This window comes from Shewanella mangrovi (assembly GCF_000753795.1).
Lineage (GTDB): Bacteria > Pseudomonadota > Gammaproteobacteria > Enterobacterales > Shewanellaceae > Shewanella > Shewanella mangrovi.
Map to the genome: position 1 here is coordinate 1 of NZ_JPEO01000022.1, position 57,671 is coordinate 57,671.

Consider the following 57,671-nt stretch of genomic DNA (forward strand, 5'->3'; position numbering starts at 1 on the left):
GTGAGAGTAGGTCATCGCCAGACGCCCAATTTAGGTTTTCACTTTTTTGAAAAGTGAAATCAAAAATTAGTTAACCTGCCGGTTGCAGTTAACATATTGATTTTGCTGATATGGCTCAGTCGGTAGAGCGCATCCTTGGTAAGGATGAGGTCCCCAGTTCGATTCTGGGTATCAGCACCAGTTTTACTTGGTGACAATAGCATTGTGGTCCCACCTGATCCCATCCCGAACTCAGAAGTGAAACACAATCGCGCCGATGGTAGTGTGGGGCTTCCCCATGTGAGAGTAGGTCATCGCCAAGTGCTTATTTAGTCGATAAGGCCACCCAAGCGGGTGGCCTTTTTGCATTTTCATCTTTTAGTATTTGGTCCTTCACCTCAGATGCTGCTTTTTTGAGATTATTCATCTCTAGAGGCTATGTACTACGCTTGTGAAGGTAACCTTGATTTCTTGGTGTCTTATCAATGTGAGCTAGTGAGATTAAGCACAATTAAAAAGGCCGCTTTCGCGGCCTTTGACTCAGTGGTATCAATTAGACTAAATCACTTAAGATCTTATCGAGAATTGGCTTATTGGCATCAGGAAACGCTAAGCTAGGCAATTCAGTAAAACTGACCCATCTGATCTCTTGTCCTTCTGCGCCTTGCTCTTGGCCAGTGAAAGCTGTTACCAAATGGATATCGAGAAACACCTGCTTTTCTGGGTAGTCATAGCTTAGGGTCATGAAGGGGGAAGTTTCAGTTGCGCTGATGCCGATCTCTTCTTCTAGTTCACGTACTAAGGCAGCTGTGACGTCTTCATTGGCTTCGACTTTACCGCCAGGAAACTCCCATTTGCCGCCTTGGTGAAGATGGCCATGACGCTTGGCTAGCAGAACTTGCTGTTCTCGCAGTATGACACCTACTGCTACATGTACTCGTTTAGTCACTGTTATTGCTCTTTAAAGAAATCGGGTTCGTCGTAGCCCAAATCATCGAGCAGTTGCTCATCAATCGTAGGTTTGACTGGAATGGCGTGTTTCTCTGCAGCCCAATCACCGAGGTCAATCAACTTACAGCGCTCGCTGCAGAATGGACGAAATGTAGATTCTGGGCCCCAAATAACATCCTTTTGACAGGTAGGGCATTTTACAATTGTTGGCATAACCTAGACCTAGTTGGTGTAACAAGGCCATGGTAACGATTTCAGTCGCAAGTCGCCAGCAAGAACTCTACCGGTTGTTGTGAGTGCTTCTGTTGGTCAAATTGAACGAAGTGAATGGCAAAGCGATTACGATGACCGCTAATAGTTGGATAGCAACCATTAGCGATATTGAGCTTCACTCGGATTAACGACAAACTCTGACTGGATTCTTTTTGAAAGAAGCCCGCTGGCGCAATTTCACGACGGTATTCACAGCTTTCGCGAGATGCGGCAAGTAGCAGTGTTATAGGATTAAGCAGGCAGCGAAAGTGAGCAACCCATTGTTCGTAATCGTATTGCCGCTCTTGCCAGGGTTTTGATAACCAGAAGTGAAGTTGTGGTAAGTCGAAGTTGCAGCATGCTCCAGGCATACTAAAGCGCTGTCTGAGCGCACTGATAAAACGATTCTGCTTGAGATGGAGACCCGGCCGCTCAGCAATAAGTAGCTGTTCACGACAATCAAGCAGTTCGCTCAATAGGGCCGAATTCAATGCGCCTGGATCAGCCTTTAACAGGCTCAGTTGCCTATCAATATCCTTTAAAATCTCGCTACGAAAATCGCAACGTTCCGCTAATTCGCATAGCGAAAAAAGAGGATAAAAACACCGCTGTTGGTGATCCTCTTCAAGATGGGTATCAAGTTGCTTAGCTAAATGCTCTAGTCGAAGGTAATTGCGAACCTTCTCATTGAGCGGTTGCTCAAATAATAATTCACTCATGACGTTTCTTGGCAGTTACTGATTGATTTAAGTATTTTTTATGTAGTGCCAGAATCTGAGACCTTAGCGCGTCTACATCTCCTTCGTTGCTAACAACATCATCTGCGCCCTTGAGTCGCTGTTCGCGACCAATTTGGCTACTCATGATGCTTCTAACTTGTGCTTTGGACACCTGATCCCGCTCAATAGTTCGCCGGATTTGTGTTTCTTCTGCAATATCTATCACTAAAGTGTGATTAACTAAACGTTCCAGATGGTTTTCAAACAGTAGCGGTACCACCATCAAGGCATAGGGGGATCGAGCCTGCTGACATTGCGCTACCATACGTTGGCGAATAAGTGGGTGTAAAAGCGCATTAAGCCATGTCCGCTCGTTTGGATGTTGGAAGATGTGCTCCCTTAACTTTGCACGATCTAAGGCGCCATCTGCTGTGAGTATGGTGTCACCAAAATGGTTGACGATTTGCTGTAGACCATTGCTGCCTTTCGCTACAACTTCCCGAGCGATGATATCCGCATCAACGATAACTACGCCTAGTTCGGCAAAAAGATTCGCTACCGTGCTTTTACCACTGCCTATACCTCCCGTCAGGCCAACAATGTAATCGGCCATTACAGGGTACCCAGATACCAATTCACGATATCTTGTCCCCAAACTAAGGCTATCCAGCCAGCCAGCGCGATATAGGGCCCGAAAGGAATTGGATTATTGCGCCCCATGCCTTTAAAGATAATCATGCTAATGCCTATCACTGCACCCACTAGCGAAGACAGCAAAATGATGAGCGGCAGCATTTGCCAGCCGAGCCATGCGCCGAACAGCGCCATTAGCTTAAAATCGCCATAGCCCATACCTTCTTTGCCGGTCAGCAATTTAAATAGCCAAAACACGCTCCAGAGGCTTAGATAGCCCGCAATCGCGCCAATAATGGCATTATCGAGCGAGGTAAAGGTATTAAAATAGTTGGCGATAATCCCCAACCACAAAAATGGCAGTGTCAGCTGATCCGGCAATAGCATTTCATCAAGGTCGATACCTGTCATGGCGATCAAGGCAAAGCTGAGTACCGCGGCTAAGGCAAACTCGATAGTGGGGCCGAAATGCCAGGCAAGTATTGCCACTAACGCACCATTTAAAAACTCGAAGATCGGATAGCGGACAGAGATAGGCTGTTTGCAAGCCGCGCACTTACCACCGAGCAATAACCAGCCGACAATGGGGAGATTGTGCCAAGGTTTAATCGCAGCTTTGCATTTGGGGCAGGTAGAGTTGGGCACCACAAGATTAAAACGTTCAGGGAACTGGTCTAGCGGCTTAAGTAGCTTTTGTTTTTCTAACGCTTGATACGCAGCAGGTTGGTATTCTTCTAAGAACTGGTTACATTCCTGCTGCCACTCGCGTTTCATCATCACCGGAAGGCGAAAAATCACCACGTTAATAAAACTGCCAATCACGGCAGCGAAGACGAAGGCAAGCGCAATAAATACGATAGGATATTGCCCCATCAAACTGATAAATGACTGCATAGTATTATTGTTTTAGTTAATAAATTAGTAGGGGGTAAGTACTAGCCGACAACGTTACCCAATTGGAAGATTGGCAGGTACATACCCACAATCAAACTGCCTACGAGGCCACCAATCACCACCATCATCATGGGTTCGATCAAGGCAGACAACCCATCCACGGCATCATCGACCTGCATCTCGTAGATATTGGCGATTTTGTTGAGCATATTATCCAGTGAGCCAGATTCTTCGCCGATCATCACCATCTGGATCAGCATGTCAGGGAACAACTTGGTGGTACGCATGGCCACGTTCATCTGCATCCCTGCCATCACTTCGGTACGGACATTGCCTAATGCTTTGCGGTATACGGCATTGCCAGCTGCGCCAGCGGCAGATTCCAAGCCATCAATCAAGGGAACACCTGCGGCAAATGTGGTGGCCAGTGTGCGGGCAAAGCGCGCCATGGCTCCTTTGTGTAAAATTTCACCAATAACCGGGATTTTTAGCACTAATTCATCGATTTTATCACGGAATTTTTGTGAGTTACGATGCGCACGTACAAACAGCCAAATCGCGAGCACAATACCACCGAAGAACAAATACCACGTGGCTTGCAGCGCACGAGAAATATTAATAATTAACTGGGTAAAGGCGGGTAGTTCGGCACCGAAACCTGCAAAGATACTCTCAAATTGAGGTACCACAAATAGTAAAAGCAGAGTAGTAACTGCGACAGCGACAACAACGACTGCTGCAGGATAAAACATCGCTTTTTTAATTTTGGACTTTAAGGCTTCAGCCTTCTCTTTGTAGGTGGCAATGCGATCAAATACGGTATCGAGTGCGCCAGAATGCTCACCGGCAGCGACCAAATCGACATAAAGATCGTCAAAATAGAGGCGATGTGGCCTTAATGCATCAGACAGTGGAATACCTGATTGCACATCATTAAGGATAGTCCCAAGTAAAATGCGCATCTTGGGCTTTTCATGGCCGCGAGAAATCAGCTCAATAGAGGTCACTAAGGGAACACCGGCAGATAGCATGGTAGCTATTTGGCGCGTCACCATGGCGATATCCATCGGCTTAATTTTTTTGTTTTCGTTGCTGAATAGACTAGCTGATTTCTTCGCAACGGTTTTAGGGATAATGCCTTGGTTTTTTAACTGGGTTTTGACTTCGGCAACGGTAGCACCGCGGAGTTCACCTTCGGTCTTTTTACCGTCACGGTTGACGCCCTTCCAAGTAAAAGTATAGATAGTGGGTTGCTTTTTGTCTTTGGCGGCGCCAGTGCGCTTGCGAGCGGAAGATGCTGTTGCCATAACTCACGTATCCTTTTTCGCTGGCTTATTCTTGTCGGCTATTACTGAATTTAGACAGAAATTGAGACGATTAATAGCGTTTACATTAAAAACTGGTGACGCGATTGATTTCGGCCATGCTGGTGACGCCCTGAATTACCTTGAGTAATCCAGAATCACGCAGATCGCGCATGCCTTGCTGTTTGGCCATTTGCGCAATTTGCAGCGAATTGCCACCTTCCATAATGACACGGGCGATTTCATCGGACATCTTCATTACTTCGTAAATACCGACGCGACCTTTATAACCGCCGGAGCAATGCTCACAGCCCACGGGTTTATAGACGGTAAAGCCTTCGGCGATTTGTGCTTCGTTGAACCCTAATTTTAATAGCTCATGTTCGGGAATGTCTTCTGCTTCGCGGCAGTTGGCACAGAGGCGACGGGCCAAACGCTGGGCAATAATCAAATTGACTGAGCTGGCGATGTTGTAACCGGGGACGCCCATATTCAACAGACGAGTTAAGGTTTCAGAAGATGAGTTGGTATGTAGCGTCGATAATACCAAGTGACCTGTTTGTGCCGCTTTAATGGCAATTTCTGCGGTTTCCAAGTCACGGATTTCCCCCACCATCACCACATCTGGATCCTGACGAAGGAACGAACGCAGCGCTGAGGCAAAGGTTAATCCAGCTTTGATATTAATATGGACTTGGTTAACACCTTCCAAGTTAATCTCTACCGGGTCTTCGGCGGTGGAGATATTGCGCTCTTCGGTGTTAAGAATATTGAGGCCAGTATAGAGTGATACAGTCTTACCTGAGCCTGTCGGGCCGGTCACCAGAATCATCCCTTGTGGCCGCGCGAGCATCTCCAAGTAAAGTTGCTTTTGGTCTTCTTCATAGCCGAGTTTTTCAATGCCGAGCTGTGCTGAGGACGAGTCTAAAATCCGCATTACGATTTTTTCGCCCCACAATGTGGGTAGGGTGGACACTCGAAAATCGATACTTTTGCTGCGACTGAGCTTCATCTTAATGCGGCCGTCTTGCGGCACCCGACGCTCGGCGATGTCCAGTTTAGACATCACCTTTAAACGGGCGGATAAACGCGCAGCTAAATTAACCGGCGGCTCGGCGACCTCATGTAAAATGCCATCAATACGAAAACGTACCCGATAGCGCTTCTCATAGGGTTCAAAGTGCAAGTCTGATGCCCCGCGACGAATGGCATCGGTGAGAATTTTATTGATATAGATAACAATCGGAGCATCATCAGCGCCTTCTGCAGAATCTTCTTGGCGTTTGTCGGTATCGGTAATTTCGATACCAGCGAGGGCATTTTCATCAATACCGCTCAGATCGAGCGAGGAAATATCTTCCTCAAGCACTTTTTCCAAGGCTTTGGATAACTTATCTTCTTCAACCAGAATGGCTTCAGCATGTAAGCCCGCACTGAATTGAAAATCTTCTAAGGCGGAGATGTTTGTCGGATCTGAAGTGGCTACATATAACCTATTGCCACGTTTAAATAGCGGTAAGCACCGATGTTTCTCGACCAGTTTATGATTAAGAAATTCTTCGGGAATGCTGGCTACATCGAATTCGGCTAAATCTAAAAGCGGAGTGCCGTATTCCTCGTAGCAGAGTTCAGCAATAGTTCTAGCTGACAAAAACTGGTTGGTCACCAGAGCAGTGACCAACGAAGTTTTATTTTTGCGTGCTAAAGCCACAGCCTCTTTAAGCCTGCTTTCATCAAGCAGGCTCTTACGGATAAATAAAGCAGACAGTCCTAAATGGAGGCTGGTGGTTGGCATTTAATTATGTTTACCAATTAGTGCAATATATTATCAGTCTTGACACCAATTTTTAGTAGTACACGTACCTGTAACCGCCCAGGTTAAAGGAGTCCCAGCTGTAGGTGTTGCTGTCATAGTTGTCGAATCAGAGTTTGCGTCAGAAGTAGCACTGATAACACCATCCGCAACCGTCAATGTCGCAATATTCTCTGATGGAAGAGTTGGCAAAATGATGCCGTATGCTCCGGCATCACACTCTGTTAAATCATTTGTTTCTTGAAAACAGATTGTAACAGCTGTTCTTAGCGCACCAACAGCAGTATTAACTTCAGAAAAGCGCGATTTTTTAGTGTAATCTTGATAAGCAGGCAATGCGATTGCTGCCAGAATACCGATGATGGCTACTACGATCATCAATTCGATCAGGGTAAAACCCTTCGCTGATTTACTTTTCATACCTTTCATTTTCAATCTCTCCAGATCTGGCAGCAAGTTACGGGTTACGAGCTACGAGCTTGCACTGCACTTTCAATCATACATCAACCTTTTACCGTAACAGCGCTACTCAACATCATTATTCAAGTAGGCTGGCTGAGCAAAATCCTTTTGACGCTAAATTGAACGCTGGTGCACCGTTACGAGCTGTCATCGACTTGCGCGCCGTCAGTGTTAGTTAACCAGTGTCGTTTATGGCAATCCGTAAAGCAGTCGACTAAATTCTGCGTTCATTACAGCCTATGGCTGCTTTTCCTCCCGAGTCGCGATTAGAAAACTATATCAGTAATCGCTACTCTAAATTAAGCTGACAAATGTTAAAAATGTTAACTCAACTTGGGGTGGAACAGAAAGTAACCGACCTGTTCGCCAGACGGAAGGCCACAGGCGGCCATCTCGCCACAGATAAACGTTAGACCATTGTGAACAGAATTAAAATGGGCAACAGGCATTTTTTTTGAATTTTTTGCGAAAATTCGGCTATTTGAGCGTTATTCGATAGCTTTGTTAATGTCATGTTTTTGGCTACAAATGTTGGTGAGTCAAAAACTCATACAGTGTCAAAACTATTGTTTCATTGTTGTTAATTAACGTTCAAATGTTACTCAGTTTATCTTTGATCTAGAAGCCTTTGGCAGCCCGTTATTTGAGCTGTTCCCGGCGTAAATTCGCAGCGAGCAACTAACTTTTGAAGTACTAACTTTTAAAGCGCATTGATAGATCGAGCGCTCGAAGATGTTTGGTTAGCGCACCTACAGAGATGTAATCGACCCCAGTGTTGGCAAATTGACCAATGGTTTCTAAGGTCACGTCGCCAGAAACTTCTAACTTAGCGCCCGCATCTCGTGACTTATATTGATTATTAAGCTCTACGGCACTTAGCATCATAGTGACATCAAAGTTATCGAGCATGACGATATCGGCGGCCGCGTCTAACGCTTGGGTGAGCTCTTCAAGAGACTCGACTTCCACTTCCACTGGTTTGGTTGGATGGAGGTTTTTGGCGGTTGTCACTGCAGCGTGAATACCGCCGCAGGCCATAATGTGGTTCTCTTTGATCAAAAAGGCGTCAAACAGTCCGATACGGTGATTCTTGCCGCCGCCGCTGGTGACTGCATATTTTTGTGCGGTGCGCAGTCCAGGCAGGGTTTTACGGGTATCGAGCAGCTGGCATTGCGTTCCTGCCAGTTTGTCGGCGTACAGCTTGGTTAAGCTAGCGACGCCGGACAGTGTTTGAATAAAGTTCATCGCCGTGCGTTCACCGGTGAGTAGAATACGTGCTGGTCCAGAGAGTTCACATAGCTTCTGACCGGCAACAATTAGGTCACCGTCATCAACATGCCACTGAATTGCGACCTCGCCGCCGAGCTGTTTAAATACTTGCTCTGCCCAGGCTTTTCCGCAAAATACGCCATCTTCGCGGGTGATCAGTACCGCTTCACCATGTTGTTCAGCCGGAATGAGCTGCGCAGTGATATCACCATCACTCACACTTAGATGCCCTAAATCCTCATCTAACGCTGCTTTTACGCTGACTCTGATATCGTTTTCCAACATGATGATTTCCTGCTAATCAAATAAGTGAAGTAAGCATTAAAAGATTAGCATAAAGGGCGATTTGGCGGGTACTGTTAACATGCAGTTGTTGATAGTGTTTGCTAAAGTATTCATCAGCTTGCGTATCACTTAAGCTAATATATTGATCTGTTGATAAAAGAGCCAGAAATGGATAACAACTCAGTGTCTACTATTGTTCTGCCAGACTTAGTGCAGTGGCAACATGGCTGGTGCAACGTTGCCAGAAAGGTGTTGTCACCGCACTTCAATCAACGGCCTAACGCCGAGGTCAGCGTGTTAGTGATTCACAACATAAGTCTGCCAGCGGGTCAGTTTGGGCTACCTTATATAGAGGCGTTGTTTTGCGGTAGTTTGGATTGTCAGATTGATGCGAGTTTTGCCGAATTGGAAGGATTGCAGGTGTCAGCGCACTTTCTAATTCGTCGTGATGGTGAGATTGTGCAATTTGTCTCTTGCGACGAGCGAGCCTGGCATGCGGGCGTATCGCAGTTTTTGGAGCGCAGTAACTGTAATGATTTCTCTATCGGCATCGAACTTGAAGGAACAGATACTTCTGGCTATACCGATATGCAGTATCAGCAGTTGATTGCGTTAACTCGCTCAATCCAGCAGGTTTATCCGGCGATAGAGCGTTCACGTATTGTTGGCCACAGTGACATTGCACCACAGCGCAAGACAGATCCCGGTGTTGGATTTGACTGGCAGCGTTATCTAGCGGCAATATGACTTGAACTGTGAGGGCAGGAGCGCCAAATGGCATTGTTTTCGTTACTAATTGCGGTATTGATTGAGCGACTAAAGTTCGTTCCTAAACTGATGCAACTGGACAGTATGTTTGCTTGGTATCGGGCGCACTTTTTTACTGAGGACTTACTACGCAGTAAAAGCGGCATCTGGTTGGCTTTGTTATTTCCGGCGTTATCGGTGTTAGCACTGCAGTGGGTGATCCATGGTTGGTTGTTTGGGTTACCTTCCCTGCTGCTGTGGGTGGTTGTGGCTGCACTGTGTCTTACGCATCAAGCGGTACGCGATAAGTTTAAACAATATATGCAGGCCGCCTGTCGTGGCGATTTGGAAGCGTGTTACTTGCATGCAACCGAGTTGGATTTTGAAGAGTGCCTAAGTGATGTCAGTGCGGCGGAGCTAGGTGCTCGAGTGGGCCAGTTAGCCGCATGGCTCAACTATCGTTATTACGGCGCAGTAGCCTTCTATTTGATCATTCTAGGACCTGCTGGCGTGATGTTTTATTGCACTGCTCGCTATTTCTGTCATTTAAAAGAAGCGTCGCCATTGCCCGTGCCCGCAAATCTGATGTTTGCGCTTGATTGGTTGCCATCACGCATTGTGTCGTTGGGCTATGCGCTGAGTGGTCATTTTGCCTCAGCTTTTGGGCGCTGGCGCGAGCTAGTGTTTACATTCGATAGTCAACCGAAAAGGATTGTTGCCGAAGTCGCATTAGCCGCGGAGGAGTTACCCGAACAAAGCGGCGCGCCTGTGTGTGTGCGTTCTACGCTGGCGTTGTTGGCGTTAAGTAAGCGCAACTTTATGTTGATTTTAACAACGTTGGCGATACTGACCATCTTTGGATTGGTGCAGTAATTTGTCCACGTCACTGCCAGACGAAATGTTTGGCAGTCTGATTCATACGTATTTGGTTGGTTAAAATTTATCCATTTCAACCTATTAGACTAAAGTCTGAACATTAGAACAAATGTCAGAAAAGGGTGGCGTGTTAGGCAAAAAATGGATTAAATTGACGCACGTCACGATCTAGACAAGAAAAATGTGATTTGTTAAAGTGCGCTCACTCACCAAATTGGTAAGACCAATTTACAACAAGGAGCTGAGTGCCAAATGGCCTATAGCAAAATTAGTCAGCCGAAAATTTCCGATGTGATCATGGAGCGTATTGAGCAGATGATCCTCGAAGGAAGTTTGAAGCCAGGTCAAAAACTCCCACCTGAGCGTGAGTTGGCACTACAGTTTGAAGTTTCCCGTCCATCACTCCGTGAAGCGATTCAAAAACTCGAAGCAAAAGGGCTGTTGCTGCGTCGTCAAGGCGGTGGCACTTATGTCAAAGAGCAGCTATGGAAAAGCATGGCTGATCCGATTGTTGAGCTGATGCTCAGCGATTCTGAAAGTCAGTACGACCTGCTGGAGTTTCGTCATGCCACTGAAGGCATGATGGCGTATTTCGCTGCATTACGCGGCACTGATGCCGACATGGATAACTTGGAAAATATGCTGGAGCAAGTTGAGCAGGCCAGCGGTATCGACAATATGGCGACAGCCATTGTGAATTTTTATCGTGCCATTGCAGAAGCATCACATAACGTGGCCATGCTGCATCTGGTACTCAGTTTAACTTCTGTGCTGCATAAAAACGTGGCACAAAACCTGGAGCTTCTGAGCCGTCGTGAAGAAGCTTCATCCGAGGCTAACGAGCATCGGCGAGACCTGCTTGCCGCTATCGTTCGTCGCGATCCTGAAGCCGCACGAGAAGCATCTAACGAGCACTTGAGTTATATCGAGGAAGTGATGCTGTCGGTCCGGGAGGAAGATAGCCGGTTGCAGCGCAGTCTGCGCCGTATTAAGAGCGGTATGTAACACGGGTAGTGGTACCGATTACCGCAACGACAACATTCACCATGTATAGATAAGGACAGTGTCATGTCTGAAAATATGCTACAAGACTTGGATCCATTGGAGACTCAGGAGTGGCTGGAAGCCCTGCAAGCTGTGTTAGAGCAGGAAGGCCCAGAAAGAGCACATTTCCTGTTAGAAAAGTTGATCGAAAAGGCGCGCCGTAACGGCTCCTATCTGCCATATTCCGCAACTACGGCTTATATCAATACCATTCCTGCTGGACAGGAACCACAGATCCCTGGCGACCAAGGATTAGAGCGTCGTATTCGCGCTATTATCCGTTGGAACGCGCTGGCAATGGTTATTCGTGGTTCTAAAAAAGATTTAGAGCTGGGTGGTCACATCGCCAGTTTCGCTTCAAGCGCTACTATTTATGATGTGTGCTTTAACCATTTCTTCCGCGCGCCTAACGCAAAAGATGGCGGTGACTTGGTTTACTTCCAAGGCCACATCGCGCCAGGTATCTACTCGCGTTCTTTCTTAGAAGGTCGCTTGACTGAAGATCAATTGGCGAATTTCCGTCAGGAAGTGGATGGCAAAGGCCTGTCTTCTTATCCGCATCCTAAGCTGATGTCTGACTACTGGCAGTTCCCAACCGTTTCTATGGGCTTGGGTCCTATTCAAGCGATTTATCAAGCGCGTTTCCTGAAATACCTGACTGACCGTGGCATTAAAGATTGCTCTGAGCAAACTGTATATTGCTTCCTCGGTGACGGTGAAGTCGATGAGCCAGAAGCACTAGGCGCTATTGGTTTGGCTGCTCGCGAAGAGCTGGATAACTTGGTGTTTATCATCAACTGTAACCTGCAGCGTTTGGATGGTCCGGTACGTGGTAACGGCAAAATCATTCAAGAGCTGGAAGGTGAATTCCGCGGTGCGGGCTGGGAAGTGATCAAAGTGATTTGGGGTCGCTACTGGGATCCACTATTGGCGCGTGATACCAGCGGCAAACTGCTGCAGTTGATGGAAGAAACCGTAGACGGTGAATACCAAAACTGTAAAGCCAAAGGTGGCGCGTGGACCCGTGAACACTTCTTCGGTAAATACCCTGAGACTGCTGAAATGGTAGCCAACATGTCAGATGATGACATCTGGCGTTTGAACCGTGGTGGTCACGACCCAGTGAAGATTTACGCTGCGCTGGAAAAAGCCAAGAACACCAAAGGCCGTCCAACCGTTATTCTGGCGAAAACCGTAAAAGGTTATGGTCTGGGTGACGCAGGTGAAGGTAAGAACATCGCGCACAATGTGAAGAAAATGGATATCGAATCTATCCGTTACTTCCGCGATCGTTTCAATATTCCAATTCCAGATGACAAGCTGGAAGAAGTGCCGTTCTACCACCCAGGTGAAGATTCAGAAGAGGTGAAATACCTCAAAGCCCGTCGCGAAGCGTTGGGTGGCTACTTGCCAGCACGTCGTCAACAGTTCTCTGAAGACTTAGATGTGCCAGCACTGAAGATCTTTGATGCGATTTTGAAAGGCTCTAACGGCCGTGAAATCTCTACTACCATGGCGTTTGTGCGCGTGCTGACGGCACTGTTGAAAGACAAAGGCATTGGTAAAAACATTGTGCCGATTATTCCGGATGAAGCCCGTACCTTTGGTATGGAAGGCTTGTTCCGTCAAGTGGGTATCTATGCTCACGAAGGCCAAAAATACGTACCGCAAGATAAAGACCAAGTGGCTTACTATCGTGAAGATAAGTCTGGTCAGGTACTGCAAGAAGGGATTAACGAGCTGGGCGCGATGTCTTCCTGGGTATCGGCCGCTACTAGCTACTCGGTGAACGATACACCGATGATCCCATTCTATATCTACTACTCAATGTTCGGTTTCCAACGTATTGGTGACTTGGCATGGGCAGCAGGTGACATGCGTGCGCGTGGTTTCTTGGTCGGCGGTACTTCAGGCCGTACCACACTGAACGGTGAAGGTTTGCAGCACCAAGATGGTCACAGCCACATTCTGGCGAACACTATTCCAAACTGTATCTCCTACGACCCAACCTACGGTTATGAAATCGCGGTAGTCGTTCAAGATGGTATTCGTCGTATGTATGGTGAAAATCAGGAAGATATCTTCTACTACCTGACCACCATGAACGAAAACTACGTACAGCCAGAAATGCCGGCTGGTGCGGAAGAAGGCATCATCAAAGGTATCTACAAACTTGAGTCAGTGGCTGGCTCAGGCAAAGGTAAGGTACAGCTGATGGGCTGTGGCACTATCCTTGAAGAAGTACGTAAAGCAGCGCAAGCCTTGGCGAAAGATTACGGCGTTACTGCTGATGTCTTCAGCGTCACCAGCTTCAACGAGCTGACACGCGATGGCCAAGAGTGTGAACGCTACAACATGCTGCACCCAACTGCTGAAGCGAAAGTGCCGTACATCTCAACAGTATTGGCAAAAGATGCACCAGCAATTGTGGCCACTGACTACATGAAACTGTACGGCGAACAACTACGTGCCTACGTACCAACAGACTACAAAGTGCTGGGTACTGACGGTTTCGGCCGCAGTGACAGCCGCGCTAACCTGCGTCACCACTTTGAAGTGGATGCCACCTTCGTGGTTATCGCAGCGCTGAAGTCTCTGGTTGATCGTGGCGAAATGCCAGTAGATGTGCTGACCAAAGCCATCGCTGAATACGGCATTGATGCTGATAAAATCAGCCCACTGTTCGCATAAGAGGGATAACCAATGGCAGATTTGAAAGAAGTTCTGGTTCCCGATATCGGTGGGGACGAAGTTCAAGTCATCGAAATTTGCGCCAATATTGGCGATACGCTGGCGGAAGAAGATGCGATTGTCACCGTTGAAAGTGATAAAGCGACCATGGACATTCCAGCACCGTTTGCTGGTGTGTTGAAAGAGCTAAAAGTGGCAGTAGGCGACAAAGTATCTGAAGGAACTTTGATTGCGATGCTGGCCGCTGAAGGCGCAGCGGAAGCCGCGCCTGCACCAGCTGCAGAAAAAGCTTCAGAGCCTGTTGCTGCACCTGCGGCAGCACCAACTCCGGCACCAGCAGCTGCTGCGTCAGCCGCTGGCAGTTCACAAGTTATCGAAGTGACCGTGCCAGATATTGGTGATGCCAAAGATGTTGATATCATCGAAGTGCTGGTCAATGTTGGCGACACCATTAACGCTGATGACGGCTTAATCACACTGGAAACCGACAAAGCCACCATGGACGTACCTGCACCGCAGGGCGGCGTGGTGAAGTCTCTGGCGGTTAACGTCGGTGATAAAGTCTCTGAAGGTTCACTGGTACTGACGTTAGAAGTCGCTGGAAGCGGTGCTGCAACTGCAGCGCCTGTTGACGCGGCGCCTGCACCAGCTGCTCAAGCGCCAGCCGCAGCCCCAGCGGCAACTGCTAGCCAAACGATTGAAGTGAAAGTGCCAGATATCGGTGACGCTAAAGACGTCGATATTATTGAAGTCTTGGTCAGTGAAGGCGATACCATCAGTGCTGATGATGGGCTGATCACGCTGGAAACCGACAAGGCCACCATGGATGTACCTGCACCGCAAGGTGGTGTAGTGAAATCGTTGGCGGTGAAAGTCGGTGATAAAGTGTCTGAAGGCTCACTAGTGCTGACTCTGGAAGTGGCGGGTAGTGCACCTGCTGCGGCACCAGCGCCAGCGGCTGAACCTGCTCCGGCAGCGTCAGCTCCTGCAGCCGCTGCGCCAGCGGCGAGCCGTCCACCTGTACCTCATCACCCAAGTGCGGGTGTGGTGCAAACCACAGGTGTGGTGCATGCGTCGCCTTCTGTGCGCCGTTTAGCGCGTGAGTTCGGTGTCGATCTGGGCCAAGTAAAAGGCTCTGGTCGCAAAGGCCGTATTCAGAAGGAAGACGTACAAGCTTATGTGCGTTATGAGCTGTCGCGTCCAAAAGCGAGCGCAGCGACTGCGGTTGCTGGTGGCAATGGCCTGCAAGTGATTGATGCGCCAAAAGTGGACTTCAGCAAATTCGGCGAAGTGGAAGAGATCCCATTGAGCCGTATTCAGAAGATTTCTGGCCCGAACCTGCATCGCAACTGGGTAACTATTCCACATGTGACCCAATTCGACGAAGCGGATATCACAGAGTTGGAAGCGTTCCGTAAACAACAGAACGAACTGGCGGCGAAGAAGAAACAAGCCATCAAGTTCACGCCGCTGGTGTTTATGATGAAGGCGGTGGCGAAAACGCTGCAAGAGTTCCCAACCTTCAACTCAAGCTTGAGCCCTGACGGCGAATCGCTGATCCAGAAAAAGTATTACCACATTGGTGTGGCGGTTGATACGCCTAACGGCTTGGTAGTGCCGGTATTCCGTGATGTGAACAAGAAGTCGATCACTGAGCTGTCACTGGAGCTGATGGATATTTCTGCTAAAGCGCGCGATGGTAAGTTGAAAGCGGCTGACATGCAAGGCAGCTGTTTCACCATCTCTAGCTTGGGTGGTATTGGTGGTACTGCGTTTACGCCAATTGTGAACTATCCAGATGTCGCGATTTTGGGTGTGTCTAAGTCTGAGTTCAAACCGAAATGGAATGGCAAAGAATTTATTCCACGTCTGATGTGCCCACTGTCACTGTCATACGACCACCGTGTGATTGATGGTGCGCTGGCTGCACGCTTCAGCGTGACTTTGTCCAGCTACCTGTCTGACATTCGGACATTAATTATGTAATCACTAAGGCTGACCGGTATGGTCAGCCTTATGTTTAATTGTGATCCCGGTCAAGCGGAGTAAAATGCCCAGCAACCAAAGCTGAGTCTGCTTGAGCGTCCAGGATGGGCCGAGTGTCCACATGGAATGAAATAAATCAGAGGAAAACATGAGTAACGAAATTAAAACACAAGTCGTGGTATTGGGTGCGGGCCCTGCAGGTTACTCTGCTGCGTTCCGTGCAGCGGATCTGGGTCTGGAAACCGTGATTGTTGAACGTTACAGCACCTTGGGTGGTGTATGTCTGAACGTGGGTTGTATTCCTTCAAAAGCGCTGTTGCACGTGGCAAAGGTGATTGAAGAAGCCAAACACATGTCGGCTAACGGTGTGACATTTGGTGAACCCACAATTGATCTGGATAAGCTGCGTGGCTTTAAAGAAAAAGTCATTGGCCAACTGACCGGTGGTTTGGGCGGCATGTCCAAAATGCGCAAAGTTAATGTAGTGAATGGTTTCGGTAAATTCAGCGGCCCGAACAGCATTGAAGTGACGGCTGAAGACGGCACTGTGACGACCGTTAAGTTTGATAACGCCATCATTGCAGCGGGTTCTCGTCCTATCCAATTGCCATTTATTCCGCACGAAGACCCACGTATTTGGGATTCTACTGATGCGCTGGCTCTGAAAGAAATTCCTGGCAAATTGCTGGTGATGGGTGGCGGTATCATTGGTCTGGAAATGGGTACCGTGTATTCATCACTGGGCAGTGATATCGAAGTGGTTGAGATGTTTGATCAAGTGATTCCAGCGGCGGATAAAGACGTCGTGAAAAACTTCACCAAACAGATCAAAAACAAATTCAAACTGATGCTGGAAACCAAAGTGACTGCAGTAGAAGCCAAAGAAGACGGCATCTATGTCAGCATGGAAGGTAAATCAGCACCTGCTGAGCCAGAGCGTTATGACGCAGTGCTGGTGGCGATTGGTCGTACCCCGAATGGTAAGTTGATCGACGCTGACAAAGCCGGCGTGAAAATCGACGAGCGCGGCTTTATCAACGTTGATAAGCAAATGCGCACTAACGTGCCACACATCTTTGCTGTGGGTGACATTGTTGGCCAACCGATGTTGGCACACAAAGGCGTACATGAAGGTCACGTTGCTGCTGAAGTTATCTCTGGTTTGAAACACTTCTTCGATCCAAAAGTGATCCCATCGATTGCTTACACTGATCCAGAAGTGGCTTGGGTTGGTCTGACCGAGAAGCAAGCCAAAGAGCAAGGTATCGCATACGAAACTGCTACCTTCCCATGGGCTGCAAGCGGCCGTGCAATTGCGTCAGAAGCTAGCGAAGGTATGACTAAGCTGATTTTCGAAAAAGAAACTCATCGTATCATCGGTGGTGCACTGGTTGGTGTGAACGCGGGTGAGCTGCTGGGCGAAATCGGCTTGGCGATTGAAATGGGTTGTGATGCAGAAGATATTGCACTGACCATTCACGCCCACCCAACGCTGCATGAGTCTGTTGGCTTAGCTGCAGAGATGTACGAAGGTTCTATTACTGACTTGCCAAACCCTAAGGCAAAAAAGAAAAAGTAACAGATCTTAGTTCATAGCTGAAAGAGCTCGCATGGTGCGGGCTCTTTTTGTTAGTAAATCTGAGCAATTAACCGGAGTTATTTGATTTAACTTTGTTATTTAGCTGTTATAAGCGTGCGTGAGCATTATAATTAGCCCATAAAACCAACGAACAACGCGGGCGACTGAGTACCGGATGAAAAGATTGCTACTGTTTCCTCTGCTATTGATATTGCTGTGCAATATCGCGCCGGTTCAAGCTCAGGATGATTTCATTCAGCGCATCTTTACCGCGAGAGAAGGACTTGGTTCATATAACATCAATTCACTTGCTGAAGATCAGGACGGTTTTGTATGGCTAGCCACACAAGACGGTTTATATCGTATCAGTAATAGTGTCATCCGCCGTATTGACCGTCAGGAAGGTCAATCCTTACTTGATGAGCAGTATCTAACGCTCGTGCGTCCGGTTGGCGAGCATAAGCTTCTGGTCAGTTCCGAATATCAAACCTACCTCTACGATGTTGCGGCTAATCGCTTTCACAAATTGGCTGAGCTTCCGCAACTGCAGCAGTTTCAGGATGGTGCTGTATTGCGGGCGCAGCAACTCGAGGATGGTTCATGGATACTACTGACGGATAAAGGCAGTATCTGGCGTTTGGCACAAGGCGCTAGTGCCATCACTAAGTTATTTACCCTGCCGGAAAATAAGGAATTCTACTGGAGTCGCTTGCAGCTAGTCGGTGACAAACTGCTGCTGGGTAACGGGAAACACCTTGGGCTGTATAACCTGCAGGGCGAATTACTCAAAGATTTTCCTTGGGATGAACAGCTGGGCTGGATTGCCGCGCTCTACCAAGACCAGCAACAGCGCATCTGGATCGGTGGTCGTTATGGTTTGTACCAAGCCGATATCGCCAATAGCAAACTTCACAAGGTGCCGACACTACCCTACAAAATTAACGATATCGTCGATGACGGCAACGGCAATTTATGGGTGGTCGCGAATACCGGACTGCTCAAATATCACCCCGACAGCGGGGTGGTAGAAAACTATACCAAGCGTCTCACGCAAAAGGTGGGTATCGAGTCGGTAAGCTGGTTAATGTTAGATCACCATAATCTGTTATGGCTAACTGGGCCTTCGCAACCACTGGCGATTGCCACCGATGCGCCAACCTTTATTAAAGATAAGATTCAGATTAAAAACGATACCAATCAGCTGGTTGCTACAACTTGGTCATTGTTACGACAACAGCATCACCTATGGCTTGGAGGCGACGGCAATTTATCTCAATTTGACTTGACGAGTCATACAGCAAAGCGGGTCACTTTTACCTCGTTAAAGCCGAGCGATAGCATCTATGTGATGCAACCTCTTGATGAGCAACATCTGCTGTTGGGGACGACCAACGGCTTAGCGATAGTGGACACCACGACCTTATCTGAAGTCCCAGCGACAGCTTGGTTGGATGAGCAGCAGCTACGCGGTCAAGTGGTCTTTGATTTATTCCTACACGCAGATCAATGGTTCATTTCCACTACCGCAGGCTTATTTCGTTGGCAGCCAGCAGCAAAAACCTTGCAGCAGCTCACGCTGCCGCGTGCCGCGAATGAAAACAGCCGCTTGATTTATAAGGTGAGCGCCGATAAGCAGCAGCGTATTTGGGTCGTCGGTGATAGCACCTTTGGCTATTTTGACGGTGACCGATTTATTTCTAAACACGACGATTTACAGTCTCCACAGCTGCCATCGCCGAAGATTAGCCAGATGATGCAGGTAGGAACCGATGAGTATTGGCTGGCGTCACGCGAGACCGGATTGTTGCAATACAATCTCAATACGCAGCAGGTTTCTCACTTAAGCGATGACTGGCAAATCGATTGCCGTACCGTCTATTTTGTTACCCAAACCGATGACTTTCGGATCGCTGGCTGTGCCAACAAGATTATTCGACAGAACAAGCTGACGGGCGACGTCTCGTTGTTTGATAACAGCGACGGCCTTATCGCCAAAGATTTAAATGAAGGTGCGATGTTAATGGACCCGCAGTATGGTCTGTTTGTTGGAACGCCTTCCGGCACCATGTTGTTAGACGTCGCCAAGATGAAAAAGCGTGTGCCCGATATTCACACCATTTTAGAGTCGGTTGCTGTCTATTATGATGATGACATCGCTCGCGATTTGGCGCCGAAAGCGAATATGGTGGTCAATCCAGGCGCGAAGCTCGTCAACTTCCAACTGAGTAATTTTGACTACTTACAGCAAGATAACTTCAGCTTTCAATACCGAATCAAGAAATTAGGCACCACGGCAGAAAACAAGTATCTACTACTCGAAAATCAAACCCAAATTAACATTGCCGGACTCAGCGCTGGCCAATACTTGCTGGAAGTTATTGGCAAAAATAACGGACTTTGGGAACTCCAACCGTTGCAGTTCCCCTTTGTGGTGCATTTATATTGGTGGGAAGCACCATGGTTTAAATTCTTACTGCTTACCGCACTACTGTTAGCGCTGATTTCGATCATCATCTACCGCCATCATCAGGTGAAGCGTTTCCAAACCATCAATAGCGCGTTGGTGTTTAGCGATGAAAGGTTACGTCAGGCATTGCGTGGCAGTGAGTCTGACTTATGGGAATGGCACCATGAGGATGATTGCCTCTACATGCAAAATCACGGCAATGTACTGCATTCAGAGTTACCGGAATTGGTGATGAAGGTACCTGACTTACCGCTACATCCTGATGACCGATCTCAGGTGGAAGAACAGTGGTTTCGCATGCTGAAGGGAGAGCAAGAATTTTTTGACTGTGAATATCGCTACCGCACGGCTGAAGGCACTTGGGGCTGGTTAAAAGTGCGTGGTCGGCCGGTCAACGTGAATAATGAGACCGGTGAAGTGCTCAAAGTTGCGGGCATTTACAGTGATATCACCGAAACTCGCGTATTAGAAAATGAAGTGACGCTGTTGGCGCGCGCATTTGAAAACACCACCGAAGGCGTGTTAATCCTCGATGCTCTGGAACGGGTTGAAGTGAGTAATCAGGCCGCCGAGTCCCTGCTCGGACTGAGTGATAGTCAGATTTCAGGAATGCCAGTGAGCGAGGTTATCTTCCGTCACGATGGTGGTAAAGCAACCGTTATTGAGTTGCTCGATGGCAGTGATACGTGGACTGGCGAGCGTGATTTTATTACCCATGATCAACAGCATCTGCCCGTGTGGTTGAACGTATCCATCATCAAGAATGAGCGTCAGCAACTGCAGTATTTTGTGTTGGTTTTTTCTGATATCAGTGAACGAAAGCAGTCGGAAGCTGAGCTGCGTAAGTTGGCTAACTTTGATGTGTTAACGGGCTTACCTAATCGCAGTTTATTCGCTAACCGTTTGGAAAAAGCGATGATGCGCGCCGACGATCAACAACAAAAGCTGGCGCTATTATTTCTCGACCTCGACCGCTTCAAACAAGTGAATGATTCTTATGGTCATAGCATGGGGGACGCGCTGTTGGTCGAGGCGGCCAATCGTCTGCAATCCGTGTTGCGTAAGGATGAAATTCTCTGTCGTTTTGGCGGTGATGAATTTGTGGTGTTGGTGAACAGTGGTGACATTGATTATATCAATCGGATTTGTGAAGCGATGCTGGAACAGATCTCCAGTCCGTTCAAACTGTTCGGTCGCGAGTTTTTTATCTCTACCAGTATCGGCATTAGTATCTGGCCAGACGATACGCGTCAGTCCGAAACCTTGATTAAGAATGCCGACCAAGCGATGTATCACGCCAAGGATGAAGGGCGTGGCAACTTCCAGTATTACTCACGCGAACGCAATGCCGAGGCGCTATATCATCTGCGTCTGGAAGGCGATTTACGCAAAGCCATTGAGCACAATCAATTTGAATTGCACTACCAAGGTCAGTTTGACCTGTTGCAAGATGACCGTATGACCGGTGTGGAAGCACTGCTGCGCTGGAAGCATCCTCACGATGGCTATGTGCGGCCAGACATTTTCATTAAAGTGGCAGAAAGCTGCGGTTTGATTGTTGATATTGACCGTTGGGTGTTGCAGCAGGCGTGTGTTGATGGCGCCTGTTGGAGCCAAGCTGATGACAGCTTCCGTATGTCGGTCAACATCAGCGCAGTACATTTCCGCCAACCGGACTTTATTGACACTCTGTCGCAAATCTTGAAGCAAACCGGTATGCCAGCTGAGCAACTGACGCTGGAGATTACCGAGGGCGTATTAATGAAAGAGCTGCATGTGGCACGGCAGCATCTGCAGCAGTTACGTTCGATGGGCATTGAAGTGGCCATTGATGACTTCGGCACTGGTTACTCATCGCTTGCTTATTTGCGTCACTTTGAAGTGAATACGCTCAAAGTTGACCGCTCATTCCTTATCGATATTGCCAGCAACAGCGCCGACCAAGCGATTGTGAGCAGTATTATTGAATTAGCGCGTAACCTGAAGCTAAAAGTAGTCGCAGAAGGGGTTGAGACGCGAGAGCAACTGGAGCAAGTCTTTAGTCGAGGTTGTTATGTCATTCAGGGTTATTATTTCTGCAAACCCATGCCTGCAGCAGCGCTGATGGCGTGGTTGGCTGAGCGCGACGCCGAGAAACAATAACCACGGATAATGGCAATTTGTTGATTCATGTCACAGGGATTCTGCTACTATATTCGCCAAATTTCCCCACATTGCACTAGGCGCATGGCGTTAATTCTTAGAGTTCTTTTCTGTATTCTTGGCCTCTCACTTTCTTTTGCCGCGTTGGCTGACAGACCGAAAGTGGGGCTGGTGCTGAGTGGCGGTGGAGCCAAGGGCGCAGCGCATGTGGGCGTGATTAAGGTACTCGAACAACATCATATTCCCGTCGATTACGTCGCTGGCACAAGTATTGGCGCATACGTGGGCGGTTTATATGCGTTGGGTTACAGCGCTGCAGAAATCGAACAGCTGATGATGGCGCAAAACTGGGACAGTGGTTACTCAGATACTATTCCGCGTGAAGCGCTCGCGTACCGTGAGAAGCAGCAGCGCGATCGCTTTAACATCCCGATCAATATGGGGATCCGTGATGGAGAAGTGCAAACCCCTCAAGGTATTTTGCTGGGACAAACAATGTCGCGTTTGTACCGGACCACTGCCGGGCTTATTCCCCGCTTTACCAGTTTTAATGACCTGTCGATTCCGTACCGTGCCGTCGCCACCGATTTAGAAACGAGCCGAGCCGTCGTACTAAGCCACGGCAGCTTGGTGGAAGCGATGCAAGCCTCAGCCACGGTTCCCGGCGCGCTGCAGCCAGCGGTGATTGATGGCAAGTTGCTGGTGGACGGTGGTATTGCCAACAACATGCCCGTCGATGTTGCTAAGGCGATGGGCGCTGACATTGTGATTGCGGTAGATATTGGCTCCAGCTTAGTCAAGAAGAAGCAACTCAATGGCGCACTGGCGATCCTTAATCAGTTGTCGACCATGCTAACCAATGCTAGTACTGAACGGCAAAAGGCGCTGCTCACGGAAGATGATGTGCTCATTCGCCCAGCGGTCGACACGCTGAGTACCACCGATTTTTCTATGATGCCAGAGGCGCTCAAGGCGGGCGAAGCGGCGGCGAATGCTCAGCTGGCTCAATTGCAAATGCTCGCAATGTCAGACGATGAATTTACTGCTTATCAACAACATAAGCGGCAGATTGCAGCGCGTTGGCGTGATGCCGCTAAGCAGCCACTCATTGCCGTAAAATTCAGTAATGACTCTACCGTCAATACTCGGTTACTGACCAAAGTATTAAACATTCATCCCGGTGATGTCGTTGATCGCAACGAGTTAGATAAAGCGGTCGGTCGTCTCTACTCCCTGAATAAATTTGAGCGAGTGACTGCCGAATTTGAAGATACACCGGAAGGACGGGTGCTGAACGTTGATGCCAAGGCTAAGTCGTGGGGGCCGAATTACTTAGAATTTGGTTTTAATTGGGAAGACGATATGTCACTCGATTCGTCGCTGACAATCGACTTGGCATTGAATATGACAGATATCACCGCCAATGGTGGTGAGTGGCGCAATGAAGTGCGCATGGGGTTTGAAAAAATGCTCTCCAGTGAGTTCTACCAGCCACTGGATGCTGACCAACACGTCTATAGCCGTGCTCAATATCGCTATCTGGTGAACAATTGGGAATTTTTTGAAGGTAATTCGCTCTACTATCAATTAGAGCGCGAAGCGCATGCGCTGGAACTGGGGCTCGGATTCAATTTTTCTTCGGTGGGAATGGTCGAGTTCGGGATTAACGGTGAAGCCGGTCGTATCAGTAATCGTGCCCTGATCGATGATATCGATTTTACCAGTTATGGCACCTACTTACGTGTGGGCTACGATTCGCTAAACAGCATCAGTTTCCCAACTTCAGGTAACCGCTTCCGCGTTAATCTGTACCTGCGCGAAGAAAATTATTCTGGCATGCCAGACCCTGGGCGAACTTTTCAAATTGAGGCGGATTGGAAAGGCGTGGTCAGTGTCCGAAATCATGCTTTTGTGGGCAAAGCCGCTTATGCCTCCATCGACAACGATAGTGAATTTAGCGCCTATGTAACGGATTTAGGGGGATTCTTAAATCTTTCTGGCTACCATAAAAACTCGTTGGCGGGGGCCAAAAAGGTATTCGGCGCATTTATCTACCAATACGATTTAGGCCGCGATGTCCTCGGTATGCAAGATTACCCCCTGTACTTGGGCGCCAGTATTGAAGCGGGCAATGTCTGGGGCAACGCTGATAAAATCCAAATGAATGACCTGATTTACGCAGGCAGTTTGTACCTCGGTACCAATACCGCCTTTGGTCCAGCCGCTTTAGGTATCGGCCTGACTGACGATGGTGAACAAGCTATGTATTTGTTTATCGGTAAGAATTTTTAAGTAATTTACTGCAAAAACAATCTTACAAAATATGCTTTCGAGTGTGGCGATAGCAGTGTTAAATTTTAATACTGCTATAGTTATTCCTTCATAAACAGAGAACGGAACCCACATGAAAAAGCTCAGCACTGTTGCTGTAGGTATTGCCCTCAGCCTTGGTTTGACTGCTTGTAGCAGTCAGCAACAAGCTCCGCAAACGCAAGTAGAAGTTAAAAAAGTCTCAGGAATCGAATCTGCTAACTTCGATTCCTCTGTGCGTTTTCAGGATGATCTCTATTACAGCGTTAACGGCAAGTGGCTAGCTAATACGCCGATCCCTGCTGATAAATCTAACTACGGTGCGTTTACCGTACTGTACGAAAAAAGTCAGAAAGCTCTAAAAAGCATTATTGAAGCTGCGGCCGCGAAAGCTGATAAAAAGGCGGGCTCCACCGAACAGAAAATCGGTGATTTTTACGCCGCCTATATGGATACGGCGACAGTAGAGCAACTTGGTATTACGCCACTGAAAGCGCAGCTCGACGAAATTGCTCAACTGTCTAATCACGCAGCCGTGGCAAGCATCATGGGCAAACTGCTGACCAGTGGTTCCTCTATTCCTTTTGGTTTCTACGTTAATAACGACGCCAAAAACTCATCGCAATATGGGGTTTACCTGTATCAGGGCGGTTTAACACTGCCTGACCGCGACTACTATCTGAAAGATGACGAAAAGATGGTGGCTAACCGCGAAGCGATGCGCAAATACGTGCAGGCACTGATGACGGCAGCCGGTTATCCGCATGCTGATGAAGCGGCAGCTAACGTGGCTAATATCGAGTTGTTCATTGCACAAAGTCAGTGGAGTCGCGTTGAATCACGTGATGCCAACAAGGCTTATAACAAGATGTCGATTGCCGATGTGCAAAAACTGACGGGCGACTTCGATTTCAACGCCTTTGCGGCAAGTGCTGGTTTATTGGGTAAAACGAACGAAGTTATCGTCCGCCAGCCTTCATACCTCGAAAAATTGGGCAGCCAATTTGATAAATTCTCCGTCTCAGCTTGGAAAGACTATTTAGCGTTCCATTTGGTGGATAGCTACGCAGAACAGCTAAGCAAACAATTTGCCGACTTAAGCTTTAACTTCCACAGTAAAACTCTGATGGGGATTCAGGAGCAGAAACCGCGTTGGAAGCAAGCGGTTGACGGCGCTGACCAAGTGATTGGTGAACTGGTGGGTAAAGAATACGTAGCGCAGAACTTCAAGCCTGAAGCGAAGCAACGTATGGAGCAGATGATCAAAAACCTGATTAAAGGTTTTGAAGTTAGCATCAATGAACTGGAATGGATGACGCCAGAAACCAAGAAGGCAGCGCAAGAAAAACTGTCTAAGTTTACCTACAAAATCGGTTATCCGGATAAGTGGAAAGATTACAGCAATCTGACCATCAAGCCGAATGAACTGGTGGGTAACTACCAACGTTACGCACAGTTTGAATACGATGACATGCTCAACAAAATCGGTAAGCCAGTGGATCGCACTGAATGGCACATGACGCCACAAACAGTGAATGCTTACTACAGCCCAGTCGGTAATGAAATCGTATTCCCTGCCGCTATTTTGCAACCGCCATTCTTTAACATGGAAGCCGATGATGCGGTGAACTATGGTGGCATTGGTGCCGTAATCGGCCATGAAATCAGCCACGGTTTCGACGACCAAGGTGCGAAGTACGATGGCGATGGTAACTTGCGTAACTGGTGGACTGACAAAGACCGCGAAGAGTTTGAAAAACGTGGTAAGGCCTTGTCGGCACAATATAGCGCCTTTGAACCTTTGCCAGGCAAGCACGTCAATGGTGATTTGACCCTAGGTGAAAACATTGGTGATTTGGGCGGCGTGACAGTATCACTGCGTTCATATCATTTGAGCCTCAACGGCCAGACGGCACCGGTTATTGATGGCCTGACAGGCGATCAGCGCTTCTTCATCGGTTGGTCACAGGTATGGCGCCGTAACTATCGTGAAGAAGAATTGGTGCGTCGTTTACTGACCGATCCACATTCACCAAGCCACTACCGGGCGATGGGGACTCCTCGCAACGTAGAAGGTTTCTACAAAGCGTTTGATTTGAAACCAACAGATAAAGAGTATTTGCCAGAAGATCAACGCGTTAAAATCTGGTAATACGTTAACGTTATCGAAAAAAGCCACCGCTAGGGTGGCTTTTTTATTGCGGTATTTTGAGTAAAGCGAACCTATTCGTCTAGATTTGAAATTTGTCGAGTAGCGTCGGCAAGTCCCGCAGTGAAGCGCCTTGGAAGTGCGCAGCTTGCCAACGTGCTTCGCCTTGATGTTGTACTTCTGGGATAACCAGCGCCTGCATACTAGCGGCGCGCGCCGCAATCAGACCATTAAACGAATCTTCGACCGCCAGACAGTATTTAGGGGCAACACCCAACTTTTTGGCACATTCAAGATAGACATCAGGATGTGGTTTACCGTAAGGCAGCGCTTCGGCGGACTGTGTCACCGCAAAGAAGGAGCGAATGTCCAACTTGTTGAGTACCGCATTCATAATCTGGCTTGAGGAGGACGTGGCTAATCCCACAGCTAAACCGGCATCACGACAATGGCTTAGCGCTGCTTCAACACCCAGCATGGGTTGCCCATCCTGTTCGATATATTCGACAACACGTGAAATAATAAATTGCTGCATGGCGTGTTTATCAAAATCGATGGCTGGAAAGCGGTCGTACCAAAAACTGACTAATTCATCGATACGCAGCCCTGTTGTTTGTGTCATGTCGGCACGCGTAACGGGAAGTCCGAAGCTGGTAAGGACTTCAAATTCGGCTTGCTGCCAGACAGGTTCGGAATCTATTAAGACGCCATCCATGTCAAAAATTACGGCGCGAAGTGCGGGATACTGCATTTGACTCGGTCCTGACTCTATTTTCATCAACAAAATTGCAGGTTATCCGATATCCCTAAAGGAAAGCAAAACAAAATTCAAGGCTGCACATCACGCTAATTATCTGTAATGTAAGGGGATGTATAATTTTCCCACTATCGTCTAATATCTTTATAGAGTTTAAGGACTTAGTGTTAGCGCGTTTAAAGATCCACCGTCGGACACCCTTCATCCATGTGTGATCTGATTCATACTTTTGCAAAGTTGTTGTATAATTCAGCCCGGAAATTACGGGTCTCACCTGTATGGGCTGCCCCAGGAAACGACAGAAGGGTGGTCGTCAGAGCGCTAAGCGCCAAACAAAGAGGAATGTTGCCGTGCTAGAAGCATATCGTAAACACGTCGCAGAGCGTGCTGCAGAGGGCGTGGTCCCCAAGCCGCTGGATGCCCAACAAGTTGCCGAACTGGTCGAGTTAATCAAAAACCCACCTGCCGGTGAAGAGCAATTCATTTTAGATCTGTTAGAAAATCGTATTCCACCGGGTGTGGATGAAGCTGCTTACGTGAAAGCAGGGTTTTTAGACGCTATTGCCAATGGAACTGCTACTTCTCCGATTTTGACCGCTGAGCACGCTGTTGAACTATTGGGTACCATGCAGGGCGGTTACAACATTGAACCGCTGATCAAAACGCTCGATAACGACAAGCTGGCGCCTTTGGCGGTGAAAGCGTTGTCGCACACTCTGTTGATGTTCGATGCGTTCCACGATGTTGTGGAAAAGATGGAAGCGGGCAACGCCTATGCTAAAACCATCGTTGAATCATGGGCAAATGCCGAATGGTTCCTGAGCCGTCCTAAACTGGCTGACAAAATTTCCCTGACTGTATTCAAAGTCACTGGTGAAACTAACACCGATGACTTATCACCAGCGCCTGATGCATGGTCGCGTCCAGATATTCCATTGCATGCATTGGCTATGTTGAAAAACGCCCGTGATGGTATCGAACCTGATCAGCCTGGCGTTGTTGGCCCAATCAAAACCATTGAAGCCTTGAAAGAAAAAGGTTTCCCGCTGGTGTATGTCGGTGACGTTGTGGGTACTGGTTCATCACGTAAATCAGCGACCAACTCAGTATTGTGGTTGATGGGTGACGATATTCCTTATGTGCCTAACAAACGCGCTGGTGGTTTCTGCTTCGGCGGTAAAATCGCGCCTATCTTCTTTAACACCATGGAAGATGCTGGTGCTCTGCCTGTCGAATTAGACGTTGGCATGATGGAAATGGGCGACGTTATCGACGTTTACCCATATGAAGGCAAAGTTACTCGCCATGACAGCGATGAAGTGGTGTCTGAGTTCGAGCTGAAAACCAAAGTGATTTTGGATGAAGTTCGCGCAGGTGGCCGTATTCCATTGATTATTGGCCGTGGTCTGACTGACCGCGCACGTGAAGCTCTGGGATTGGAAGCTTCTGACGTATTCGTACGTCCAGGTGCAGTTGCACAATCTGATAAAGGCTTCACTCTGGCCCAGAAAATGGTGGGTAAAGCCTGCGGTGTTGCTGGTATCCGTCCAAACCAATACTGCGAACCTAAGATGACGTCTGTGGGTTCTCAGGATACTACTGGTCCTATGACCCGTGACGAACTGAAAGATCTGGCTTGTTTGGGCTTTAGTGCTGATTTGGTGATGCAGTCATTCTGTCACACTGCCGCCTATCCAAAACCAGTGGATGTGAACACGCACCACACCCTGCCTGACTTCATTATGAATCGTGCAGGTGTTTCGCTGCGTCCTGGCGATGGTGTTATCCACTCATGGCTGAACCGTATGCTGCTGCCAGATACTGTCGGTACTGGTGGTGACTCGCATACCCGTTTCCCAATTGGTATCTCATTCCCAGCAGGCTCTGGATTGGTGGCATTTGCTGCCGCTACTGGCGTAATGCCACTGGATATGCCTGAATCTGTATTGGTACGCTTTAGCGGTAAGATGCAACCGGGTATCACGTTGCGTGACTTGGTACATGCGATCCCACACAAAGCGATCGAAATGGGTCTGTTGACCGTTGAGAAGAAAGGTAAGAAAAACATCTTCTCTGGCCGCATCCTTGAGATTGAAGGTCTGCAACATCTGAAAGTTGAACAAGCATTTGAACTGTCTGATGCATCTGCTGAACGTAGTGCTGCGGGTTGTACCATTAAGTTGGATAAAGAGCCGATCATCGAGTATCTGAACTCCAACATCATCATGTTGAAGTGGATGATCTCTGAAGGTTATGGCGACCGCCGTACACTGGAACGCCGTATTAAAGGTATGGAAGAGTGGTTGGCAAACCCAGAATTGATGGAAGCCGATGCTGACGCTGAATACGCGGCCGTTATCGAGATCAATCTGGACGAAATCAAAGAGCCAATCCTGTGTGCGCCTAACGATCCAGATGACGCTGTGCTGTTGTCAGATGTGGCGAACACTAAGATTGATGAAGTGTTCGTTGGTTCATGTATGACCAACATCGGTCACTTCCGTGCTACCGGTAAAGTGCTCGACAAATTCGCCACCACACTGCCAACACGCTTGTGGATTGCACCACCAACTAAGATGGATCGCGATCAACTGACCGAAGAAGGCTACTACAGCATTTTTGGTAAAGCGGGTGCTCGTATCGAAATCCCTGGTTGTTCTCTGTGTATGGGTAACCAAGCACGGGTTGCGGAAGGGGCCACAGTCGTGTCGACTTCTACCCGTAACTTCCCGAACCGTTTAGGAACTGGTGCTAACGTTTACTTAGCATCAGCTGAACTGGCTGCGGTAGCCGCATTGTTGGGGCGTCTGCCAAGCGTGGAAGAGTATCAAGAGTATGCGAAAGAGATTGATGCGACTGCCGCTGATACCTATCGTTACCTGAACTTTGACCAATTGCCAGCTTACACCGACAAAGCAGAAAAAGTGATTTTTCAAACTGCCGTGTAACTGACTAAGTTCGCAAAAAAGGCCAGCAGCTGCTGGCCTTTTTAATGCTCGTTTTGCGTTAATTCGCTACGGCCTGTTGGCTTTCATTCCGTTGAATGCGATAGGTGTAGAGCACTTGTAAGAGACGATCTTCCAGTTCAAAACGGGTTTCCAGCACATTGACCAGCTCGGCTAAGTCTTCGTCGAGTGCCAATAACATATCGTCATTTTCGGCGCTGGAATATTTGTCGATAAAATCCAGTAATTTATCTGTAGTTTCAATTACTTCTGGAAGCAGACGGTCGGTAATATGCTCGCCTTCAGCAAACGAATGCATGATTTGATTGATGACGCGAAAGTGGCTTTCTGAAATGTAATCGACTAAATGATCACAAAATTGGTGGACTTGCTGTAGTCCCGGCAGGCTATTTTCAGGCGCAGTTCCACGGGATAATCCCGCGAGTTGGAAGTATTGAATGAGTAGTTCGCGTCGGGTTTGCAACCAACGATCAATCAATCGGCTAGCGCCACCCCATTTTTCTTCGGCTTGAGCGAGTTGTTTCAGCATTATGAGACTCCTTACCGCCATTGTTAGTTAAATTTAGGCGACTTCGACTCCGCTTGGCAACTTTCTTCGCTATCCCGAGCGACTAAAGTCTATAAATCCGCGAAGACTATGGTGGAAGTTCGATGGTTTGGCTTGAGAACATCTGCCAAATAAAAAGCCCAGCGGCAGATAACTACAGCTGGGCGAGGAAAATTTTAACGGGCTCGATGTGACGAGCTTCTTGATTGTTCTTGCTAGCGCAGAATTTTTATACCAAAGGGCGGGAACCGGTGCAACTGTTTTTGGTCATATAGTGGTTAAGCTTTCGCTTCAGCGCCCGCTTTTATTCCAGTCCGTGATCCGTGGCTGATTCTCTGCAAATTGTTTGAAATTTCACCAGTTGCGAATATTCACTGTTGATGGTCACAGAAATACGCGATCAGAGGTTACATTAGCGAAGCAAATGCTAAACTAGCGCACCAGCACAACAGCACAAACAACCTTTAGGGACAGCCAAATGGCAGAATTGAAGAATGATCGTTATTTGCGTGCACTGTTAAAGCAGCCAGTGGACGTTACGCCTGTGTGGATGATGCGCCAAGCGGGTCGCTATCTGCCAGAATACAAAGCAACTCGTGCGCAAGCGGGTGATTTTATGTCACTGTGCCGCAATGCTGATTTAGCTTGCGAAGTGACCCTGCAACCTCTGCGTCGTTATGAGTTAGATGCGGCGATTTTGTTCTCTGACATTCTGACTGTGCCAGATGCAATGGGCTTAGGTCTGTTCTTTGAAGCGGGCGAAGGCCCACGCTTTGAACGTAAAGCTAACACTATCGACACCATCAAAGCGCTGCCAATTCCTGATCCAGAAGATGAACTGGGTTATGTGATGAAAGCGGTAAGCACCATTCGCCGTGAACTGAACGGTGATGTGCCATTGATTGGTTTCTCTGGTTCACCTTGGACGCTGGCAACTTACATGGTTGAGGGTGGTTCAAGCAAAGCGTTTGAACAAATCAAACGTATGATGTACTCAGAGCCTGCAGCACTGCATATGCTGTTAGACAAACTGGCTGATTCAGTCACCCTGTACCTGAACGCACAGATCGCTAACGGCGCCCAAGCTGTGATGATCTTTGACTCATGGGGCGGTGCACTTTCTCACGCGGCGTATCGTGAATTCTCACTGCGTTACATGCAGAAAATCATCAACGGTTTGACTCGTGAAGCTGAAGGTCGCCGTGTACCCGTAACCCTGTTCACTAAAGGTGGCGGTTTGTGGCTGGAAGCGATGGCAGAAACTGGTGCTGACGCACTGGGTCTGGATTGGACTATCGACATTGCTGATGCCCGTCGTCGCGTAGGTGACAAAGTTGCCCTGCAAGGCAACATGGACCCATCAGCACTGTATGCGCCTATTCCACGTATTGAGGAAGAAGTGGCGAGCATTTTGGCAGGTTATGGTGAAGGTACTGGCCACGTATTTAACTTGGGCCACGGCATTCACCAACACGTGGATCCAGAGCACGCTGGCGCATTTGTGAAGTCAGTACACGAGTTATCACGCAAATACCATAAATAACGGGTGCTAGCCTAGTATTTGACCACGAAAGCCTCCAAACGGAGGCTTTTTTAATCCATTTTTCGTTAAATTTAATGATTAATGGTTCAATATGATGCGTTAAATCAATACAATTGGCGCGGTTTTTGGCATGCTGAGTTAAAATTTTAGGCTAAGCACGTTCAAAATGGATTTTTAGGGAAGAATCCTGGGCAATGGTCGCCCGTCTTATCAGTGATGACGTTACTCAAGGCGTACTGATGATGTTGGTGGGCAAGCTGTATGTTGTTAAGCGATAAAATTCGCACCTTTATTTTAGCGTTCTGTGTTCCGGCGCTGTTTGTGGTGATCTACTGTTTACACCAATGGTTTGAATACCGAGTGGAAACACATCGCCAACAGATGCAGCTTCAGGAAAATCAACGAATATTGAATCGATTCGAGGCGGATGCTCATCGATTACTGACGTTGGCGCAATTCTATTCTCCTGAAATTGATAATGCCCAGCTACAACAGCTTTGGCAGGATCAGTTATCTAAATACAATGTCGACGTATATCATCTGCAAGCAAATCATTTGCAGCGCTTAGGCCAGCAAGCTGTCAATCCGCAAATCGCGCAAGCGTTGATACAACTGCATTCGCTGGGCAAGTTTGGCTGGGGGGCGATGTTTGCTGGTCAGCAGCCGATGTTAATTGGTTACTCACGCTTAGATGAAGATGACTTCATTGTGGTGACGCGCACTCTGGCAACGGAATATTTTGCGGGGTTGGGGCAAGGTGAGCTCACTAAACAGATTCGTGTTGTCAGTGCTGCCGAGGCACCATTAGTTTCCCATAATGACCACTTTGATCATATTGCGGTCACTTCGGTCGCGGGTGAGCCGCTAGTACTGGAAATTGAACACAAGCCCGATCTTTTTGCACTCATGGCATGGCGAAATACACTCATTGTGCTGGCGCTACTGTTAGGTGGCGTATCTATTGTGTACTTGGGCTATGTGTGGCTTAAACGTTCTCTGTTATCACCTTTTGCTCAGCTATTGCAGCAAATACAGGCGATAGACCCTTCAGAGCAGCGACTGACCACAATTGAAACCCATGGCAGTGGCGAGTTTGATGCGCTGACCGATAGTATCAATAACCTTGTGAATGGTTTCTCCCAACATAGAGCTCGTTCGCGTATTACTTTGGAAGCCATCGCCGAAGCGGTGATCGTTACCGACCGTGATACTAAGATTACCTACATGAATCCGCAGGCGGAGAAATTGCTGCAAGTCGCGCCGTTGTCTCAGCAACCTGTGTCGGTGGGAGAATTACTCGATGTAGCAAATAGCCTTGATGCTGAGTTAAAACAGTTTATGGCATCTGCCAGTCATCTCATTGAGCATCGCAAATTACGGCTTAAGTTGCCGCAACCGCTGTTGCTTGACCGAGCCTTGACCAACTTGCGCAATGAAAGCGGTGAAGTGATTGGCTCGGTGATGGTATTACGGGATATCACCGCCGAGGAACAACTCAAACAAGAGTTACAGCGCCGCGCCAACATTGATGCCAGTACCGGTCTGCTAAACCGCCACGCATTCGAGAGTAAGCTCTCGCACTATATCGCCCATGCTCGTACCTTGGCGGTATGCTATCTCGACTTGGAACAGTTTAAGTTGATTAACGACAACTGTGGTCATGTGGCGGGAGATCGTATGTTGAAACTGGTCGCCAAAGCCATGTCGCAAGTGGTGGGGAGCCAGGGATTGCTCGCGCGTTTGGGCGGCGATGAATTTGGTTTAGTGATGCGTGACTACTCGGCGGTAACGGTTGCGCGTATGCTCAAAGCGATTGCGCAACAAGTGAGTTTACAGGTGGTGCATCATGAAGGCGTGCATTATCGCGTTGGCGTCAGTATCGGTGTGGCTTTTTATCATGGCGCTAAGCCAAAGACGCAAGAACTGCTGAAAGACGCCGATATTGCCTGTATTGCCGCTAAGCGTAAAGGCAGTAATCAGATTCATTTTTATGATAACCGCGATCAGCAACTCAACTACGAACGTAATGCACCGAAATGGGCGCATCGGATCACTCAGGCAATTGAAACACGTGAACTGATGTTGTACTTCCAGCAAATTCGGTCACTCAATGGTGTCAGTAAGCGGCAGCGATTAGAGATCTTATTGCGCATCAAAGGCGAACATGAACGCGTGTTGCCGCCGGCACAGTTTATTGCCGCGGCCGAGCGCTTTAAGTTAATGCCGGATGTCGATAAAGAGGTGATCCGTAAGGCGTTTGAATGGTTGTCACAGCATCGTGAGCTGATAGATTCGATTTCCTTATCGATTAATCTCTCGGCCAACAGTCTCGGCGCAGATGGTATGTTGGACTATATTGCTGATCAACAGCAATATTTTGATGTGCCAAGCAGTTGTATCTGTTTTGAAATCACCGAAACCAGTGCCATTCAAAACCGCCAACGTGCCATGCAGATGCTGCAGAATTTACGCAAGCTGGGCTTTGCCTTTGCGCTGGATGATTTTGGTAGCGGCTTTGCGTCATATGGATACTTACGCGAACTGCCGGTAGATTACGTTAAAATTGATGGCTGCTTTGTGCGGCAAATTGCCAGTAACGCTCGTGACTTTGCCATCGTAAAATCCATCCATGATGTGTGTAAAACCATGGGCATTGAAACAGTGGCTGAGTTTGTTGAGAGCACGGAGATCATCGACAAACTTAATCAAATCGGCATCAACTATGCGCAAGGTTACGCCATTGGCCGACCAAAACCACTAGCGCAATATCAGCACCCGATACGTTTGGTGGCGAGTGATAACGTCAGCCCGCTGCATGTTGTAAACGAGTAACCTGATTGCATCAACAAAAACGGCGCCCATTGGCGCCGTTTTTCTAAGCCGTAGTGAAAGCGTTATTGCGCCTGCTCGCGAGCAATGGCGCGATAGCCGATGTCAGTACGGAAATAAACATCATCCCAATGGATTTCATCAACCAGCGCATACGCGGCTTTCTGTGCTTCGGTCACTGTGTTACCCAGTGCAGTCGCGCACAGTACGCGGCCGCCAGCGGTCACGACATGTTCGCCGTCCAGCTTAGTGCCAGCGTGGAACACTTTGGCGTTGGTATCACCGAGTGACAGACCTTCAATCACATCGCCTTTGCGATACGCATCAGGATAACCGCCAGCGGCCAATACCACGCCAACTGCTGCACGAGCATCGTATTCAGCAGTCACTTTATCCAGCTCGCCTTTACAGCCAGCCAAGCAAAGTGCGACCAAATCTGATTGCAAACGCATCATGATCGGTTGGGTTTCTGGGTCGCCGAAGCGGCAGTTGTATTCCAGCACTTTGGCGGTGCCGTCTGGCGCAATCATCAAACCAGCGTACAAAAAGCCAGTGTACACGTTACCTTCAGCGGCCATGCCATCCACAGTTGGGCGAATAACGTTAGCCACTACCCAGTCGTGAATGTCTTGAGTCACTACTGGTGCCGGTGAGTAAGCACCCATGCCGCCAGTGTTCGGGCCGTTGTCCGCGTTGTCGCGTGCTTTATGGTCTTGGCTGGTGGCCATTGGCAGAATGTTTTTGCCGTCGACCATCACAATAAAGCTAGCTTCTTCGCCTTTGAGGAACTCTTCGATCACTACGCGCGAACCAGCATCACCAAACTTGTTACCGGCCAGCATATCTTCAATCGCTGCATCCGCTTCCGCTTGGTCTTGCGCGATAATCACGCCTTTACCTGCTGCTAAGCCATCAGCTTTGATAACCACAGGAAAACCAGTTTCTGCGGCCAACTCTGCCGCGTAGGCTTTGGCTGGTGCGATTTCGGTCAGGTTTTTATACGCTGCAGTCGGAATATTGTGGCGTGCTAAAAAGTCTTTGGTGAACGCCTTTGAACCTTCCAGCTGCGCAGCGGCTTGGGTTGGGCCAAAGATGTTGAGAGCGGCGGCGCGGAACGCATCCACTACACCAATTACCAATGGTGCTTCTGGGCCAACAATAGTCAGCTCAACAGCATTTTCTTGGGCAAAGGCCAACAGTGCTGGCACGTCAGTGGCGCTGATATCGATGTTTTGCAGTTTAGGCTCGTGGGCAGTACCCGCGTTACCCGGTGCCACAAACACCACTTCAACATCGTTGTTTTGTGCCGCTTTCCACGCTAGCGCGTGTTCACGACCGCCACCACCAATAACAAGAACTTTCATAGAGTTATCCCTTCGCTGAAACGGCAGCGGCTAGCGCTGCCGGCAAAATCTTAGTGACGGAAATGGCGCATGCCAGTGAACACCATTGCCATGCCTGCTTCGTCAGCAGCGGCAATCACTTCGTCGTCGCGGATTGAACCACCTGGTTGAATGATACAGCTGATACCCGCAGCGGCAGCGGCGTCGATACCATCGCGGAATGGGAAGAAGGCATCAGATGCCATTACGGAACCCTCAACCACTAAACCTTCATCGGCAGCTTTGATACCAGCGATTTTCGCGCTGTATACGCGGCTCATTTGGCCCGCGCCCACGCCGATGGTCATGCCGTCTTTGGCGTAAACAATCGCGTTAGATTTAACGAATTTGGCGACTTTCCAGCAGAACAGCAGATCTTTCAGCTCTTCAGCGGTTGGTTGGCGTTTAGTCACCACTTTCAAATCAGCTTCAGTGATCACGCCTTGATCGCGGTCTTGTACCAACATGCCGCCGTTAACACGTTTGTAATCGAAGCTGGTGGTTTTGTCGGCCCATTGGCCACATTCCAGCAAACGTACGTTGGCTTTCTTGGCAACGATTTCGCGTGCTTCAGCGCTCACTACTGGCGCAATGATCACTTCCACGAATTGACGTTCAACGATTGCCGCTGCGGTTTTGCCGTCCAACTCGCGGTTGAAGGCGATGATGCCGCCAAAGGCTGAGGTTGGGTCCGTTTTAAAGGCGCGTTCGTACGCAGCGAAGATGTCGCTATCAACCGCTACACCACAAGGGTTCGCGTGCTTAACGATAACGCAGGCGGGTTCAGCGAATTCTTTCACGCATTCCAGTGCCGCATCGGTATCGGCGATGTTGTTGTAAGACAGCGCTTTACCTTGCAGTTGGGTGGCTGTGGCGACTGAGGCTTCGTCAGCGTTCAGATCAACATAGAAGGCTGCGTCTTGGTGACTGTTTTCCCCATAACGCAGGTCTTGTTTTTTCACCAACTGAGTGTTGTAAGTGCGTGGGAATTTAGAATCTTCGTTGCACTCAGCATCGCTGTGCGCCGGCACCATAGTGCCAAAGTAGTTAGCGATCATGCCATCGTAGGCTGCAGTGTGCTCGTAAGCGGCAATCGCCAAATCGAAACGGGTGTTGTAGGTCGTTGAACCTGCATTAGCCGCCATTTCTGCCAACACTTTATCGTAGTCAGCTGCGTTAACCACAATGGTCACGTCTTTATGGTTTTTCGCTGCTGCGCGCACCATGGTTGGACCGCCGATATCGATGTTTTCGATAGCGTCTTCCAGGGTGCAGTCAGGGTTAGCGACGGTCGCAGCAAATGGGTACAGGTTTACAGCAACAAGATCGATAGGGCCGATGTTGTTGTCTGCCATTACCTGCTCATCCATGCCACGACGGGCGAGAATGCCGCCGTGAACTTTTGGATGCAGGGTTTTAACACGACCATCCATGATTTCTGGGTGACCGGTATAGTCAGATACTTCGATAACCGGGATGCCGTTGTCAGCCAACAGACGTGCAGTACCACCGGTGGACAGTAGCTCAACGCCTTGTGAGTGCAGGGCTTTGGCAAATTCCACGATTCCGGTTTTATCAGATACGCTCAGCAGGGCGCGACGAATAGGTCTGGCATTATTCATTTTGGGTACAGTTTTCCAGTTTTAGTTTCAAGGATCTTTCGGAAAGCTCAATTTTATCAAGCTATTGCATTACAAGGTTAATCTTGCTTTACGAAAATCCCTCAAAACGCATCCTATGGCTGCGTGCGAGCTGGGGGCGTATTCTACCGCAAATCCATTGTCCCCGTTGTTTTTTCTACGCGATTACACAATATCAAATCGTGAACAAAGCGCAGCAAATCGAACATATAAATGAGACTGGTTTACATTTAACTTCTCTTGACCTTGGAGTAGACTCTAAGCTTTATACTCCGACAAACATCGAGGCTTAGTATGTTTCGTATTGGTGAGTTGGCAAATCGTCATGGTATTAATACCGATACGCTGCGCTTTTATGAAAAGCACGGTTTACTGCAACCATCTGCGCGACAAGACAATGGTTACCGTGCCTACAATCAGGCTGATGATCAGCGTTTAGCGTTCATTTTACGCGCCAAGTCGGTCGGCTTTTCGTTAGGTGAAATCGCAGAATTGTTGTCGATCGAAGTTGATAAAGCCAACCGTGTATGCAGCGATGTCAAAGAGTTAGTTGATGAGAAACTCGTTAAAGTCAGTGAAAAAATTGCTGAGTTGGAACGGTTTCGCCAGTCATTACAGATTTTATCAGATGGTTGTTGTGGTGGGCCGCATAGCGCAGAACATTGCACGATTTTGCAAGCATTAGAGTCATTTGAACCCGACGACATGCAGCCATCTTACAGTAAATAGACCGCACTGACGTTGTGGGAGATGTTCCATGGTCATGAATCATTTTTTGGCGTTATTTATGGAGTCAGCACCTTGGTTGCTACTCGGGCTGATATTAGCTGGCATGCTCAAGGTGTTTGTGCCTATGAGCTGGATGAATAAGCAGCTTGGCGGCCACGGTTTTAAAGCGACGCTGAAAGCCGCGCTGTTTGGCGCTCCATTACCACTATGTTCTTGTGGGGTGATTCCGGCGGCAGTTGGCCTGCGTCGCAGTGGCGCTTCAAAAGCAGCCACCACCTCATTTTTGGTGTCTACCCCAGAAACCGGTGTGGACTCGGTGACAGTTTCTTATGTATTGCTCGGCCCGTTTATGGCGATTGTGCGGCCAATCGCTGCGGTGACGAGTGCTGTTGTGGCAGGGCTGTTGGTGGGCCGTGACGAAGAGCAGGCAGAAGCCGTTAAGGCGGATGATGCTGCAGCGCACAGCACCAAAGCTTGCTGCTCAAGCGCGGCCGATACTGCCAATAATGCGGCTAAGCAGGCCACTACGTTTAAACCTGCGACATTCAAACCGATGGCGGCTGCACCGTTAGTTAACAACGCAAGCAGTGTAAGTCACAGTGTAAATAGTGCGGCTAGTTCTGAGTCGAGCTGCTGTGGTAGCGAAAAAACCAAGGTGGCCCGCAGTTGCTGTGGTGCTGACAATCTGTCGCCGGAAAAGAGCAACTGTTGCAGCAGTGAGCCTAAAGCCACGGCGAGTAGTTGCTGTTCATCCTCAGCAACTCAATCTGACAGCTGTTGTAGCTCAAACGCGAGCAACGGTAGCAGTTGCTGTGGTGATGCACCGTTAGCGAGCAATGCCAGTGTTGCGCAAAAGCTGCTGCAAGGGCTGAAGTATGCTGCCACTGATTTGATTGAAGACACCGCCGTGTGGTTGTTGGTCGGTTTATTCTTCGCTGCTTTGGTACAAACCTATGTGCCGGCAGATTTCCTCGCGCAGTGGGGTAACGGCTTGTTGGCCATGCTGGTGATGGTGCTGGTATCGATTCCGATGTACATCTGCGCCACCGCTTCGACCCCGATTGCCGCGGGCTTGCTGTTGGCAGGCGTGTCACCCGGTGCAGTTTTAGTGTTTATGCTGGCTGGCCCTGCCACTAACATCGCCACGCTTGGCGTTGTTGCTAAAGAGATGGGCCGTCGAGCGTTACTGGGCTATTTAGGTGGTGTGCTGAGTGTGGCTCTGGTGTTTGGCTGGCTGGTGAATCTGCTGGTGGCGAATTTTGGCTTTGAAGTAATGCCGCAACTCGGTGACGAGCACCGTGTGTTACCTGATGTGATTGTGAACTACTCGGCGATTATTCTGGCGGTGTTGATGGCGAAAGTGCTGTACGACAAACTGCCGGGCAAGTCGGTCCATAAAGATTGCTGCTCATAAGCCGTGACAAATCGACAACTAAAAAGGCGCTCATTGAGCGCCTTTCGTGTGTAACAGACTGGTGAAAACTGGAATTTTCAATTTATTTGCCTGCTTTAATGTTCTCCACCGGGGCGAATTTCGCTTGTTTTTTTGCTGCCTTCAGAGCCCGTTTTTCTTTGGCCGTATGCTGAGGCTGTTTCTTCTGCTCTTTGCTGTTCTTGTGCTCTTTACTCATGGTTTTCCTTCCGTATTCACTTGGGAGAGACCGTTGGACAGCAGTCGTAAAATAGCTGTCCGGCGATATCAAGTTCACTGACAGCTGGTGGTGGGATGTTGCCATCAAACCAGTTGTATCAGGCACCATGCCTGATGAATTCATTCTACGCTCACCTCAGTTAAACCGCATGTTGCCGACATAGAATAATTTAAAATAAAAAGTCATTTTTGATACGAGATAGCGCTATAGATATTGTCCCGTCAGTGGAACAATTCGTAAGTTTTTGAATGGCTAATAAAGTTAATGCAACAGTAGTATACTTTTAGCGTTCATAGTAAATCCGGTGAAATTGGGACAAGGACGCCCCAATTTGTTTGTCATCGGTGCTTATGCTTGCGATGTAAGTAGGCGTTAACAATCTATCGAATTCCGGTTGTGGCAAACGCAATTGCTGCGAATTGCCGATGCGGGAATTTTGGCTGTGCTTCCCGGCGCTTTCTTACGTTTTGCCATGATCCTGCATCGGCACCGGAAATTCTCTCACCATGCCATAGCCTTGTATTCGACATATTTGTTAATCTGCATCCTTGTTTTATCGACTTAATGAGACAGATTTATGCAGTGGCAAAGTCGGCGCTTTAGCGAATTATCGGCGTCTACGCTGTATCAGTTATTACGTTTACGTGTTGACGTGTTCGTAGTGGAACAGCAGTGTGCTTACCCAGAATTAGATGGCAAAGACTGTCACCCTGATGCTCGTCACTTATTGGCCTACAACGACGCTGGGGATTTACTCGCTTACGCACGTTTGTTACCTCCCGGATTATCCTACGCTGAACCAAGCATCGGCCGAGTACTCGTAAACCCTGCATTTCGACAACATGGGACAGGCAAAGCTTTAATGAAGCAAGCGATTTCCTTGTGTCAGCAGTATTGGCCGCATCAAGCCATCAAGATTGGTGCGCAGGAATATCTGTCATCCTTCTACCATGCGCTTGGCTTTGTCGCCGTGTCTGATATGTACCTCGAAGATGACATCCCTCATGTTGATATGCTGCTCAGTCAGCAATAATAAAAAAGCACGCTAATAAGCGTGCTTTTGTTTAACTACGTCATTGTCGATTATTGAAATAGGTCATTGGTCGCTTTTGAATCAATGAAGATATTGCTGTCGTCACTGTTTTCTTGGGCGTATTCCGTCGGTTCTGTGCCCTGAATAAAATACTCAAACTCGCTGGTGTAGTCCGTTTTCCGAGACAGTTTGCCAGTCGCGAGATCGATGCGTACTGACACTATGCCCTCTGGTGGTTGCATTGGAACTTCTGGTGTACCTTGCAGTGCGTGGTACATAAACTGGTTCCAAGCTGGGCCCGCAGATTTAGCGCCGGATTCGGCACCGGAGATCTGTGATTTAGGGCCATTAGGATTCCAGGCAGTGCGGCCTAGCTCGCGACTGTGGTCATCGAAACCTACCCATGCCGTGGTCACCAACGTTGGGTTAAAACCACTAAACCAGGTGTCTCTTGACTCATTGGTGGTACCTGTTTTACCCGCAATGTCGTGACGCTTGATCAATCGCGCCGCCCGCCAAGCGGTACCATTCCAACCTGTACCGTGATTCCAATCACCACCGCCCCAAATAACGCTCTTGAGTGCTTCAGTGATTAGGAAAGCAACTTGCTTGGATACAACTCGTTTAGCTTTGTGAGCTGCGGGATTAGCACAGTTATACGCTAAAGCACTATCAGAGGTAATCGAAGCTGTTGGCTGCTCAGTGACAAAAGTTTCGGTATTGTCGGCCGTCATTGCGCTGCTGTCAGATGTCGCAGGAGCAACAATATCATCGTCATCACACGCTAGTGCTGGTTGGGCTCGCTCAATTGTTTTGCCATAGCCATCGTCAATACGGTCAATAAAATATGGCTCGACTAAATAGCCACCATTAGCAAATGAGGTAAATGCAGTGACAACTTTTAGCGGGGTCACTGACGGAGAACCGAGCGCTAACGATTCGTTACGATTCAGATCTTCGCGATTGAAGCCAAACTCCGACAGTTTGTTGATAGCATTATCCAACCCAACGTAGCGCAGCGCACGTACGGCCATGACGTTCACGGACTGAGCCAAACCAACTTTCAAACGTGTTGGGCCGCCATAAACATCCGGTGAATTTTTGGGGCGCCAAGCAGTACCTTGACGCAAATCAGGCTTGTTAATCGGCGCATTGTTGATAAGTGTGGCTAAGGTGTAGCCTTTTTCTAAAGCGGCGGTATAGATAAAGGGTTTAATGTTGGATCCCAATTGGCGTTTAGCCTGGGTAATACGATTGTATTGGCTCATGCTAAAACTAAAGCCACCAACTAAGGTTTGTATCGCCCCATCATGTGGTGCCAATGACACTATTGCACTCGAAACTTGTGGTATTTGCGATAGTTGCCAGTGTTCGCCATTAAGTCGCACCCATACCATTTCACCAGCGGTTAACACGTCGCTAGCGGTTTTAGGCGCAGCGCCTTGGCGCCGGTCAGAGATATATTTACGTGCCCAGTTAATACCTTCCCAATCGAGAGTCACTTGCTGACCACTGGCGAGCATCACTGTGGCGGTTTGCTCATCAAGTTGCATGACCGCAGCGGGCTGAATATCGTCAACCGCTTGAGTCTTGGCTAACGCTGCAAGGATCTGATCATTGCTCGGCGCGATATCTGTCCAAATTGTTGAAATGGCACCTCGATAACCGTGACGTTCGTCATATGCGAAGACGTTGTCACGTACGGCTTGTTGTGCCTCTTTCTGAAGACGTGAGTCAATGGTGGTGTAGACGTTGTAGCCGCCAGTATAGGCCTCTTCTTCGCCATACTTTTGCACCATGTAATCACGCACCATTTCCGATATATACGGCGAATAGAGGTCGATTTCTGCGCCGTGATATGACGCTGTGAGTGGTTCACCTATGGCATTTTGGTATTCGCTATCGGTGATATATCCCACGTCATGCATCCGCATCAGCACCACATTACGCCGTGCAAAGGCTCGTTTAGGCGATGAGATAGGGTTCATGGTTGACGGTGCTTTTGGCAATCCAGCAATCATTGCCATTTCAGATAGCGTTAACTCACTGACATCTTTTCCATAATAAACTTGTGCCGCAGCTCCAACGCCATAAGCACGTTGACCAAGATAGATACGGTTTACATACAGCTCTAGGATCTCGTCTTTAGTGAGCAGCTGTTCGATATGGAGAGCGATAAAAATTTCTTTGATTTTACGAATAAACTTTTTGTCGCGCGTTAAAAAGAAGTTACGTGCCACCTGCATGGTGATGGTACTTGCACCTTGGCGCTTTTGCCCTGTGGTTACCATCACGATCGCAGCGCGCAGCACGCCAACAGGATCAACCCCCTTGTGCTCGTAAAAGCGAGAATCCTCTGTGGCAATGAATGCCTGTAGCAGCGGCTTTGGTATTTGAGTGAGTTCTAATGGAATGCGACGTTTTTCACCAAACTGTGAAATAAGCTTGCCATCTTGTGAATATATTTTAAGCGGGGTCTGCAGTTGTACGTTTTTTAATGTGGCAACGTCCGGCAAATCCGGTAAAACGTAAAAATAAGTTGCAGTAACTGTGATGATTCCCAGTAGAAATAGACTGAAAAATGTAATCAGAATACGTTTTAACCACTTCACACTATAAATTTCCGCTTTTTGCATAGACGTTTTAGTATATAAGGCCATGTAGTTTGGGTGAAGTAAAATGGTGATTTAAAAAGAACCAAAATAATGTTAATGAAGAACTTATAATTGATCACATACTTGTAAAGTTTGTGCTACGCTAGGATTCAACAACAAAAAGATGGCACGGGACTATGCTTTCTAATTTATGGAGGCGTCAGGCGCCGCAGATGGTTGGGATTGACATCGGCTCTCATGAGGTCAAAGCCATTCTGCTGGGCAAGGTTTCTGACGGATATAAAATATTGGCTCACGCTGCTGTGCCAATAAAAAAGGGCGCTGTTAATGATCATGATATTCGCGATAGCGAAGCGGTCATAGAATCTTTACGTCTTCTTAAACGCCAACTTCCTAAATCTGCAAAATTTGCTGCTGTGTCAGTGTCGGGCTCGGCGGTGATGACCAAAGTCATCTACATGGATGCTTCATTGAATGAAGTTGAAATGGAAGCCCAAATCGAAATCGAAGCCGACAACCTTATCCCTTACTCCCTTGATGAAGTCAGCATTGACTTTGAAACCCTCGCGCCCAACAAAAACGATGCTACTAAGGTCGATGTACTGTTAAGTGCCTGTCGAACAGACAATATTGACGCCCGTGTTGATGCGTTAGATGACATCGGCATGGAAGCAAAAGTGGTTGATGTTGAAGGCTACGCTTTAGGCCGCGCCTATGAACTTGTCGCCAAACAGGTGCCAGAAGATATCCAGCAAAAAGGTGTTGTCGTGCTAGTCGATATTGGCGCCAACATGACCACCTTTGCAGTGGTCGAGCAGGGTGAAACGACATTTATCCGTGAGCAAGCTTTTGGTGGGGAGTTGTTTACCCAATCAATTTTGTCTTATTACGGTATGCCATATGAGCAGGCAGAAAAAGCGAAAATAGATGGAGACCTGCCAAGAAATTATATGTTTGAGGTGCTGTCTCCATTCCAAACACAATTACTGCAGCAGATTAAACGTACATTGCAGATTTATTGCACTTCAAGCAACAAAGATAAAGTGGATTATGTACTCCTTTGTGGCGGCACTTCTAAATTAGAAGGCATGGTCAACTTACTTACTAATGAACTCGGTGTGCAGGCGGCAATTGCCGATCCTTTTAAAGGAGCGCTTAAGGCCGATGAAAAAGTACAGCAGCAGTTACAAAAAGACATTAATAAATATCTTATTGCCTGTGGTCTCGCATTAAGGAGTTACGGTCAATGGCGAACATAAATCTGTTGCCTTGGCGTGAAGAGGCCAGGGAAAAGAAAAAGCGCGATTATTTAGGAATTCTGGGGCTTGTATTTGTCGGCGCCGCTTTTATCGTCTATCTCACTATCAGCTTTATTGGACTGATGACGGAAGATCAGCGCGAACGTAATGCGTATCTGCAGAATGAAATTCAGCAATTAGACCGACAAATTGCCGAAATTACCAAGATCAAGCAGCGCAAAGCGGACATTGAAAAACGTACTGAAATTATCCTCAATCTGCAGCAAGCCCGAAATTTACCAACTCACATCCTCGACGAACTCGTGAAGGTTATTCCGCCTGGCGTCTACCTCTCTAGCGTTGAGAAAAAGGGCAGTATCATCTGGATTGAAGGGCGCAGTGAGTCCAACAATAATGTCGCGAACATGATGCGCAAAATTAAGGCATCTGAATGGTTGCAGGATCCATCAATGCAGTCCATCGTCTCGCAGCAGGAAGATATTCGTGAGTTGCAACGTTTTAGGCTCAAAGTGACTGTCAAAGGTGGCGCGGAAGAGCTTGCTGCGACTAAGTCCGCAGCGAAGACTAAGGGGGCTGGCAAATGAAATTAGATCTTAGCCAGTTTAATGACCTTGATATGGAAAACATCGGTGATTGGCCTGCACAGGTCAAAACTGTGTTTGCTGTCATCTTGGCGATTTTAGTTTTTGTCGGTGGTTACTACTTCTTTGTTGACGATGCTTGGTCGTCATACGAGGCTGAACAGCGTAAAGAAGCTCAATTACGACAAGACTTTACAGCAAAATATCAGTTAGCTGCTAACCTTGAACTATATCGCAAGCAACTCGTTGAAATGGAAGCGCAGTTTGCAGAGCTGCTTAAAATGCTACCGTCACAAAATGAGATGCCGGGATTGTTGGATGACCTGACGTTTGTAGCAACGGATTCTGGGCTAAAAATTCGCAGTATTGACTGGGATGCAGAAATACAGCGTGAATTTTACATAGAGTACCCGATTCGTATGTCGGTAGAAGGCGGTTATCACCAGCTTGGTCAAATGGTGTCGGGTGTTGCTGAATTACCGCGGATTGTGAGCTTGCACGACTTTGTTATCAAGCGAGAAGAGAGTAGTGGTCAGCTACTGATGGAAGTACTGGCGAAAACCTACCGCTTTAAAGAGGGGGCAGATGCTGCCGCAGGCAAGGACAAGGCAAAGGGGAAAGCTAAATGAGATTTCTTCCAATTGTCTTAATGGTATTTCTGTTGGGTGGATGCATTGGTGATCGCGCTGATCTGGTGCAGTTTGTCGCCTCTACCAAGGCGAATCACGTGCCTCGTATTCCGCCTTTGAAAGAACCGCCGAAATTTGAACATTTTGCTTACCAAGCGCAATCATTGCGTAGTCCGTTTGTACCTCCAGCAAGAGAGCTGACGGAAGAAGTTGTTGATACCTCAAGAGATTGCTTACAACCTGATCTCAAGCGCAGAAAAGGGCGACTGGAAACCTATGCGCTGGATAATCTCAAGATGCGCGGTACTTTGAGTCAAGGGGGGGTTATTTGGGCATTGATTGAAACTGCTGACTCAAGCGTTTATCGAGTAGGGGTTGGTGACTATCTTGGGTTGTATCATGGCCGGATTAAATCGATTTCGGCGAATAGTATTGATATTGGAGAGTTAATTCCTGACGGTTCGGGATGTTGGACCGAACGGAATAGTAGTCTTGAGTTGACAGGCGAATAACCAGCGAAGGATGAGAAAATAATGAGATCTATTGTGGCGCATAACAGACCTGGAAAGACAGGCGCATGGTTGCGACTCGCATTGGGATGTGTTTTGGCGGTTAGTCTCATTCCTTGCGCAATGGCAGAGAACAAACTGGTTAACGTGAAATATCACACCATCATTGATCATCAGCTCGAGATGGAATTGGTATTTGAAAATCCTGTAGCGGATCCTGAGATTTTACTTGATGCAGATCCTGCCGGTATTCGTCTCAACTTTGCTGATACCACCTCGGGATTGGAAAAATCTGAAATGCCTATTCACCAAGTAGGCGTTGAAAAAATGACAACTAAGCAACAGGAAACTTCTTTGCAGGTTGCGCTTGAGTTGGCAAAGGTAAAACCATACCAAGGAAAAGCGATTGGTAATACTTACCGTTTAACTATTAATGATGCCGTTCTGGATCCTAAAAGCCAGGCTGACAACCCTTTCGTTAACAAAATCAAAAATATCGATTTTCACCGCGCTGGTGACAAAGGTGGTGAGTTAGTTGTTGAGCTCAATAATGCATCTGTGGCAGCGAATGTGCAGCAAGTCGGTGCAAAACTTGAGGTGCAGTTTTATAACACTGAAATTCCTAATGACATGTTATATGTCATGGATGTACAAGACTTTGCTACCCCTGTGCGCAGTTTTGAGACTTTCCGTGATGATATGACGACTCGCTTTATGATCGATATCAAAGGCGTCTACGACTATAAGTACGAACAGGATGGTAATTTGTTCAAAGTCGTGATGACGAAAGCGGCTCAAACAGCGTCTATTGAACCGAAGAAAAAATATAAAGGAAAAAATATCTCGCTGAATTTCCAAAAGATTTCGGTGAGAACTGCATTGCAAATCATCGCGGATTACAACAATTTCAACTTGGTCACTAGTGATACGGTAGAAGGTAGTATTACGCTACGTCTTGATGATGTGCCGTGGGATCAGGCCTTGGACTTGATTTTGCAAACTAAAGGCTTAGATAAGCGCATCGAAGGTAATATTTTGATGGTTGCGCCAGCAGAAGAGTTGGCGATCCGCGAAAGCCAAGACTTGAAAAACAAGCAAGAGGTTGCACAGCTAGCACCGTTGTATTCTGAGTATTTACAAATCAACTATGCCAAGGCGACTGATATTGCCAATTTGCTCAAAGGCGAAGGTTCAAGCCTGTTGTCGGAGCGGGGTAGTGTTGCCGTCGATGAACGGACTAACACTCTGTTGGTGAAAGATACCGCTGACATTTTAGAGAATGTGCATAGACTGATTGATGCATTGGATATTCCCATCAAACAGGTGTTGATTGAATCTCGCATGGTCACTGTCAGTGATACTGTTGCGCAGGATTTAGGCGTTCGATGGGGTGTTACTGATTTGCAAGGTGATTATGGTACGTCCGGTACTCTTGAAGGCGCTTCAGGACTGGTATCTGGTAGTACGCCTGATTTGACCGATCGTTTAAACGTGAATTTGCCATCAGGAGCAAGTAACGCCGCCAGCATTGCCTTCAGTGTGGCGAAGCTATCAGATGGCACCCTGTTGGACTTAGAGTTAAGTGCGTTGGAGCAGGAAAACAAAGGTGAAATTATTGCCAGCCCACGCATTACGACGTCAAACCAAAAATCTGCCTACATTGAGCAAGGTGTGGAAATTCCTTATGTTGAGTCGGCTTCTAGCGGTGCTGCAACGGTGCAATTTAAAAAGGCCGTATTGTCGCTGCGGGTAACTCCACAGATTACCCCTGATAATCGCGTGATTTTGGACTTAGAAATTACCCAAGACTCTCAAGGAGAAGTGGTAACGACTCCATTAGGTGAAGCAGTATCAATTAATACTCAAAAGGTGGGTACTCAGGTACTGGTTGATAATGGTGAAACCATCGTGCTGGGTGGTATTTATCAACAGCAAATTATCAATGCAGTGAATAAAGTCCCTGTCCTTGGTGATATTCCGGTACTCGGAGCATTATTCAGAAACACTTCAGATTCTAACGAACGCCATGAGCTGCTGATTTTCGTTACGCCGAAAATCGTTACTGAAGACTTCTAGTTTTTTGTTTAAATTCAAAAGCCAGTGCTTTGTTCGCTGGCTTTTTTATTGGCAACCTTGTTAATAAGTGTAAAGGGTGGCTTGCTAACAGAGGCCTTTAGCTGAGATAATCCGGAATCAAGTCTCATTAGAGCAAGGTAACAATCCCGTCGATTTGTTGCCAAATCGACTTTCTGCAAACTATTCATAAGATTCAGACGTATAAGAAATGGCTGAAAAACGTAATATTTTTCTAGTAGGGCCTATGGGCGCCGGTAAGAGCACCATAGGACGTCACTTGGCGCAAATGCTACATCTTGAGTTTTACGATTCAGATCAGGAAATTGAAAGCCGCACAGGTGCAGACATCGCGTGGGTGTTTGATGTTGAAGGTGAAGAAGGTTTTCGACGTCGCGAAGCGCAAGTAATTGCTGATTTGACCGAAAAGCAGGGTATTGTGTTGGCAACAGGTGGTGGCTCAGTACAGAGCAAAGATATTCGTAACTATCTGTCTGCTCGCGGTATTGTTGTTTATCTCGAAACTACCATCGATAAGCAAGTTGCCCGTACTCAACGCGATAAACGTCGTCCGTTACTTCAGGTCGACAATCCAAGAGAAGTGCTCGAAGATCTGGCTGACAAGCGTAATCCTCTGTATGTAGAGATTGCGGATGTTATTGTCAAAACGGATGAACAAAGCGCCAAAGTGGTCGCTAATCAAATTATAGATAAATTGGGGTTCTAATGGCGTTTACACAGATTCAGGTTGAATTAGGAGAGCGTAGTTATCCCATCCTTATCGGCCAGGATCTGTTAGGTCAAAGTGCCTCATATCTATCTCAATTCTCAGGGCGCAAACTGCTCATTGTTACCAATGACGTAGTTGCGCCTTTATATCTCCAGCAAGTGACCGACTACCTTAGTGAATTAGGTACTGTACTTTCAGTTGTGTTACCCGATGGCGAAAAATTCAAAACACTTGAGCAGCTAAACAGCATTTTTACCGCTTTGTTAGAACATAATTGCGGGCGAGATGTGGTAATCGTTGCGCTTGGTGGTGGTGTTATCGGTGATATGGCGGGCTTTGCAGCCGCGAGTTATCAACGTGGTGTGCAGTTTGTACAGATCCCTACCACACTGCTGTCTCAGGTTGATTCCTCCGTTGGTGGTAAGACTGCGGTCAATCACCCGTTAGGGAAGAATATGATCGGCGCGTTTTACCAGCCTCAAAGTGTGCTGATAGATACGCGTTGTCTCAATACATTACCTGCTAGAGAGTTCGCTGCTGGTATGGCGGAAGTGATCAAATACGGCATTATATGGGATGTCGAGTTTTTCGCATGGTTAGAACAGCATGTTGATGAACTTAAATCACTGGATCCGCAAGCTTTGGCATACGCGATTAAGCGTTGCTGTGAAATAAAAGCTGAGGTGGTGGCAGAGGATGAGACCGAGCAAGGTGTACGCGCTTTGCTTAATCTGGGTCATACCTTTGGCCATGCGATTGAAGCTGAAATGGGCTACGGTAATTGGCTACACGGCGAAGCTGTTGCCGCTGGCACAGTACTTGCTGCCGAAACGGCTAAGTGCATGGGATTGATCGAAGAGTCAATCGTTTGTCGTATTGTGGCATTGCTCAAGGCATTTGATTTGCCGATTAGCGCGCCAGACAGCATGAACTTTGACAGTTTTATTCAGCATATGCGGCGTGATAAAAAAGTATTATCGGGCAAAATTCGGTTAGTGTTACCGACTAGCCTTGGTAGTGCCGCTGTCTTTGGCGAAGTATCTGATACTTTGTTGGAGCAAGTTATCAGCCGCTAATGACCCTCGGGTGGTATTGTGGCGAACGAACTTCTTCTACCTTCTCAAGAAGCATTAATTCAACGACTGTTGCATCTTGCATGCTATGGTCAGCAGTTAGTGTTGCTCAGCGGTGTCAATGGTAGCGGTAAGACTAGCTTACTCGCGGGACTTGCCGATGAGTTGGATACGCGCAATTTATCACTTGTAAGCTGTCCTCAGCATGTCTCCGCACAAGAAATTCGTCGCAAAATCATCATGCAACTGTTGCCTGACCCATTGTTTGACGACGATGTTTCGTTAGTAGACACCTTGCTACGCTTCGTTAGCTCACTTAATCAGCCTATCCACATCCTGTTGGATGATGCGGAAAACCTGCCGTTAGTGTTATGGGCGGAGTTATTGTTGCTGACAGGACTCCAAGCCGCAGGGTATCCCATCACTGTTACTGCGACAGTTTCAGTAGAATTCAGCCAGCATTTTGTACATCAATTACCTGCTAACCAACGGAATGCGTTGTTGCCGATTACGATTCCAGCATTGAGTATGGCTGAGCGTGAAGGCTTATATCAAACGCTCATGAGTCGCTCACAGCAACAAACCTTTACCCCTCGCAAAATCATTGTCCCCAAGCTAGAGCGCCAACAAGGTACTCCGGCTGAGGTTGTAAAGCTAATAGAGTTAGCACTCATTGGTGAATCGCAAACTGCCGCAGTAAGACCTTGGAAAACATATTTAGCAATGGCCACTGGTTTCCTTGTGATGTCCGCCATTGTTAGCTGGTACGGCTATAAAGCATTGCAACCATTGCCTGAGGTAAGCCGAGCTTCCTCTGTATTAATACCTAATAATACGACTGTTATTGTTGCGTTCGCTAATGCCATTATTCATCCACCTAAAAGCGTAAATCTCACTGGCGTAGCATTGCTAGGTGATGGCAGTAAGCCGATCGCAAGCGTTGCGGCAACTAAGACAACAGCGTCTGTGAATGCTAAGACTAAGACTGTGACGGAAAGCCAACAAGCTGAGGTGCAACAAAGTGATTTGTTGAGAGACGCCCAAAGTGTTGCCGATGTTCAAACTGCGGAAATTGATGTTGATGTCAATCAAGCCGCTGCCGCTCAGATAATCTCAGAAACAGAGGTGAACTCCACAGACCGAGAAGGTGCAACAGCTAAAGTAGCCAAGATGAATGAGCTGCCGACTAAAGGTTACACTTTGCAGGTGGCCAGTGTGAAACATCAGGCTTCATTGGCGCCGGTGCTTGCCAAGCTTAAAGGACGTCAGGTGATGATCTGCCGCCATCGTGACTGGTGGGTGGTGTTAGTCGGTGATTTTTCGCAGCGAGCTAACGCCAAGCAGGTCAGTAAAGAACTCGTGGCAAGCGGAATTGCGAGCCCTTGGCTACGTGCTTGGTCAGAGGTTAAGGATTATCGGTTGGAAAGACGGATTGCCGATGAAATTTCCTCGTAAAGCAGGTAGAATCTGGCTTTTGATTTTAAACGTTTGGCACTGATTGATGATAAAAAAACAGCGGGCGTTCCTAAAATGGGCGGGCGGCAAATTTAAGCTGGTCGATGCCATTGTGCGCCACTTGCCTGCTGGTCAAAGATTGGTTGAGCCATTCGTTGGTGCGGGCTCAGTGTTTTTGAACACCGATTATCCTAACTACCTGCTATGCGATATCAATAAAGATCTCATTGAAATGTATCGCATTGTGCAGAAAGATCCCGAACATTTCATCGGTCTGGCTGGTGAGTTGTTTGTCGCCGCCAATAACGATTCAGACTTTTACTATGAAACGCGCAAGCGTTTTAATGCCGCTACAGATCCACTCGACAGAGCATTGGGTTTTCTTTACCTCAATCGTCATGGCTTTAATGGCTTGTGTCGCTACAATCGTAAAGGTTCATTCAATGTACCTTTCGGTTCCTATAAAAAGCCCTATTTCCCTGAAGCGGAAATTCGCGGTTTCTCGTTAAAATCACAGAATGCCGAGTTTGCCTGTATCGGTTATGAGCAAGCATTTGCATTACTCAAGCAAGAGGATGTGGTGTATTGCGACCCTCCCTATGCACCGCTTTCAACTACGGCGAGTTTCACCACATATGTGGGAGCAGGCTTTAGCTTGGATGATCAGGCCATACTCGCGCGCAATTCACGGCATACAGCCTTTGAAAAAGGCATTCCGGTGGTGATTAGCAATCATGATATTCCGCTGACTCGCGAGCTCTACCGCGGCGCAAAACTGGAAGTTATCAGCGTACAGCGCAATATTAGTCAGAAGGGCGCATCACGTAAAAAGGTCGATGAATTAATCGCGTTTTATGATGCTGTCGAATCATCAGGCAACGTAATTCAGATGTTACAACGTGCTTAAAAGAGAGCGTTAGCTTTGAGTATTGCTACCCGAATTGGTGGGTGATACGTCATCGATAGGTTTGCGCTGATGGCCGTTCAGTAATTCCATCAGATCAATAAAATGAAACTGCCCAGAGCGGCTTTTACCACTAAACCAACTACGCCAGCTCAGTTCTTCTTCAGGATTTGCACAGCGATTACTTGGATGACTGCTTGGTAGAGAGGTGTTGTACTCATTACGGGTTGCACAGTTAGCGATTAAGGCGTTGTCGCTTAAGGCATAACGCTGCACGCTGTAAGCCGCAGATACCACAACACCCGCCGCAGTAAGAATGACTGCAACTGATTTAATGTTGGGGATAAAACCTGCGTTTTTGACGTCCATTTTCTCGTTAATAAACTTTTACGACTTTCGGAGTATAGCAAACGCGCTGATAAATTAAACAGCTTTTTTGACCATGGTCGCAGCTCGTTTTTTCAGCGTCCCGTGTACAATAAACTTCTTAATAAACCGCAACACACCCTAGAGCCTATCGCCGCTGACGGTTAGAATAGACCACTTCCAGAACCCTTGTGAGAATAATATGCGTCCTTATTTAATTGCCCCCTCCATTCTTGCCGCCGATTTTGCTCGTCTCGGAGAGGAGGTGGATAAGGTGCTGGCCGCAGGCGCTGACGTGGTGCATTTCGATGTTATGGATAACCACTATGTGCCTAATCTGACGTTCGGACCAATGATTTGTCAGGCATTGCGCAAGCATGGTGTGACAGCAGATATTGATGTGCATTTGATGGTGAAACCGGTTGATAGTCTAGTCCCGGCGTTCGCCAAAGCTGGCGCCTCCATGATTACCTTTCACCCGGAAGCCAGTGAGCATGTTGACCGCACCCTGCAGTTGATTAAAGAACATGGCTGTAAAGCCGGACTGGTGTTAAATCCCGCCACGCCATTGAGCTATCTCGATTACGTGATGGATAAGCTTGATATCATCATGTTGATGTCGGTAAATCCTGGTTTTGGTGGGCAGTCATTTATTCCACAAACGCTACAGAAGTTAGCGCAAGTTCGTAAAATCATTGATGAAAGTGGTTTGGATATCCGCTTAGAAGTCGATGGTGGTGTTAAAGTGGATAACATTGCCGAGATTGCTGCGGCGGGAGCGGATATGTTTGTCGCTGGCTCAGCTATTTTTGGGCAGCCGGATTATCAAGCCGTCATCAACCAAATGCGTGAGGAACTAGCAAAGGTAACAGCATGAAATTTAGTGGCATTAAAGGAATAGCGTTTGATTTGGATGGTACGTTAGTGGATAGCGTACCGGATTTAGCGGTAGCTACTCAACGCACACTGGCAGAACTGGGACTTGCCAGCGTTACCGAAGACCAGGTTCGTAATTGGGTGGGTAATGGCACCACTAAATTAATGGAGCGAGCGATTAACGCCAGTAGTGGCGAGCTGCCGAGCCTTGCTTATCTTAACGACGCGATGCCTGTGTTTATGCGGCATTATGAGGCTTGTTTGGAGCAATATAGCGAACTCTATGAAGGGGTTGCCTACGTATTACAACAATTGCGTGCTCAGGGCTATCGTCTCGCCGTAGTGACTAATAAGCCTTATAAATTTAGTGTGCCTTTGCTCAATGCTTTTGGTATCGGAGAGCTGTTTGAGTTGATTTTGGGGGGCGATAGTTTAGCCAAGATGAAGCCGGATCCGTTGCCGCTGACCTATTTGGGCGAACAATGGCAACTGCTGCCGCAGCAACTGCTGATGGTGGGTGACTCAAAAAATGATATTCGTGCAGCTAAAGCGGCAGGTATTGCCTCGATTGGCTTGACCTACGGTTACAACTACGGTGAAGATATCGGACTCAGCGAGCCCGATGCGGTTTGTGAATCTTTTGAACAAATTCTGGCGTTACTTGAAAGCGCTGACAAATAAGCGGAGCAAATAGATAAATGAGCAGTAATAGTAAACCCATTGTACTGAGTGGTGCCCAGCCTTCTGGTGAACTGACCATCGGCAACTACTTAGGCGCATTGCGTCAGTGGGTGAATATGCAAGACAGTCACGACTGCCTTTACTGTGTGGTAGATTTGCACGCCATTACTGTCCGTCAAGATGCGGAGAAGTTACGTCAGGCTTGTTTGGATACCTTGGCGCTGTACCTCGCATGTGGTGTCGATCCTAAGAAGAGCACTGTGTTTATGCAGTCGCATGTGCCACAGCATACTCAACTCTCTTGGGTGTTGAATTGCTACACCCAAATGGGTGAACTGAGCCGCATGACACAGTACAAAGATAAGTCGCAGAAGTACGCCAACAATATCAACGTTGGACTATTTGGTTACCCGGTTCTTATGGCTGCGGATATTTTGCTGTATCAGGCAAATGAAGTACCAGTTGGACAAGATCAAAAACAACACCTTGAATTGACCCGTGATATTGCGATTCGCTTTAACAATGCTTACGGCGATACCTTCACTGTTCCTGAGCCATTTATTCCTGAGTTGGGGGCGAAAGTGATGTCGCTGCAAGACCCTACCAAGAAAATGTCGAAGTCAGATGAAAACCGCAATAACGTCATTGGCTTGTTGGAAGATCCAAAAGCAGTCATGAAAAAGCTGAAGAAAGCGATGACCGACAGCGACGAGCCACCAGTCGTTCGTTTCGATATTGACAATAAACCGGGTGTATCAAATCTGTTGAGCCTGATGTCGGGAGTGACGGGCGAAAGTATTAGCTCACTTGAAACCCAGTTTGAAGGCAAGATGTATGGTCACTTGAAAGTGGCTGCAGGCGAAGCTGTAGTGGGGATGTTGGAGCCGCTGCAGGCTCGTTATCGTGAGTTCCGCGAAGACCGTGCGTTCTTGGATGCCGTGATGCGCGAAGGTGCAGAAAAAGCTCAGGCGCGTGCTGAAGCGACCCTGAAAACCGTCTACGAACGCGTTGGCTTTTTGGTATAATGCTCAATTAGACATAAAAAAACCGGTCAAATGACCGGTTTTTTGTTGCTCTGAATATGCGTCAAGCCAGAATACTCAAATCCTGTTTAGCTATTGCTGGGTTCCACGTACTCAAACACCTTAATGACTTTACGGACACCTGCGGTATTACTGGCAATGTCGGCGGCTAAATCACCTTGTTCACGGGTGACAAGCCCAAGCAAAAATACCTCACCGTTTTCCGTGACCACCTTAATCTTGGTCATGTCCAGCACCTTGTCATTCAGCATGCGTCCCTTCACTTTGGTGGTGATCCAAGAGTCGTTGCTGCGAGTAGTGAAGGCGATGGGGTTACCAATGCGGATCTGATTGTGAATTTTACCGCCAAGTTTCAGCGATTGTATCGTGCTGACGGCCAAATCACGCAAACGCGAGCTAGGCGCTTGGCCTATCAACAGCACATTTCCGTTCATCGAGATGCCACTGATATTGCACTGGGATTTTAGCTCTTCATTAGAGCGCAAGGCACTGTCGATTGAAAAGTCAGCGTTGGTATCGTCCAGTTGGGTTTTAATGGAACGATCGTCGTTGAGCATGACTGCCCCGCCCACAGTTCCAGCCATCATAGCGCCGGCACAGCCCGTGAGCGTAAGCATCATAAAACTCAGCAACATCAAAAACTTCATTGAGCATCATCCTGCGGAAACAGTGTTTTATCAATGTTGTCACAAAGACAATGGATAACCAAGAGGTGTACTTCTTGAATACGTGCGGTCACGTTTGACGGTACGCGAACTTCAACATCGTTGCTGCTCAGTAAGCCGGCCATTGCGCCGCCATCTTTTCCGGTCAATGCCACAATGGTCATATCGCGGCTCAGCGCGGCTTCCATCGCTTTTATCACGTTGCGTGAGTTGCCGCTGGTGGAGATTGCCAGCAGAATATCGCCGGGTTGACCCAAGGCCAATACTTGCTTAGAGAATACTTCATCGTAGCTGTAGTCATTGGCTATGGCTGTCAGTGTTGAACTGTCGGTGGTCAAGGCCAACGCTGGCAACGGCGGACGTTCAATCTCAAAGCGGTTCAGCAGTTCTGCAGAAAAATGCTGTGCGTCACCCGCGCTTCCGCCATTACCACAGGCAAGAATTTTATGGCCACTCAGCAGGCAGTTGACCATCATCTCTGCGGCTTTCGCAATCGAATCTGGTAGTGCTTCAGCGGCATCGATCTTGGTTTGAATCGATTCGGTAAAGCTCGCCTTAATATTTTCTAACATGGAGATTTCC

At 47.9% G+C, this 57,671-nt stretch carries 45 protein-coding genes, 1 tRNA gene and 1 rRNA gene; 29 read left to right on the top strand and 18 right to left on the bottom strand.

Translation table 11 applies throughout. The annotated features are described in order from the left end of the window. The first annotated feature begins 104 nt into the window (after window positions 1-104). Together HR45_RS17065 and rrf are read left to right on the top strand one after the other, a co-directional pair. Window positions 105-180: transfer RNA gene (locus HR45_RS17065), tRNA-Thr, on the top strand. Window positions 181-186: 6 nt separating this feature from the next. Further along, window positions 187-302 (top strand): 5S ribosomal RNA (gene rrf / locus HR45_RS17070). A gap of 230 nt (window positions 303-532) precedes the next feature. Here the strand turns inward: rrf and mutT are convergent. From mutT to nadC, 9 genes are all read right to left on the bottom strand, one after another. Next, window positions 533-928 (bottom strand): 8-oxo-dGTP diphosphatase MutT, encoded by a 396-nt coding sequence (mutT, locus tag HR45_RS17075; protein WP_037445432.1) that lies wholly within the window; start codon window positions 926-928, stop codon window positions 533-535. Window positions 929-930: 2 nt separating this feature from the next. After that, entirely contained in the window at window positions 931-1,143 is a 213-nt protein-coding gene (gene yacG / locus HR45_RS17080) for a DNA gyrase inhibitor YacG (RefSeq protein ID WP_037445433.1), read from the bottom strand. A 41-nt stretch (window positions 1,144-1,184) separates the two neighbouring features. After that, window positions 1,185-1,901 carry a cell division protein ZapD gene (gene zapD, locus HR45_RS17085; RefSeq protein WP_037445434.1) on the bottom strand — a complete coding sequence of 239 codons (717 nt, stop codon included), beginning with the start codon at window positions 1,899-1,901 and terminating at the stop codon, window positions 1,185-1,187. Next, the gene (gene coaE / locus HR45_RS17090; RefSeq protein WP_037445435.1) at window positions 1,894-2,514 is read right to left on the bottom strand and encodes a dephospho-CoA kinase; all 621 of its coding nucleotides are present in this window, start codon (window positions 2,512-2,514) and stop codon (window positions 1,894-1,896) included. The genes zapD and coaE overlap by 8 nt, the downstream gene beginning before the upstream one ends. After that, window positions 2,514-3,428 carry a prepilin peptidase gene (locus HR45_RS17095; protein ID WP_037445437.1) on the bottom strand — a complete coding sequence of 305 codons (915 nt, stop codon included), beginning with the start codon at window positions 3,426-3,428 and terminating at the stop codon, window positions 2,514-2,516. Before HR45_RS17095 ends, coaE begins: the two co-directional genes overlap by 1 nt. 41 nt (window positions 3,429-3,469) lie before the next feature. Further along, on the bottom strand, window positions 3,470-4,735 hold the full coding sequence (locus tag HR45_RS17100) for a type II secretion system F family protein (RefSeq protein WP_037445438.1): 1,266 nt from the start codon (window positions 4,733-4,735) through the stop codon (window positions 3,470-3,472). Between the two features lie 85 nt (window positions 4,736-4,820). Beyond that, complete coding sequence (gene pilB / locus HR45_RS17105; RefSeq protein ID WP_037445439.1) at window positions 4,821-6,527, bottom strand: type IV-A pilus assembly ATPase PilB; 1,707 nt, start codon at window positions 6,525-6,527, stop codon at window positions 4,821-4,823. Window positions 6,528-6,560: 33 nt separating this feature from the next. After that, on the bottom strand, window positions 6,561-6,965 hold the full coding sequence (locus HR45_RS19760; RefSeq protein WP_156104117.1) for a pilin: 405 nt from the start codon (window positions 6,963-6,965) through the stop codon (window positions 6,561-6,563). 735 nt (window positions 6,966-7,700) lie between these two features. Next, complete coding sequence (nadC, locus tag HR45_RS17115; protein WP_037445441.1) at window positions 7,701-8,561, bottom strand: carboxylating nicotinate-nucleotide diphosphorylase; 861 nt, start codon at window positions 8,559-8,561, stop codon at window positions 7,701-7,703. A 168-nt stretch (window positions 8,562-8,729) separates the two neighbouring features. On the opposite strand from nadC, the gene ampD reads away from it, so the two are divergent. The 9 genes from ampD (at window position 8,730) to HR45_RS17160 (ending at window position 26,555) form a co-directional block, all read left to right on the top strand. After that, window positions 8,730-9,308 carry a 1,6-anhydro-N-acetylmuramyl-L-alanine amidase AmpD gene (ampD, locus tag HR45_RS17120; protein ID WP_430742029.1) on the top strand — a complete coding sequence of 193 codons (579 nt, stop codon included), beginning with the start codon at window positions 8,730-8,732 and terminating at the stop codon, window positions 9,306-9,308. Window positions 9,309-9,335: 27 nt separating this feature from the next. Continuing rightward, entirely contained in the window at window positions 9,336-10,181 is an 846-nt protein-coding gene (gene ampE, locus HR45_RS17125) for a beta-lactamase regulator AmpE (RefSeq protein WP_037445443.1), read from the top strand. Window positions 10,182-10,436: 255 nt separating this feature from the next. Further along, complete coding sequence (pdhR, locus tag HR45_RS17130; RefSeq protein WP_037445444.1) at window positions 10,437-11,189, top strand: pyruvate dehydrogenase complex transcriptional repressor PdhR; 753 nt, start codon at window positions 10,437-10,439, stop codon at window positions 11,187-11,189. A 63-nt stretch (window positions 11,190-11,252) separates the two neighbouring features. Next, window positions 11,253-13,919: a pyruvate dehydrogenase (acetyl-transferring), homodimeric type gene (aceE, locus tag HR45_RS17135; RefSeq protein WP_037445445.1), complete on the top strand. Its 2,667-nt coding sequence runs from the start codon at window positions 11,253-11,255 to the stop codon at window positions 13,917-13,919. 12 nt (window positions 13,920-13,931) lie between these two features. After that, entirely contained in the window at window positions 13,932-15,905 is a 1,974-nt protein-coding gene (gene aceF / locus HR45_RS17140) for a dihydrolipoyllysine-residue acetyltransferase (protein ID WP_037445446.1), read from the top strand. Window positions 15,906-16,053: 148 nt separating this feature from the next. Beyond that, window positions 16,054-17,484: a dihydrolipoyl dehydrogenase gene (lpdA, locus tag HR45_RS17145; protein ID WP_037445447.1), complete on the top strand. Its 1,431-nt coding sequence runs from the start codon at window positions 16,054-16,056 to the stop codon at window positions 17,482-17,484. A gap of 175 nt (window positions 17,485-17,659) precedes the next feature. Further along, a complete protein-coding gene (locus tag HR45_RS17150; RefSeq protein WP_037445448.1) occupies window positions 17,660-22,093 on the top strand; it encodes an EAL domain-containing protein in 4,434 nt (1,477 codons plus the stop codon). Between the two features lie 93 nt (window positions 22,094-22,186). Further along, window positions 22,187-24,385, top strand: coding sequence for a patatin-like phospholipase family protein (locus HR45_RS17155; RefSeq protein WP_037445502.1), 2,199 nt, complete (start codon window positions 22,187-22,189; stop codon window positions 24,383-24,385). Between the two features lie 112 nt (window positions 24,386-24,497). Further along, a complete protein-coding gene (locus tag HR45_RS17160) occupies window positions 24,498-26,555 on the top strand; it encodes a M13 family metallopeptidase (protein ID WP_037445449.1) in 2,058 nt (685 codons plus the stop codon). Between the two features lie 79 nt (window positions 26,556-26,634). On the opposite strand, the gene hxpB is transcribed toward HR45_RS17160, so the two are convergent. Beyond that, the gene (gene hxpB, locus HR45_RS17165; RefSeq protein ID WP_037445451.1) at window positions 26,635-27,303 is read right to left on the bottom strand and encodes a hexitol phosphatase HxpB; all 669 of its coding nucleotides are present in this window, start codon (window positions 27,301-27,303) and stop codon (window positions 26,635-26,637) included. A gap of 356 nt (window positions 27,304-27,659) precedes the next feature. On the opposite strand from hxpB, the gene acnB reads away from it, so the two are divergent. Next, on the top strand, window positions 27,660-30,257 hold the full coding sequence (gene acnB / locus HR45_RS17170) for a bifunctional aconitate hydratase 2/2-methylisocitrate dehydratase (RefSeq protein ID WP_037445452.1): 2,598 nt from the start codon (window positions 27,660-27,662) through the stop codon (window positions 30,255-30,257). Between the two features lie 58 nt (window positions 30,258-30,315). On the opposite strand, the gene HR45_RS17175 is transcribed toward acnB, so the two are convergent. Next, window positions 30,316-30,804: an Rsd/AlgQ family anti-sigma factor gene (locus HR45_RS17175; protein ID WP_037445453.1), complete on the bottom strand. Its 489-nt coding sequence runs from the start codon at window positions 30,802-30,804 to the stop codon at window positions 30,316-30,318. A gap of 496 nt (window positions 30,805-31,300) precedes the next feature. Here HR45_RS17175 and hemE point away from each other — a divergent pair, with 496 nt between their 5' ends. Together hemE and HR45_RS17185 are read left to right on the top strand one after the other, a co-directional pair. Then, entirely contained in the window at window positions 31,301-32,365 is a 1,065-nt protein-coding gene (gene hemE / locus HR45_RS17180; protein WP_037445454.1) for a uroporphyrinogen decarboxylase, read from the top strand. Between the two features lie 261 nt (window positions 32,366-32,626). Next, window positions 32,627-35,197: a putative bifunctional diguanylate cyclase/phosphodiesterase gene (locus HR45_RS17185; RefSeq protein ID WP_037445455.1), complete on the top strand. Its 2,571-nt coding sequence runs from the start codon at window positions 32,627-32,629 to the stop codon at window positions 35,195-35,197. A gap of 62 nt (window positions 35,198-35,259) precedes the next feature. Here HR45_RS17185 and purD read toward each other — a convergent pair whose 3' ends face one another. Then, window positions 35,260-36,558, bottom strand: coding sequence for a phosphoribosylamine--glycine ligase (gene purD, locus HR45_RS17190; RefSeq protein ID WP_037445456.1), 1,299 nt, complete (start codon window positions 36,556-36,558; stop codon window positions 35,260-35,262). 50 nt (window positions 36,559-36,608) lie between these two features. Then, window positions 36,609-38,198 carry a bifunctional phosphoribosylaminoimidazolecarboxamide formyltransferase/IMP cyclohydrolase gene (gene purH / locus HR45_RS17195; RefSeq protein ID WP_037445457.1) on the bottom strand — a complete coding sequence of 530 codons (1,590 nt, stop codon included), beginning with the start codon at window positions 38,196-38,198 and terminating at the stop codon, window positions 36,609-36,611. Window positions 38,199-38,510: 312 nt separating this feature from the next. Here purH and zntR point away from each other — a divergent pair, with 312 nt between their 5' ends. Together zntR and HR45_RS17205 are read left to right on the top strand one after the other, a co-directional pair. After that, window positions 38,511-38,945 (top strand): Zn(2+)-responsive transcriptional regulator, encoded by a 435-nt coding sequence (gene zntR, locus HR45_RS17200; protein WP_037445459.1) that lies wholly within the window; start codon window positions 38,511-38,513, stop codon window positions 38,943-38,945. 28 nt (window positions 38,946-38,973) lie between these two features. Beyond that, complete coding sequence (locus HR45_RS17205) at window positions 38,974-40,359, top strand: SO_0444 family Cu/Zn efflux transporter (protein ID WP_037445460.1); 1,386 nt, start codon at window positions 38,974-38,976, stop codon at window positions 40,357-40,359. An 82-nt stretch (window positions 40,360-40,441) separates the two neighbouring features. On the opposite strand, the gene HR45_RS19470 is transcribed toward HR45_RS17205, so the two are convergent. Continuing rightward, a complete protein-coding gene (locus tag HR45_RS19470) occupies window positions 40,442-40,720 on the bottom strand; it encodes a hypothetical protein (RefSeq protein ID WP_156104113.1) in 279 nt (92 codons plus the stop codon). 454 nt (window positions 40,721-41,174) lie between these two features. Here HR45_RS19470 and HR45_RS17210 point away from each other — a divergent pair, with 454 nt between their 5' ends. Then, window positions 41,175-41,630, top strand: coding sequence for a GNAT family N-acetyltransferase (locus HR45_RS17210; RefSeq protein WP_037445461.1), 456 nt, complete (start codon window positions 41,175-41,177; stop codon window positions 41,628-41,630). A 50-nt stretch (window positions 41,631-41,680) separates the two neighbouring features. On the opposite strand, the gene HR45_RS17215 is transcribed toward HR45_RS17210, so the two are convergent. Continuing rightward, window positions 41,681-44,242 (bottom strand): penicillin-binding protein 1A, encoded by a 2,562-nt coding sequence (locus HR45_RS17215; protein ID WP_037445503.1) that lies wholly within the window; start codon window positions 44,240-44,242, stop codon window positions 41,681-41,683. Between the two features lie 179 nt (window positions 44,243-44,421). Here HR45_RS17215 and HR45_RS17220 point away from each other — a divergent pair, with 179 nt between their 5' ends. The 9 genes from HR45_RS17220 (at window position 44,422) to HR45_RS17260 (ending at window position 53,461) form a co-directional block, all read left to right on the top strand. Next, entirely contained in the window at window positions 44,422-45,504 is a 1,083-nt protein-coding gene (locus HR45_RS17220) for a pilus assembly protein PilM (RefSeq protein ID WP_037445462.1), read from the top strand. After that, the gene (locus HR45_RS17225) at window positions 45,492-46,088 is read left to right on the top strand and encodes a PilN domain-containing protein (RefSeq protein ID WP_037445463.1); all 597 of its coding nucleotides are present in this window, start codon (window positions 45,492-45,494) and stop codon (window positions 46,086-46,088) included. The genes HR45_RS17220 and HR45_RS17225 overlap by 13 nt, the downstream gene beginning before the upstream one ends. Next, the gene (locus HR45_RS17230; RefSeq protein WP_037445465.1) at window positions 46,085-46,714 is read left to right on the top strand and encodes a type IV pilus inner membrane component PilO; all 630 of its coding nucleotides are present in this window, start codon (window positions 46,085-46,087) and stop codon (window positions 46,712-46,714) included. The genes HR45_RS17225 and HR45_RS17230 overlap by 4 nt, the downstream gene beginning before the upstream one ends. Continuing rightward, the gene (locus HR45_RS17235; protein ID WP_037445467.1) at window positions 46,711-47,226 is read left to right on the top strand and encodes a pilus assembly protein PilP; all 516 of its coding nucleotides are present in this window, start codon (window positions 46,711-46,713) and stop codon (window positions 47,224-47,226) included. Before HR45_RS17230 ends, HR45_RS17235 begins: the two co-directional genes overlap by 4 nt. A gap of 21 nt (window positions 47,227-47,247) precedes the next feature. Continuing rightward, on the top strand, window positions 47,248-49,299 hold the full coding sequence (locus HR45_RS17240) for a type IV pilus secretin PilQ (protein ID WP_037445469.1): 2,052 nt from the start codon (window positions 47,248-47,250) through the stop codon (window positions 49,297-49,299). A gap of 208 nt (window positions 49,300-49,507) precedes the next feature. Further along, window positions 49,508-50,023: a shikimate kinase AroK gene (aroK, locus tag HR45_RS17245; protein ID WP_037445470.1), complete on the top strand. Its 516-nt coding sequence runs from the start codon at window positions 49,508-49,510 to the stop codon at window positions 50,021-50,023. Then, window positions 50,023-51,102: a 3-dehydroquinate synthase gene (aroB, locus tag HR45_RS17250; RefSeq protein ID WP_037445471.1), complete on the top strand. Its 1,080-nt coding sequence runs from the start codon at window positions 50,023-50,025 to the stop codon at window positions 51,100-51,102. Before aroK ends, aroB begins: the two co-directional genes overlap by 1 nt. An 18-nt stretch (window positions 51,103-51,120) precedes the next feature. Beyond that, window positions 51,121-52,554, top strand: a complete 1,434-nt coding sequence (locus tag HR45_RS17255; RefSeq protein WP_037445472.1) for an AAA family ATPase — start codon at window positions 51,121-51,123, stop codon at window positions 52,552-52,554. Window positions 52,555-52,600: 46 nt separating this feature from the next. Beyond that, window positions 52,601-53,461: a Dam family site-specific DNA-(adenine-N6)-methyltransferase gene (locus tag HR45_RS17260; protein ID WP_052074819.1), complete on the top strand. Its 861-nt coding sequence runs from the start codon at window positions 52,601-52,603 to the stop codon at window positions 53,459-53,461. 9 nt (window positions 53,462-53,470) lie between these two features. Here the strand turns inward: HR45_RS17260 and HR45_RS17265 are convergent, their stop codons facing one another. Then, the gene (locus HR45_RS17265; RefSeq protein ID WP_037445473.1) at window positions 53,471-53,827 is read right to left on the bottom strand and encodes a hypothetical protein; all 357 of its coding nucleotides are present in this window, start codon (window positions 53,825-53,827) and stop codon (window positions 53,471-53,473) included. A gap of 199 nt (window positions 53,828-54,026) precedes the next feature. Between HR45_RS17265 and rpe the strand changes: the two genes are divergently transcribed. Genes rpe through trpS form a run of 3 tightly spaced genes read left to right on the top strand, consistent with a single transcriptional unit; the run spans window position 54,027 to window position 56,406 of the window. Further along, complete coding sequence (gene rpe / locus HR45_RS17270; RefSeq protein WP_037445474.1) at window positions 54,027-54,701, top strand: ribulose-phosphate 3-epimerase; 675 nt, start codon at window positions 54,027-54,029, stop codon at window positions 54,699-54,701. Next, window positions 54,698-55,381: a phosphoglycolate phosphatase gene (locus HR45_RS17275; RefSeq protein ID WP_037445475.1), complete on the top strand. Its 684-nt coding sequence runs from the start codon at window positions 54,698-54,700 to the stop codon at window positions 55,379-55,381. The genes rpe and HR45_RS17275 overlap by 4 nt, the downstream gene beginning before the upstream one ends. A 17-nt stretch (window positions 55,382-55,398) precedes the next feature. Then, complete coding sequence (gene trpS / locus HR45_RS17280; protein WP_037445476.1) at window positions 55,399-56,406, top strand: tryptophan--tRNA ligase; 1,008 nt, start codon at window positions 55,399-55,401, stop codon at window positions 56,404-56,406. 86 nt (window positions 56,407-56,492) lie between these two features. Here the strand turns inward: trpS and dolP are convergent, their stop codons facing one another. Both dolP and HR45_RS17290 read right to left on the bottom strand, forming a co-directional pair. Continuing rightward, complete coding sequence (gene dolP / locus HR45_RS17285) at window positions 56,493-57,071, bottom strand: division/outer membrane stress-associated lipid-binding lipoprotein (RefSeq protein ID WP_037445478.1); 579 nt, start codon at window positions 57,069-57,071, stop codon at window positions 56,493-56,495. Continuing rightward, window positions 57,068-57,661, bottom strand: a complete 594-nt coding sequence (locus tag HR45_RS17290) for a phosphoheptose isomerase (RefSeq protein WP_037445479.1) — start codon at window positions 57,659-57,661, stop codon at window positions 57,068-57,070. The genes dolP and HR45_RS17290 overlap by 4 nt, the downstream gene beginning before the upstream one ends. Between the last annotated feature and the right edge of the window lie 10 nt (window positions 57,662-57,671).

Coding starts and splice junctions, on each gene's coding strand:
- yacG (WP_037445433.1), bottom strand. CDS start 1,143: ATGCCAACAATTGTAAAATGCCCTACCTGTCAAAAGGATGTTATTTGG.
- zapD (WP_037445434.1), bottom strand. CDS start 1,901: ATGAGTGAATTATTATTTGAGCAACCGCTCAATGAGAAGGTTCGCAAT.
- coaE (WP_037445435.1), bottom strand. CDS start 2,514: ATGGCCGATTACATTGTTGGCCTGACGGGAGGTATAGGCAGTGGTAAA.
- HR45_RS17095 (WP_037445437.1), bottom strand. CDS start 3,428: ATGCAGTCATTTATCAGTTTGATGGGGCAATATCCTATCGTATTTATT.
- HR45_RS17100 (WP_037445438.1), bottom strand. CDS start 4,735: ATGGCAACAGCATCTTCCGCTCGCAAGCGCACTGGCGCCGCCAAAGAC.
- pilB (WP_037445439.1), bottom strand. CDS start 6,527: ATGCCAACCACCAGCCTCCATTTAGGACTGTCTGCTTTATTTATCCGT.
- HR45_RS19760 (WP_156104117.1), bottom strand. CDS start 6,965: ATGAAAAGTAAATCAGCGAAGGGTTTTACCCTGATCGAATTGATGATC.
- nadC (WP_037445441.1), bottom strand. CDS start 8,561: ATGTTGGAAAACGATATCAGAGTCAGCGTAAAAGCAGCGTTAGATGAG.
- ampD (WP_430742029.1), top strand. CDS start 8,730: ATGGATAACAACTCAGTGTCTACTATTGTTCTGCCAGACTTAGTGCAG.
- ampE (WP_037445443.1), top strand. CDS start 9,336: ATGGCATTGTTTTCGTTACTAATTGCGGTATTGATTGAGCGACTAAAG.
- pdhR (WP_037445444.1), top strand. CDS start 10,437: ATGGCCTATAGCAAAATTAGTCAGCCGAAAATTTCCGATGTGATCATG.
- aceE (WP_037445445.1), top strand. CDS start 11,253: ATGTCTGAAAATATGCTACAAGACTTGGATCCATTGGAGACTCAGGAG.
- aceF (WP_037445446.1), top strand. CDS start 13,932: ATGGCAGATTTGAAAGAAGTTCTGGTTCCCGATATCGGTGGGGACGAA.
- lpdA (WP_037445447.1), top strand. CDS start 16,054: ATGAGTAACGAAATTAAAACACAAGTCGTGGTATTGGGTGCGGGCCCT.
- HR45_RS17150 (WP_037445448.1), top strand. CDS start 17,660: ATGAAAAGATTGCTACTGTTTCCTCTGCTATTGATATTGCTGTGCAAT.
- HR45_RS17160 (WP_037445449.1), top strand. CDS start 24,498: ATGAAAAAGCTCAGCACTGTTGCTGTAGGTATTGCCCTCAGCCTTGGT.
- hxpB (WP_037445451.1), bottom strand. CDS start 27,303: ATGCAGTATCCCGCACTTCGCGCCGTAATTTTTGACATGGATGGCGTC.
- HR45_RS17175 (WP_037445453.1), bottom strand. CDS start 30,804: ATGCTGAAACAACTCGCTCAAGCCGAAGAAAAATGGGGTGGCGCTAGC.
- hemE (WP_037445454.1), top strand. CDS start 31,301: ATGGCAGAATTGAAGAATGATCGTTATTTGCGTGCACTGTTAAAGCAG.
- HR45_RS17185 (WP_037445455.1), top strand. CDS start 32,627: ATGTTGTTAAGCGATAAAATTCGCACCTTTATTTTAGCGTTCTGTGTT.
- purD (WP_037445456.1), bottom strand. CDS start 36,558: ATGAAAGTTCTTGTTATTGGTGGTGGCGGTCGTGAACACGCGCTAGCG.
- purH (WP_037445457.1), bottom strand. CDS start 38,198: ATGAATAATGCCAGACCTATTCGTCGCGCCCTGCTGAGCGTATCTGAT.
- zntR (WP_037445459.1), top strand. CDS start 38,511: ATGTTTCGTATTGGTGAGTTGGCAAATCGTCATGGTATTAATACCGAT.
- HR45_RS17205 (WP_037445460.1), top strand. CDS start 38,974: ATGGTCATGAATCATTTTTTGGCGTTATTTATGGAGTCAGCACCTTGG.
- HR45_RS19470 (WP_156104113.1), bottom strand. CDS start 40,720: ATGAATTCATCAGGCATGGTGCCTGATACAACTGGTTTGATGGCAACA.
- HR45_RS17210 (WP_037445461.1), top strand. CDS start 41,175: ATGCAGTGGCAAAGTCGGCGCTTTAGCGAATTATCGGCGTCTACGCTG.
- HR45_RS17220 (WP_037445462.1), top strand. CDS start 44,422: ATGCTTTCTAATTTATGGAGGCGTCAGGCGCCGCAGATGGTTGGGATT.
- HR45_RS17225 (WP_037445463.1), top strand. CDS start 45,492: ATGGCGAACATAAATCTGTTGCCTTGGCGTGAAGAGGCCAGGGAAAAG.
- HR45_RS17230 (WP_037445465.1), top strand. CDS start 46,085: ATGAAATTAGATCTTAGCCAGTTTAATGACCTTGATATGGAAAACATC.
- HR45_RS17235 (WP_037445467.1), top strand. CDS start 46,711: ATGAGATTTCTTCCAATTGTCTTAATGGTATTTCTGTTGGGTGGATGC.
- HR45_RS17240 (WP_037445469.1), top strand. CDS start 47,248: ATGAGATCTATTGTGGCGCATAACAGACCTGGAAAGACAGGCGCATGG.
- aroK (WP_037445470.1), top strand. CDS start 49,508: ATGGCTGAAAAACGTAATATTTTTCTAGTAGGGCCTATGGGCGCCGGT.
- aroB (WP_037445471.1), top strand. CDS start 50,023: ATGGCGTTTACACAGATTCAGGTTGAATTAGGAGAGCGTAGTTATCCC.
- HR45_RS17260 (WP_052074819.1), top strand. CDS start 52,601: ATGATAAAAAAACAGCGGGCGTTCCTAAAATGGGCGGGCGGCAAATTT.
- HR45_RS17265 (WP_037445473.1), bottom strand. CDS start 53,827: ATGGACGTCAAAAACGCAGGTTTTATCCCCAACATTAAATCAGTTGCA.
- rpe (WP_037445474.1), top strand. CDS start 54,027: ATGCGTCCTTATTTAATTGCCCCCTCCATTCTTGCCGCCGATTTTGCT.
- HR45_RS17275 (WP_037445475.1), top strand. CDS start 54,698: ATGAAATTTAGTGGCATTAAAGGAATAGCGTTTGATTTGGATGGTACG.
- trpS (WP_037445476.1), top strand. CDS start 55,399: ATGAGCAGTAATAGTAAACCCATTGTACTGAGTGGTGCCCAGCCTTCT.
- dolP (WP_037445478.1), bottom strand. CDS start 57,071: ATGAAGTTTTTGATGTTGCTGAGTTTTATGATGCTTACGCTCACGGGC.
- HR45_RS17290 (WP_037445479.1), bottom strand. CDS start 57,661: ATGTTAGAAAATATTAAGGCGAGCTTTACCGAATCGATTCAAACCAAG.